The organism is Gordonia sp. SL306, from assembly GCF_026625785.1.
Classification (GTDB): Bacteria; Actinomycetota; Actinomycetes; order Mycobacteriales; family Mycobacteriaceae; genus Gordonia.
The window spans coordinates 4,184,269-4,241,015 of sequence record NZ_CP113063.1; the positions used below are offsets into that span (position 1 = coordinate 4,184,269).

Annotated in this window: 56 protein-coding genes and 1 riboswitch (1 of these 57 running past the window's edge); of the genes, 24 read left to right on the plus strand and 32 right to left on the minus strand. The window is 66.9% G+C overall.

The window, feature by feature from the left end; translation table 11 throughout:
* Nucleotides 1-79: 79 nt before the first annotated feature.
* Nucleotides 80-655 carry a TetR/AcrR family transcriptional regulator gene (locus OVA31_RS19165; protein ID WP_267628179.1) on the minus strand — a complete coding sequence of 192 codons (576 nt, stop codon included), beginning with the start codon at nt 653-655 and terminating at the stop codon, nt 80-82.
* Between the two features lie 134 nt (nt 656-789).
* On the opposite strand from OVA31_RS19165, the gene OVA31_RS19170 reads away from it, so the two are divergent.
* The 5 genes from OVA31_RS19170 to OVA31_RS19190 are packed head-to-tail and all read left to right on the plus strand — an operon-like array spanning nt 790 to nt 5,755.
* Nucleotides 790-1,107 (plus strand): DUF4267 domain-containing protein, encoded by a 318-nt coding sequence (locus OVA31_RS19170; protein WP_267628180.1) that lies wholly within the window; start codon nt 790-792, stop codon nt 1,105-1,107.
* Between the two features lie 35 nt (nt 1,108-1,142).
* A complete protein-coding gene (locus OVA31_RS19175; protein ID WP_420714081.1) occupies nt 1,143-1,649 on the plus strand; it encodes a cupin domain-containing protein in 507 nt (168 codons plus the stop codon).
* Nucleotides 1,642-2,178, plus strand: a complete 537-nt coding sequence (locus tag OVA31_RS19180; RefSeq protein WP_267628181.1) for a GNAT family N-acetyltransferase — start codon at nt 1,642-1,644, stop codon at nt 2,176-2,178. The genes OVA31_RS19175 and OVA31_RS19180 overlap by 8 nt, the downstream gene beginning before the upstream one ends.
* A 59-nt stretch (nt 2,179-2,237) precedes the next feature.
* Complete coding sequence (locus OVA31_RS19185) at nt 2,238-5,510, plus strand: error-prone DNA polymerase (RefSeq protein ID WP_267628182.1); 3,273 nt, start codon at nt 2,238-2,240, stop codon at nt 5,508-5,510.
* Nucleotides 5,511-5,524: 14 nt separating this feature from the next.
* Nucleotides 5,525-5,755: a DUF167 domain-containing protein gene (locus OVA31_RS19190; RefSeq protein WP_267628183.1), complete on the plus strand. Its 231-nt coding sequence runs from the start codon at nt 5,525-5,527 to the stop codon at nt 5,753-5,755.
* Between the two features lie 54 nt (nt 5,756-5,809).
* Here OVA31_RS19190 and OVA31_RS19195 read toward each other — a convergent pair whose 3' ends face one another.
* Nucleotides 5,810-6,274, minus strand: coding sequence for a tRNA (cytidine(34)-2'-O)-methyltransferase (locus tag OVA31_RS19195; protein WP_267628184.1), 465 nt, complete (start codon nt 6,272-6,274; stop codon nt 5,810-5,812).
* Between the two features lie 54 nt (nt 6,275-6,328).
* Complete coding sequence (locus tag OVA31_RS19200; protein WP_267631610.1) at nt 6,329-7,267, minus strand: serine/threonine dehydratase; 939 nt, start codon at nt 7,265-7,267, stop codon at nt 6,329-6,331.
* A 65-nt stretch (nt 7,268-7,332) separates the two neighbouring features.
* Between OVA31_RS19200 and OVA31_RS19205 the strand changes: the two genes are divergently transcribed.
* The 3 genes from OVA31_RS19205 to OVA31_RS19215 all read left to right on the plus strand — a co-directional run bounded on the left by OVA31_RS19205 (nt 7,333) and on the right by OVA31_RS19215 (nt 10,198).
* On the plus strand, nt 7,333-8,211 hold the full coding sequence (locus OVA31_RS19205; protein WP_267628185.1) for a bifunctional methylenetetrahydrofolate dehydrogenase/methenyltetrahydrofolate cyclohydrolase: 879 nt from the start codon (nt 7,333-7,335) through the stop codon (nt 8,209-8,211).
* A complete protein-coding gene (locus OVA31_RS19210; protein WP_267628186.1) occupies nt 8,208-8,534 on the plus strand; it encodes a DUF3017 domain-containing protein in 327 nt (108 codons plus the stop codon). The genes OVA31_RS19205 and OVA31_RS19210 overlap by 4 nt, the downstream gene beginning before the upstream one ends.
* Nucleotides 8,535-8,650: 116 nt before the next feature.
* Nucleotides 8,651-10,198 carry an Hsp70 family protein gene (locus OVA31_RS19215; protein ID WP_267628187.1) on the plus strand — a complete coding sequence of 516 codons (1,548 nt, stop codon included), beginning with the start codon at nt 8,651-8,653 and terminating at the stop codon, nt 10,196-10,198.
* 14 nt (nt 10,199-10,212) lie between these two features.
* Here OVA31_RS19215 and metX read toward each other — a convergent pair whose 3' ends face one another.
* Nucleotides 10,213-11,361 (minus strand): homoserine O-acetyltransferase MetX, encoded by a 1,149-nt coding sequence (gene metX / locus OVA31_RS19220; protein WP_267628188.1) that lies wholly within the window; start codon nt 11,359-11,361, stop codon nt 10,213-10,215.
* Between the two features lie 53 nt (nt 11,362-11,414).
* On the minus strand, nt 11,415-12,755 hold the full coding sequence (locus tag OVA31_RS19225) for a bifunctional o-acetylhomoserine/o-acetylserine sulfhydrylase (protein WP_267628189.1): 1,341 nt from the start codon (nt 12,753-12,755) through the stop codon (nt 11,415-11,417).
* A gap of 62 nt (nt 12,756-12,817) precedes the next feature.
* A riboswitch (SAM riboswitch) is annotated at nt 12,818-12,939 on the minus strand.
* A 243-nt stretch (nt 12,940-13,182) separates the two neighbouring features.
* Here OVA31_RS19225 and OVA31_RS19230 point away from each other — a divergent pair.
* The 3 genes from OVA31_RS19230 (at nt 13,183) to OVA31_RS19240 (ending at nt 17,993) form a co-directional block, all read left to right on the plus strand.
* The gene (locus OVA31_RS19230) at nt 13,183-15,063 is read left to right on the plus strand and encodes a PE-PPE domain-containing protein (RefSeq protein WP_267628190.1); all 1,881 of its coding nucleotides are present in this window, start codon (nt 13,183-13,185) and stop codon (nt 15,061-15,063) included.
* 336 nt (nt 15,064-15,399) lie between these two features.
* Nucleotides 15,400-16,620, plus strand: a complete 1,221-nt coding sequence (locus OVA31_RS19235; protein WP_267628191.1) for an NADP-dependent isocitrate dehydrogenase — start codon at nt 15,400-15,402, stop codon at nt 16,618-16,620.
* Nucleotides 16,621-16,733: 113 nt separating this feature from the next.
* A complete protein-coding gene (locus OVA31_RS19240) occupies nt 16,734-17,993 on the plus strand; it encodes an MFS transporter (protein WP_267628192.1) in 1,260 nt (419 codons plus the stop codon).
* A 97-nt stretch (nt 17,994-18,090) separates the two neighbouring features.
* Here OVA31_RS19240 and bfr read toward each other — a convergent pair whose 3' ends face one another.
* Both bfr and OVA31_RS19250 read right to left on the minus strand, forming a co-directional pair.
* Nucleotides 18,091-18,576, minus strand: a complete 486-nt coding sequence (bfr, locus tag OVA31_RS19245; RefSeq protein ID WP_267628193.1) for a bacterioferritin — start codon at nt 18,574-18,576, stop codon at nt 18,091-18,093.
* Between the two features lie 103 nt (nt 18,577-18,679).
* On the minus strand, nt 18,680-18,862 hold the full coding sequence (locus OVA31_RS19250) for a (2Fe-2S)-binding protein (protein WP_267628194.1): 183 nt from the start codon (nt 18,860-18,862) through the stop codon (nt 18,680-18,682).
* A 115-nt stretch (nt 18,863-18,977) separates the two neighbouring features.
* Between OVA31_RS19250 and OVA31_RS19255 the strand changes: the two genes are divergently transcribed.
* The 3 genes from OVA31_RS19255 to OVA31_RS19265 are packed head-to-tail and all read left to right on the plus strand — an operon-like array spanning nt 18,978 to nt 22,007.
* Complete coding sequence (locus OVA31_RS19255; protein WP_267628195.1) at nt 18,978-19,814, plus strand: exodeoxyribonuclease III; 837 nt, start codon at nt 18,978-18,980, stop codon at nt 19,812-19,814.
* A gap of 57 nt (nt 19,815-19,871) precedes the next feature.
* Nucleotides 19,872-20,906 (plus strand): tryptophan--tRNA ligase, encoded by a 1,035-nt coding sequence (trpS, locus tag OVA31_RS19260; RefSeq protein WP_267628196.1) that lies wholly within the window; start codon nt 19,872-19,874, stop codon nt 20,904-20,906.
* Nucleotides 20,907-20,954: 48 nt separating this feature from the next.
* Complete coding sequence (locus OVA31_RS19265) at nt 20,955-22,007, plus strand: YhjD/YihY/BrkB family envelope integrity protein (protein WP_267628197.1); 1,053 nt, start codon at nt 20,955-20,957, stop codon at nt 22,005-22,007.
* A gap of 18 nt (nt 22,008-22,025) precedes the next feature.
* On the opposite strand, the gene OVA31_RS19270 is transcribed toward OVA31_RS19265, so the two are convergent.
* From OVA31_RS19270 to OVA31_RS19300, 7 genes are all read right to left on the minus strand, one after another.
* On the minus strand, nt 22,026-23,288 hold the full coding sequence (locus OVA31_RS19270; RefSeq protein ID WP_420714083.1) for a D-alanyl-D-alanine carboxypeptidase family protein: 1,263 nt from the start codon (nt 23,286-23,288) through the stop codon (nt 22,026-22,028).
* Between the two features lie 67 nt (nt 23,289-23,355).
* Nucleotides 23,356-24,246 (minus strand): poly(3-hydroxyalkanoate) depolymerase, encoded by an 891-nt coding sequence (gene phaZ / locus OVA31_RS19275; RefSeq protein ID WP_267628198.1) that lies wholly within the window; start codon nt 24,244-24,246, stop codon nt 23,356-23,358.
* 8 nt (nt 24,247-24,254) lie between these two features.
* Nucleotides 24,255-25,955, minus strand: a complete 1,701-nt coding sequence (locus tag OVA31_RS19280) for a PHA/PHB synthase family protein (RefSeq protein ID WP_267628199.1) — start codon at nt 25,953-25,955, stop codon at nt 24,255-24,257.
* A 218-nt stretch (nt 25,956-26,173) separates the two neighbouring features.
* A complete protein-coding gene (locus OVA31_RS19285; RefSeq protein ID WP_267628200.1) occupies nt 26,174-27,394 on the minus strand; it encodes a PucR family transcriptional regulator in 1,221 nt (406 codons plus the stop codon).
* A 72-nt stretch (nt 27,395-27,466) separates the two neighbouring features.
* A complete protein-coding gene (locus OVA31_RS19290) occupies nt 27,467-28,489 on the minus strand; it encodes an adenosine deaminase (RefSeq protein ID WP_267628201.1) in 1,023 nt (340 codons plus the stop codon).
* A gap of 2 nt (nt 28,490-28,491) precedes the next feature.
* Entirely contained in the window at nt 28,492-29,877 is a 1,386-nt protein-coding gene (locus OVA31_RS19295) for an aspartate aminotransferase family protein (protein ID WP_267628202.1), read from the minus strand.
* Nucleotides 29,874-30,338 (minus strand): Lrp/AsnC family transcriptional regulator, encoded by a 465-nt coding sequence (locus tag OVA31_RS19300; protein WP_267628203.1) that lies wholly within the window; start codon nt 30,336-30,338, stop codon nt 29,874-29,876. Before OVA31_RS19300 ends, OVA31_RS19295 begins: the two co-directional genes overlap by 4 nt.
* Before the next feature lie 111 nt (nt 30,339-30,449).
* Here OVA31_RS19300 and OVA31_RS19305 point away from each other — a divergent pair, with 111 nt between their 5' ends.
* On the plus strand, nt 30,450-31,940 hold the full coding sequence (locus OVA31_RS19305) for a gamma-aminobutyraldehyde dehydrogenase (protein WP_267628204.1): 1,491 nt from the start codon (nt 30,450-30,452) through the stop codon (nt 31,938-31,940).
* Nucleotides 31,937-33,352 (plus strand): NAD(P)/FAD-dependent oxidoreductase, encoded by a 1,416-nt coding sequence (locus OVA31_RS19310; protein WP_267628205.1) that lies wholly within the window; start codon nt 31,937-31,939, stop codon nt 33,350-33,352. The genes OVA31_RS19305 and OVA31_RS19310 overlap by 4 nt, the downstream gene beginning before the upstream one ends.
* A 44-nt stretch (nt 33,353-33,396) precedes the next feature.
* Here OVA31_RS19310 and OVA31_RS19315 read toward each other — a convergent pair whose 3' ends face one another.
* From OVA31_RS19315 to sdhC, 8 genes are all read right to left on the minus strand, one after another.
* Nucleotides 33,397-34,131, minus strand: coding sequence for a type 1 glutamine amidotransferase (locus OVA31_RS19315; protein WP_267628206.1), 735 nt, complete (start codon nt 34,129-34,131; stop codon nt 33,397-33,399).
* Nucleotides 34,132-34,136: 5 nt separating this feature from the next.
* Nucleotides 34,137-35,012, minus strand: a complete 876-nt coding sequence (locus tag OVA31_RS19320) for a universal stress protein (RefSeq protein WP_267628208.1) — start codon at nt 35,010-35,012, stop codon at nt 34,137-34,139.
* Nucleotides 35,002-36,507: an APC family permease gene (locus OVA31_RS19325; RefSeq protein WP_267628209.1), complete on the minus strand. Its 1,506-nt coding sequence runs from the start codon at nt 36,505-36,507 to the stop codon at nt 35,002-35,004. The genes OVA31_RS19320 and OVA31_RS19325 overlap by 11 nt, the downstream gene beginning before the upstream one ends.
* Nucleotides 36,508-36,621: 114 nt before the next feature.
* On the minus strand, nt 36,622-37,035 hold the full coding sequence (locus tag OVA31_RS19330) for a hypothetical protein (protein WP_267628210.1): 414 nt from the start codon (nt 37,033-37,035) through the stop codon (nt 36,622-36,624).
* Nucleotides 37,036-37,196: 161 nt separating this feature from the next.
* The gene (locus OVA31_RS19335; RefSeq protein WP_267628211.1) at nt 37,197-37,985 is read right to left on the minus strand and encodes a succinate dehydrogenase iron-sulfur subunit; all 789 of its coding nucleotides are present in this window, start codon (nt 37,983-37,985) and stop codon (nt 37,197-37,199) included.
* Nucleotides 37,985-39,739, minus strand: a complete 1,755-nt coding sequence (gene sdhA / locus OVA31_RS19340) for a succinate dehydrogenase flavoprotein subunit (protein ID WP_267628212.1) — start codon at nt 39,737-39,739, stop codon at nt 37,985-37,987. The genes OVA31_RS19335 and sdhA overlap by 1 nt, the downstream gene beginning before the upstream one ends.
* A 17-nt stretch (nt 39,740-39,756) precedes the next feature.
* Nucleotides 39,757-40,215, minus strand: coding sequence for a succinate dehydrogenase hydrophobic membrane anchor subunit (locus OVA31_RS19345; RefSeq protein WP_267628213.1), 459 nt, complete (start codon nt 40,213-40,215; stop codon nt 39,757-39,759).
* Between the two features lie 10 nt (nt 40,216-40,225).
* Entirely contained in the window at nt 40,226-40,633 is a 408-nt protein-coding gene (gene sdhC / locus OVA31_RS19350; RefSeq protein ID WP_267628214.1) for a succinate dehydrogenase, cytochrome b556 subunit, read from the minus strand.
* A 224-nt stretch (nt 40,634-40,857) separates the two neighbouring features.
* On the opposite strand from sdhC, the gene OVA31_RS19355 reads away from it, so the two are divergent.
* From OVA31_RS19355 to OVA31_RS19365, 3 genes are read left to right on the plus strand one after another with little or no spacing between them, the layout of a single operon-like run.
* Complete coding sequence (locus tag OVA31_RS19355) at nt 40,858-41,259, plus strand: cytidine deaminase (protein ID WP_267628215.1); 402 nt, start codon at nt 40,858-40,860, stop codon at nt 41,257-41,259.
* Nucleotides 41,256-42,656 (plus strand): thymidine phosphorylase, encoded by a 1,401-nt coding sequence (locus tag OVA31_RS19360; protein WP_267628216.1) that lies wholly within the window; start codon nt 41,256-41,258, stop codon nt 42,654-42,656. The genes OVA31_RS19355 and OVA31_RS19360 overlap by 4 nt, the downstream gene beginning before the upstream one ends.
* Complete coding sequence (locus OVA31_RS19365) at nt 42,653-43,792, plus strand: adenosine deaminase (RefSeq protein WP_267628217.1); 1,140 nt, start codon at nt 42,653-42,655, stop codon at nt 43,790-43,792. Before OVA31_RS19360 ends, OVA31_RS19365 begins: the two co-directional genes overlap by 4 nt.
* A gap of 85 nt (nt 43,793-43,877) precedes the next feature.
* On the opposite strand, the gene OVA31_RS19370 is transcribed toward OVA31_RS19365, so the two are convergent.
* From OVA31_RS19370 to OVA31_RS19380, 3 genes are all read right to left on the minus strand, one after another.
* Nucleotides 43,878-45,167 carry a primosomal protein gene (locus OVA31_RS19370; protein WP_267628218.1) on the minus strand — a complete coding sequence of 430 codons (1,290 nt, stop codon included), beginning with the start codon at nt 45,165-45,167 and terminating at the stop codon, nt 43,878-43,880.
* An 86-nt stretch (nt 45,168-45,253) separates the two neighbouring features.
* Nucleotides 45,254-46,189, minus strand: coding sequence for a C40 family peptidase (locus tag OVA31_RS19375; protein ID WP_267628219.1), 936 nt, complete (start codon nt 46,187-46,189; stop codon nt 45,254-45,256).
* Nucleotides 46,189-46,533, minus strand: coding sequence for a type VII secretion target (locus OVA31_RS19380; protein WP_267628220.1), 345 nt, complete (start codon nt 46,531-46,533; stop codon nt 46,189-46,191). The genes OVA31_RS19375 and OVA31_RS19380 overlap by 1 nt, the downstream gene beginning before the upstream one ends.
* Before the next feature lie 51 nt (nt 46,534-46,584).
* On the opposite strand from OVA31_RS19380, the gene upp reads away from it, so the two are divergent.
* Nucleotides 46,585-47,208 (plus strand): uracil phosphoribosyltransferase, encoded by a 624-nt coding sequence (gene upp / locus OVA31_RS19385; protein WP_267628221.1) that lies wholly within the window; start codon nt 46,585-46,587, stop codon nt 47,206-47,208.
* A 31-nt stretch (nt 47,209-47,239) separates the two neighbouring features.
* Here upp and OVA31_RS19390 read toward each other — a convergent pair whose 3' ends face one another.
* Genes OVA31_RS19390 through OVA31_RS19405 form a run of 4 tightly spaced genes read right to left on the minus strand, consistent with a single transcriptional unit; the run spans nt 47,240 to nt 51,036 of the window.
* Nucleotides 47,240-48,031: an ABC transporter ATP-binding protein gene (locus OVA31_RS19390; RefSeq protein ID WP_420714084.1), complete on the minus strand. Its 792-nt coding sequence runs from the start codon at nt 48,029-48,031 to the stop codon at nt 47,240-47,242.
* A 5-nt stretch (nt 48,032-48,036) separates the two neighbouring features.
* Nucleotides 48,037-48,606 carry a hypothetical protein gene (locus tag OVA31_RS19395; RefSeq protein ID WP_267628222.1) on the minus strand — a complete coding sequence of 190 codons (570 nt, stop codon included), beginning with the start codon at nt 48,604-48,606 and terminating at the stop codon, nt 48,037-48,039.
* Nucleotides 48,603-50,225: a phospho-sugar mutase gene (locus OVA31_RS19400; RefSeq protein ID WP_267628223.1), complete on the minus strand. Its 1,623-nt coding sequence runs from the start codon at nt 50,223-50,225 to the stop codon at nt 48,603-48,605. The genes OVA31_RS19395 and OVA31_RS19400 overlap by 4 nt, the downstream gene beginning before the upstream one ends.
* Before the next feature lie 7 nt (nt 50,226-50,232).
* Nucleotides 50,233-51,036, minus strand: coding sequence for a purine-nucleoside phosphorylase (locus OVA31_RS19405; protein WP_267628225.1), 804 nt, complete (start codon nt 51,034-51,036; stop codon nt 50,233-50,235).
* A gap of 36 nt (nt 51,037-51,072) precedes the next feature.
* Between OVA31_RS19405 and OVA31_RS19410 the strand changes: the two genes are divergently transcribed.
* Both OVA31_RS19410 and OVA31_RS19415 read left to right on the plus strand, forming a co-directional pair.
* Nucleotides 51,073-51,771: an enoyl-CoA hydratase/isomerase family protein gene (locus OVA31_RS19410; RefSeq protein WP_267628226.1), complete on the plus strand. Its 699-nt coding sequence runs from the start codon at nt 51,073-51,075 to the stop codon at nt 51,769-51,771.
* A 15-nt stretch (nt 51,772-51,786) separates the two neighbouring features.
* Complete coding sequence (locus OVA31_RS19415) at nt 51,787-52,974, plus strand: amidohydrolase (protein WP_267628227.1); 1,188 nt, start codon at nt 51,787-51,789, stop codon at nt 52,972-52,974.
* A 17-nt stretch (nt 52,975-52,991) separates the two neighbouring features.
* On the opposite strand, the gene OVA31_RS19420 is transcribed toward OVA31_RS19415, so the two are convergent.
* Entirely contained in the window at nt 52,992-53,474 is a 483-nt protein-coding gene (locus OVA31_RS19420; RefSeq protein ID WP_267628228.1) for a gamma-glutamylcyclotransferase, read from the minus strand.
* A 165-nt stretch (nt 53,475-53,639) separates the two neighbouring features.
* Here OVA31_RS19420 and OVA31_RS19425 point away from each other — a divergent pair, with 165 nt between their 5' ends.
* Complete coding sequence (locus OVA31_RS19425; protein WP_267628229.1) at nt 53,640-55,043, plus strand: NAD(P)H-quinone dehydrogenase; 1,404 nt, start codon at nt 53,640-53,642, stop codon at nt 55,041-55,043.
* Nucleotides 55,044-55,051: 8 nt separating this feature from the next.
* Here OVA31_RS19425 and OVA31_RS19430 read toward each other — a convergent pair whose 3' ends face one another.
* Nucleotides 55,052-55,648 (minus strand): TetR/AcrR family transcriptional regulator, encoded by a 597-nt coding sequence (locus OVA31_RS19430; protein ID WP_267628230.1) that lies wholly within the window; start codon nt 55,646-55,648, stop codon nt 55,052-55,054.
* 158 nt (nt 55,649-55,806) lie between these two features.
* On the opposite strand from OVA31_RS19430, the gene OVA31_RS19435 reads away from it, so the two are divergent.
* Nucleotides 55,807-56,682 (plus strand): LLM class flavin-dependent oxidoreductase, encoded by an 876-nt coding sequence (locus tag OVA31_RS19435; RefSeq protein WP_267628231.1) that lies wholly within the window; start codon nt 55,807-55,809, stop codon nt 56,680-56,682.
* A gap of 15 nt (nt 56,683-56,697) precedes the next feature.
* On the opposite strand, the gene glpK is transcribed toward OVA31_RS19435, so the two are convergent.
* Nucleotides 56,698-56,747, minus strand: the 3' end of a protein-coding gene (glpK, locus tag OVA31_RS19440) for a glycerol kinase GlpK (RefSeq protein WP_267628233.1). 1,459 nt of this gene lie beyond the right edge of the window; 50 of the gene's 1,509 nt are visible here — the last part of the coding sequence; the start codon falls outside the window, past its right edge — the gene reads right to left on this strand; it ends in the stop codon at nt 56,698-56,700.

The following is a 56,747-nucleotide window of genomic DNA, read 5'->3' on the forward strand; positions in this document are numbered from 1 at the left end:
CAGGGTGACATTTACATTGACGAATGGCAACATCAGGTCCGCCGTGTGTCGGGACATGGCTCGTGAGGTGTGGCGGAGCTCAGGACGTCGGATCGAACAGTTCCGCGAGTGCGTCGACGCGCCTACGTCGGTTACCGGGGCTCAGTCGCTGACCTCGGGTGAGGGCCGACATCCCGTGTAGCGCGCTCCACAGCAACTCTGCCCGGGTGCCAGCGTCGTCGGCGTGGTCGCCGCCGACGGCATCGACCAGGACGTCGAAGGCCGCCCGCAACTCGGCCGGCGTGGAGTCGTGTGCGAACTGCACGCCGAGCTGCATCGAGAACATCGCTTCATAGGTTGCGGGATTCTCGGCGGCGAAGGTCAGGTAGGCCTCGATGAACGCGCCGAGGCGATCGGTCGCGTCGGCGCCGTCGAGCGCCTGCCGCATCACAGACGTGAAGTCGGCGAATCCGGCGAGCGCGACCGCGCTGACGATCCCGTCCCGCCCGTCCGGGAAGTGGCCGTAGAGCACAGGCGGGCTGTACTCGATCTCGCCCGCGAGGCGGCGAGTCGTCACCGCGGCCCAGCCCTCGCTGTCGGCGATCGAGCGGGCGCAGTCGACGATCTTGCGCTCGCGTTCCTGCTTGTCCCGTGCCTTACGCTCGTGAACTCCCACGCACCGAGGATATCACTGATAGATTTCGGTCCAGCAGTAGTCTATCGTTGGTAGAAATTGTTCAAATGGAAGGTCATGTTCATGCTCACCTCCTCGATCGGACTCGTCCTCAGCTGGATCGGCGCCCTCGGCACATGGCGATCGGCGCGGCCTATCTGGCGAAGAACGAGAAGAATGCCGCCGGCTTCGGTCTTCCCGTCCTCCCGGCGTCGGATGCGCGCGGGTGGTGGCAGGTGAAGGGGATTCGTGACGTCGCGACCGGCCTGCTCGTGATCGTCTTCACGTTCGCGGCCCGCGATCAGCTCGCACTTCTCGTGCTCGTGCTCGCGTTGATTCCGCTGGGTGACATGTGGATCGTCCTGTCCAATGAGGGGGACCGGAAGGCGGCGTTGGGCATCCATGGTGCGACGGCGCTGGCGATGATCGTGGCCGCAGTTCTGCTGTTCGTCTGACCGACCGACCGGAACCGACACGAAGGAGACAAACGATGACCGACATCACCGGGCACGAGCCAGGGGTGCGAAGCCCCGACGACGAGGTGGTGGGTACCGACCGTGCCTCGATGCACCTGCTGTTCGACGCATCTGAAACCGACGATGCGCTCAGCACACTCGAGGTCCGACTGCAGGCAGGCGCCGATGGTGCGGCCCCGCACTTCCACCGACGATCATCGGAGATGTTCTACGTCGTCGACGGCGAACTCAGGGTGATGACGGGCGATCGGATCGTCACGGTCGGTGTCGGGAACTCGCTGGTGGTGCCCCCGCTGATGCCGCACGCCTTCGGTGCGACGCCGGATAGTGCGGCCCGGGTGTTGATCGTGCTCACGCCGGGCGTCGAACGTTTCGAGTACTTCCGGCTGCTCGCGCGGATCCAGGCGGGTGAAGCGACGCTGGAAGAGCTTGCCGCAGTGCAGGACGAGTTCGACAACCACTTCGTCGACGCGCCGCTGTGGTGGCAGGACCGACAGGCGTCGAGGGGCAGTGATGGTTGAGTGCCGGACCGAGGTCGAGCGCGATGTCAGAGGGATTCGCGACGTGGTCTTCGCGGCGTTCGGCCGATGCGACGAAGCGGATCTCGTGGAGGCGCTCCGACGAGATCCGGAGGCTTGGATACCGGGGCTGTCGGTGGTGGCGATCGGTGTCGATGGAGATGTCGTCGGGTACGCCCTGCTGACCCGCTGTCGAGTGGGCGGGCACCGGGCGCTCGCCCTGGCCCCCTGTGCGGTGTCGCCGGAATGGCAGAACCGTGGGGTCGGCACCGACGTCACCGCGTATGCGCTGGACTGTGCACGTATGCGGGCGGCACGTACGCGTGTGGTCGACGAGCGGCCGCCGGAGAATCTGGTGGTGGTTCTCGGTCATCCTGAGTTCTATCCCCGTTTCGGATTCCGCCCCGCGACCGAAGTGGGGATCGCAGCGTCGTTCGAGGTGCCCGACGAGGCATTGATGTACCTCGCCCTCGACACGGACGAACCGATCCCGTCCGGGGTGATCGAGTATCCGGCGGCGTTCGGGGTCTGACGCGTGAGTGGGGAGCTCCACTCCTGGATCATCGAACACACGTTCGATAGACTCGATGGGTGGGATGGGACCAGGGGCCACCGACGTGGTCGGAGATGGAGCGGGTGCTCTCCGGCCGCGCGCCGGGACACGGGCGGCCCGGGGAGGCGTTCGGACCCGGTGACAATTCCGGGGACGGCAACGACAGCCCCGCATGGTCTCGGAAACGGGGTGCTTACCGCCCCGAGGGCGTGGAACGAGGTCGATCGTCCGTCCGATATGCCGAACTCCACGCGCACAGTTCCTACAGTTTTCTCGACGGTGCCTCGATGCCGGAGGAGATGGTCGAGGAGGCGCAGCGTCTGGACCTGGAGGCCCTTGCCGTCACCGATCACGACGGCTTCTACGGGGTGGTCCGATTTGCCGAGGCGGCAAGGGAGTTCGGCATGCCCACGGTGTTCGGTGCCGAGCTGTCCCTGGAGCCCGACGTCACGCGGACGGGTGTACCGGACCCGCCGGGCGAACATCTGCTCGTCCTCGCTCGCGACAGCGAGGGGTATCGGCGACTGTCCAGGACCATCGCGGACGCGCACATGGTCGCGGGGGAGAAGGGGTTGCTGCGCTACGACCGGGAACGACTGCCGGATACGGGAGGTGGCCATTGGCTGGTCCTCACCGGGTGTCGTAAAGGCTCCGTCCGGCGGGCGCTCGAGCGGAGTGGGCCCAGAGCCGCACGGCTCGCGCTGACCGATCTGGTGGACCGCTATGGCCGCGAGGATGTCGCGGTGGAACTCACCGCCCAGGGGTTGCCCGAGGACGACGAACGCAACGCGATCCTCGCCGGGCTGGCCACCGAACTCGGTCTGACGACGGTGGCGACCACCGGGGCGCACTTCGCCGGGCCACGACGCCGCAGACTCGCGACGGCCGTCGCGGCGGTCCGGGCGAGGACGGACATCGAGACCATCGACGGCTGGCTACCGGGTGTCGGTGGTGCACACCTGCGCAGCGGCGACGAGATGTCCCGGTTGCTCGCCGGGCATCCGGACGCGATCGACAACACGGTCGGGTTGGCTGCCGACTGCGCTTTCCGGCTGGGTCTCATCGCGCCGCAGTTGCCCCCGTTCGACGTCCCGGACGGGCACACCGAGATCAGTTGGCTGCGGGAACAGACCATGGATGGTGCGCTGCGTCGCTACGGCACCCCGGGCATGCATCCGCAGGCGTATCGGCAGATCGAGCACGAACTGGCCATCATCGAGACCCTCACCTTCCCCGGCTACTTCCTCGTGGTCGCCGACATCGTCAATTTCTGCAAGCGCAACGACATCCTGTGCCAGGGGCGTGGAAGCGCCGCCAACTCGGCAGTCTGCTACGCATTGGGCATCACCAACGTCGACCCGGTCGCGAACAAGCTCTTGTTCGAGCGCTTCCTGTCGCCCGAACGAGACGGCCCACCCGACATCGACGTGGACATCGAGTCCGATCGACGGGAAGAGGCGATCCAGTACGTCTACCGGCGTTATGGCCGTGACTACAGTGCGCAGGTGGCCAATGTCATCACCTATCGTGGCAAATCAGCGGTCCGTGACATGGCGCGCGCACTCGGTTATGCCACCGGGCAACAGGACGCTTGGAGCAAGGCGCCCGACGAGGCGCCCGACGACGTCACCGATCTCGCAGGCGAGATCCTGGGGATGCCAAGGCATCTGGGCATCCACTCCGGAGGGATGGTGATCTGTGACCGGCCCATCGCCGACGTGTGCCCGACGGAGTGGGCGAGGATGGAGAACCGGAGTGTGCTGCAGTGGGACAAGGATGACTGCGCCGCAATAGGTCTCGTCAAGTTCGATCTTCTCGGGCTCGGCATGTTGTCGGCGCTGCACTACGCCATCGATCTGGTTGCCGAACACAAGGGCATCGAGGTCGATCTGGCGACCTTGGATCTGACCGAGCCGGCCGTCTACGACATGCTGTGCCGTGCCGACTCGGTCGGCGTGTTCCAGGTGGAGTCGCGCGCACAGATGGCCACCTTGCCGCGATTGAAGCCACGAACGTTCTATGACCTGGTGGTCGAGGTCGCTCTCATTCGTCCCGGGCCGATCCAGGGCGGCTCGGTGCATCCTTACATCCGGCGTCGCAACGGGACGGAGGAGCCGACGGTGGAACATCCGTCGATGCGCAAGGCGCTCGATCGCACACTGGGAGTGCCGCTGTTCCAGGAGCAATTGATGCAACTCGCGGTCGATGTCGCCGGGTTCGATGCCGCGGAGGCCGACCAACTGCGCCGAGCGATGGGTTCCAAACGATCGCCCGAGCGGATGGAACGTCTGCGCAGGAGATTCTACGAGGGCATGGAGGAGGAGCACGGGATCACCGGCGAGATGGCCGATCGGATCTTCGAGAAGATGGCCGCATTCGCGAATTTCGGTTTCCCGGAAAGCCATTCGCAGAGTTTCGCGTCCCTGGTCTTCTATTCGTCGTGGTTCAAGCTCCACCATCCGGCGGCATTCTGCGCGGCGTTGCTGCGGGCGCAGCCGATGGGTTTCTACTCGCCGCAGTCGTTGGTCGCGGATGCGCGCAGACACGGTGTCGTCGTGCATCGTCCGGACATCAACCTGTCGCACGCGCATGCGGCCTTGGCGAACGAGGGGCTCGAGGTCAGGTTGGGGCTCGGCGGGATTCGAGGGCTCGGCGACGATGTCGCCGAGCGGATCGTCGAATGCCGTGACCGCGAGGGTGACTATCGGGATGTGACAGATGTGTCCCGCCGTGCGGAGTTGACGGTGCATCAGCTCGAGGGACTGGCGGGAGCGGGGGCGTTCGCCGGCTTCGGGATGAGTCGGCGGCAGGCCCTGTGGGAGGCGGGTGCCGCCGCGACGGTGCGGTCGGATCAGCTGGCACTCGAGTCGTCCACACGGACACCGACCTTGCCGGGGCTGTCGGAGATCGAACTGGCCGCGACGGATGCCTGGGCGACGGGTATCACCCCGACGTCCTATCCCACCCAGTTCCTGCGGCCCCGCCTGGCGGCGATGGGGGTGATCCCGGCCGATGGGTTGCTGTCCGTCGCAGACGGATCACGGGTCACCGTGGCCGGTGCGGTGACCCATCGGCAGCGTCCGGCGACGGCGTCGGGTGTGACGTTCATCAACCTCGAGGACGAAACGGGCATGGTGAACGTGGTCTGTTCGGTGGGGTTGTGGACTCGACATCGAAATCTGGCACACTCTGCATCAGCATTGTTGATCCGTGGCACCGTGCAGAATGCCGAGGGGGCGGTGACGGTGGTGGCGGAGCGTCTGCAGCGCTTGGATCTCCGAGTGGGAACTCGTTCCAGGGATTGGCATTAGAGAGGGGCGCGGCAATGCCGAGGCAGATCGTGGTGACGGTGAAGCCGAGTAGTCGCAAGGGGCCGCTGGTGGAGACCGGACCGGACGGTTCGGTCACTGTCTTCGTCCGCGAACCGGCGGCCGATGGACGCGCCAACAAGGCCGTCGCCGAGATTCTCGCCGATCACCTCGGTGTGCCCCAACGAAAGATCGCCCTCGTCGGCGGAGCGACTGCCCGCACCAAGCGATTCCGCATCGACAACTGACCACGTCGACAACCGGACGCATCCACACCGATCAGGGCGCAGTCGACCCGTCGGTCAGACCGCCCCGGTGAACCCGTTCTGCCGCCACGCCTCGTAGACGACGATGCTCGCGGCATTGGCGAGATTGTGTGACCGTCGCCCGGCCAACATGGGGATCCGGACCCGGTCGGTGACCGTCGGTTCGGCCAGCACGTCGTCGGGCAGCCCGGTCGGTTCCGGCCCGAAGAGCAAGACGTCGCCGGGGCGGTAGTCGACATCCGTGTGGTAGCGCGACGCATGCGCGGTGAAGGCGAAGACCCGCTCGGGCTGGAGCGTCGTCCAGGCCGCCGCCAGATCGGGATGCACTGTCACCGTGGCCATCTCGTGATAGTCCAGGCCTGCGCGTTTGACCTGTGCATCGGACATGCTGAACCCGAGTGGTTCGATGAGGTGCAGTTCACAGCCGGTGTTGGCGGCGAGACGGATCGCGTTCCCGGTGTTGGGCGGGATGCACGGCTGATAGAACATGATGCGGAACATGGTCAGGCCAGGTTAGCGCCCGTGCGACCGGCCGGACGCACGCGCCTCCGACCGTTAGCGCTCCAATGTGGTGTTCGCACCGCACAGCACCACGCATAATGTCGAATCCGGTTCCGGCCGAACGGCTCCGGTGAGCACCGCGGCGACCGCCGTTGCGGTGCCCGGCTCCACCAGGATGCGAAAGGCGTCCCACAGGTGACGACGCGCCGCGATCAGATCCGCGTCCGACACCACCACACTGGTCACCGCGCGACCGGCGATGGTCGACCAGCAGATGTCCCCGAGCCGGGTCGCGCCGAGTGAGTCGGCGGCGACACTGTCGAGCTCCACGGGCACCGGGCGACCCGCCTCGATGGCCTGACGCAGGCACGACGACCCGACCGGCTCGGCGCCGACGATCCGGTCGCCCGGCCGCAGTACCGCTGTCAGCCCGCCGAGCAGACCGCCGCCGCCGACACAGACGACGGTGGTGAGCGGACCGGCGACGTCGTCGGCGAGTTCGAGTCCGATCGTGCCGGCCCCGGCCACGATGTCGGGTTGGTCATAGGCGTGCAGCAGGAGAGCGCCGGATCGCCGGGCCATCTCGGCTGCCGCGTCGGCCGCGTGCTGGTAGCGGTCACCCACCTGATGGACGTCCGCGCCGAGTGCGCGCAGGCTGTCGACCTTGACCTGAGGTGCGGTCTCGGGCACCACCACGGTGCACCTGGTGGCGGCGATCCGGGCCGCCCACGCGGCGCCGATCGCGGCATTGCCACCGGACGCGACCAGGACACCCGCGTCGTCGAGCAGTCCCTCGTCTCGCGCATGGCGCACGGCATTGAGGCTCCCCCGGGGTTTGAAGCAACCACCCGCCTGGAGGTATTCGAGCTTGAACACCACGTCGACCGGGCCGTCGGCGGCGTCGATCGAGGTCCGGAGAACCGGCGTCCGGCGCAGCGAGTCTGCGATGCGCTCCCGGGCGGCGACGACCTCGTCGAGGGTGACCGAACCCACCCGATCGGTAGATGGTTCCACGTCGATCCACAGTACTGATGGGGCAGATGGAACAATGGATCTCCGTGAGCGCTATACGACTCGACGGCAAGGTCACTCGTGACGAGATCTTCGAGGATCTCGGGGTCCGGGTGGAAAAGCTGCGTGCCGAGGGCATCATGCCCGGTCTCGGTACCGTCCTGGTCGGGGATGACCCCGGTTCGCAGTCTTACGTGAAGGGCAAGCACGCCGACTGTGCGCGTATCGGCGTGGCCTCGATCCGCAAGGATCTGCCGGCGGATGCGACGACCGAGGAACTGAACGCCGCGATCGATGAGCTCAACGGCGACCCCAACTGCACCGGCTACATCGTCCAGTTGCCATTGCCCGGTCATCTCGACGACAACGCCGCGTTGGAGCGCGTCGACCCGTCGAAGGACGCCGACGGTCTCCATCCGATCAATCTGGGGCGTCTGGTGCTGGGCAAGGAGTCGACGTTGCCGTGCACGCCGCGGGGCATCGTCCACCTGCTGAGGCGATACGACATCCCCATCAAGGGCGCACGGGTGACCGTCGTCGGGCGCGGGGTCACCATCGGGCGACCGATCGGTCTGCTGCTGACGCGGCGCAGTGAGAACGCGACCGTCACGCTCTGCCACACCGGCACTCGCGATCTTGCGTCAGAGGTGTCGCGGGCCGACGTCGTGATCGCCGCAGCCGGAGTCCCGCACCTCATCACCAAGGACATGGTCAAGCCGGGTGCCGCGGTCATCGACGTCGGGGTCAGCCGCACCGAGGCCGGACTCACCGGCGACGTCGCTCCCGACGTCTGGGACGTCGCGGGCCACGTGTCACCCAATCCCGGGGGAGTCGGGCCGCTGACCCGCGCTTTCCTGCTCGTCAACGTCGTGGAGCGTGCCGAAGCGCAACTCGCCGGTCGTGACGGGGCGGGACCTGTCGGGTGACCGGGACCAGTGCCGGTGGCCGCGTCGAGCGGATTCGGCACGCGCGGCAGGTCAGGCGCTATCTGGTTCAGATCCCATACTTCGTCGTATTGCTGGGCCTTCTGGTCGCCGCGGTGCTGGTGCTGTTCGACCGCTGGCGGCGTGGCGCATTCGTCTTCGGATCGGCGCTGCTCCTCGGCGCGGTCCTGAGGGCCCTGATTCCGTCTTCGCGAGCAGGACTTCTCCAGGTCAGAGGGCGTTTCTTCGACGTCGCGGCGATGGCGGCGACCGGCACACTCATTCTGTGGCTGGCGACGTCAATCGATCCGTTGGGCACAGATTGATTACAATAGATATCAACACGTGACCTGAGGCCCGAGGGGGCGCCAAGAGCTGGGGAGTACGTATCACTTCGACGATCAACACCGCCGACCCGACGATTCCGGATGATTCCACGTCGATGGGTGTCTCGGCAGGCGACGGAATGATCCATTACGTCCTGCTCACCCGCGACGACGTCGGGCGCAGCGTCGTGGACACCCGGGTGATCGACGTCGACCGCAGCGACGGACTCGACGTCGCCGGACGGGTGAACGCCGGGATCGACCTGATGCTCGGGGCCGCGCGCGACGCGGACCTGCGGGTCGGTCCGATCGGCGTCGCCGCACGCACCACCAAACAACGCTGGGAGCTCCAGTCGCGGGGCGCCGGTCCGCGTCGTCAGATCCACTTGGTCAACGACGACGAGGCCGTCGTCGCGTACCTGTCGGCGACCGGGCAGATCAACCGGTTCGAATCCGTGGTGGTCGTCGACTGCGGCGACACCGGGATGTCGCTGTACACCGTCGAACCCGCGACCAATCGGATCTCGGCGACGGAACGATCGCGCGCGCTGACCGGCCGTCGACTCGATCGGTCGATCGTCGGTCAACTGGTCGCCGACGACAGTGCCGCCGAGCCGACCGGAGCCCGGGTCCGTCGGCGTGCCCTCCTCAGTGCGTGCCGTACCGCCAAGGAGGAGTTCTCTGCACCGGGCCCGTCGGCGGCGGCCGGTTCGATCCTGCTCGCCGACGGTGGCGGGCACATGGCGCTCACCCAGGACACCATCGACGCAGCGGTCGCCCCGATGGTCGACGATGCACGAGAAGTGTTGGCGCGCTACCTGTCCGAGGGTGCCGATCGCGGCACACCGCCCCAGGCGGTCGTCCTGGTGGGCGGCATCGCCAACCTGCCTGCGGTGCGCGCGATGGTCGACCGTGAGCATGCGCTCGAGGTGGTCGTCCCCGAGGCCCCCGAACTCGCCGCATCCATCGGCGCGGCGATCCTGGCTCGGACCAAGACGGCTGCCGACAGTCCGTCCCGGCTCGCGTTCATCGGCGGAAAACGGAATCGCGAGTGGCTCTCCGCGACGCCACTGGCCGTCGTCGGCGCCATCATCGCCGCGGCGATGATGACGATCTTCGCCGTGAGTTCCTCGCTGACCGGGCAGAACGAGCCTGCTCCGTCGTCGACCGCCGCACCCACGACCTCGTCGACGACCTCATCTTCGGCGGTCACGACCTCACAGGCCCCGCAACAGCCCGCCACGACGACCACGGCGGTCGCACCGCCACCGGTTGTCCAGGTCCCGACCGAGGAACAAGTGGTGCCGACCACCCGTCAGCCCGAACCGCGGTGGAACGAATCACCCGGATGGGCCACCACCGAGTTGCCGCCCACCACGCAGCAACCGGATCAGCCCTCGACGACCACGCGGACACTCTTGCCGTATCCGCTTCCGTCGCTGCCGTGGCCTACCGGCACCCGGCCCACGCCGACGATCCCGCCGGACCTGTTGCCTCCCGGTTTCCAGCCGCAGACGACCCAGCCGACACCCCCGCCGCCCGAGCAGGCGCCTGCGACGACCACATCGCCCCGGGGAGCACAGCAGCGGGTGACACCCACGGCACCGACGTCGGAGGACTCGACCGAGGCGTCGTCGACCAGCACGCCGGTGCCCTCGCGGTAGGGTCCGGCCGGAAGTCAGCTGCGGGCGAGTTCGACGGTCTGCTTGAGCAGATCGCTGATCGCGTCGAACTCGGTGAGGAACCCGTCATGACCGTTGTCCGAGTGGACTACCTGCAGGCCACCGACGCAGTTGCCGAGCAGTTCGGCGAGCTCGACCTGTAAGCGCAAGGGGTACAGGCGGTCCGAGACGATGCCGCCGACGATGACGGGCACCTGACACCGGCTCAGTGCGGCCTCGATGCCGCCTCGGTCGCGACCGACGTCGTGGTGGTTGAGGACGTTGCTCAGCACCACGTAGCTGCCGGGATCGAAGCGACCGATCAGTTTGTCGGCCTGATGCTGCAGATAGCTGTCCACCGCGTATCGGCCGCCGGTCAGTGGCTCCTCGTCTCCCTGAGGCTGATCGGCGAACCGCTGATCGAGTTCCGCCTCTCCCCGGTACGTCAGGTGGGCGATCCGTCGTGCCACGCCCATGCCGGTCGACGGCACGCGCCCGGTGCCGTGGTAATCGCCGCCCTGCCAGTCGGGATCGGCCTTGATCGCCGCGATCTGTGTTGTCTGCGTACCGATCTGGTCAGCGGTCGCCCTCGCGCCGACGGCGAGGACCAGTGCGCTGCGGACCATCTCGGGATATTCGATCGCCCATTCCAGGGCGCGTGCGCCACCCATCGAGCCGCCGATGACGGCACCGATCCCGGCGATGTCGAGGTGCTCGAGGAGCAGTCGCTCCGCGCGGACCTGATCCAGGACGGTGATCTGCGGGAATCGTGAACCCCACGGTCGCCCATCGGGATCCGGCGACGCGGGTCCGGTGGATCCCCGACAACCGCCGAGTACGTTGGCGGAGATGACGCACCATTCGTCGGTGTCGATCGCGCAGCCGGGGCCAATGAGTCCGTCCCACCAGCCCGGGGAGGGATGCTCCGCGTTCGACGGCCCGGTCACATGCGAGTCGCCGGTGAGGGCATGCAGAGTGAGGATGACGTTGTCGCGGGTCGGCGACAACGTCCCCCAGCGCTGGAAGGCCAGGGTGACGTCGTCGATCTGCCCGCCGTTGTCGAGCGAGACCGAGCCGATCTGCATGCTGGACGTCGTCCCGTCTGGTAACTGCTCCCAGTCGGGCCGGTCAGCTGACTCGGTCTTCGGTTCGATACTCACCGACACGTTTCACTCACTCTGCGCTGCACCTCGGTTCCCCTGTCTCCGTTGATCTCCGGTTATCGTGCCGCCGCCGCGAACCCCTGCTCGAGGTCGGCGATGATGTCGTCGATGCCCTCGATGCCGACGGCCAGGCGTACCAATCCGGGGGTGACGCCCGCGGCGGCTTGTTCCTCGGGCGTCAGCTGGCTGTGCGTTGTCGATGCGGGGTGGATCACCAGCGACCGTACGTCACCGATGTTCGCGACATGACTGTGCAGTCCGAGGGCATCCACAAAGCTCTTGCCGGCGTCGACGCCGCCGGTGATCTCGAACGAGACGATCGCACCTTGTCCCTTGGGGAGCAGCTTCTGTCCGCGTTCGTACCACTCCGACGACGAGAGTCCTGCGTACGCAACGGATTCCACCTGTGCGTGCTGCTCGAGGAACTCGGCGATGCGCTGGGCATTGGATACGTGGCGCTCGACGCGCAGGCTCAGCGTCTCGAGGCCTTGTGCCAGCAGGAAGGCGTTGAACGGGGAGATCGCGGCACCGGTGTCGCGGAGCCATTGCACCCGCGCCTTCAATGCGTAGGCGGGTGCACCGAGGTCCGCGAAGACCGCGCCGTGATAGCTCGCGTCCGGAGTGGTGAAACCCGGGAAGAGATCCTTGCCGTCGCGCTGGGCCCGCCAGTCGAAGGTGCCACCGTCGACGATCACGCCGCCGATCGCGGTGCCGTGGCCGCCGATGTACTTGGTGGCCGAGTGCACGACGATGTCGGCACCGTGCGCCAGCGGATTGAGCAGGTACGGCGTGGCGACGGTGTTGTCGACGATCAGTGGCAGCTGATTACGGTGCGCGACCTCGGCGATGCCCTCGAGGTCGAGGATCTCGTTGTTGGGGTTGGAGATCGTCTCGCCGAACAGGGCTCGCGTGTTGTCCTTGATCGCGGCCTGCCACGAGTCGAGATCCTCCGGATCGTCGACGAAGGAGACCTCGATGCCGAGCTTCGGCAAGGTGTAGTGGAAGAGGTTGTACGTACCGCCGTACAGACGCGGACTGGACACGACGTGTCCGCCGTTCTCGACGATGTTGAGGATCGAGTACGTCTCGGCCGCCTGCCCGGAGGCCACCAACAGTGCCGCGACACCCCCTTCGAGTGCGGCGATGCGCTGCTCGACCGCGTCCTGCGTCGGGTTCATGATCCGGGTGTAGATGTTGCCCGGTTCGGCGAGGCCGAACAGATTGGCCGCGTGCTGCGTGTCGTTGAACGTGTATGACGTGGTCTGGTAGATGGGCAGCGCACGTGCGTTGGTCGTGGCATCGGCGGACTGACCCACGTGAATCTGCTTGGTCTCGAAACTCCAGTTGTCGGCTGGATTGTCGACTGGATCAAGGGTGCCGTCGGGGACGTCAGACATGATTGTGTCATCGCTTTCTACGGTCGGCAGGGTGCAACGACCCTGGTGGGGTCCGACCTTCGGACCCGCGCTTGCCGGGGAACTCGAACCCGAGTTCCTCAACCCGGTCATCACCCGGAGCACCCCACCGCGGATGGAGGGTTGCCGATCAGCAAGCCGGGGCTTTGCGCTGATGCTCATGACCTGGCGTCAAGGATATAACACGGCTCCGGCGGCGCGAGAACCCTCCTGATCGCAGTGATCCGATCTGACCACGCCTGTCGTCTAAAGGAATGAACTTCCTGTCTTGCGTTGGCAAAACTCCAGTTAGAAATCGTTAGCATCACTAACGAGGATTCGGGTTTTGGGATCATGCATTTACCCTGTGACCAGCCCTGGGGACGCGTATCCGGTCCGATTCGCGCCAGGCCGGACGAAGGCCGAACGTATGACAACCCGCTTCCCGATGTCGCGTCGGGCCTCCGTTGTGCTCATCGCCGTGTGCTCGAGCCTGGCCGTCGTCGCGGCGTTCTGCATACCTGGGGCCGTCGGCACCGCCGCCGCCGCCGATTGCGGCGGGGGCGCGGTCGTCATCGTCGGGGGGACGAACGATCCCGATGGCGCGGCGATGATCGGGATCAAGCAGCGATACAGCGGAACGGGACTGGACAACACGCTGGGCACCGGTGACGACACCGACTACGCCGGCGCTCCCTACCAGGTCATCTACGCCGACTATCCGACGACGCTCTGGCCGCTCGGCGCCGCCGGTTACGACGACAGCGTGGCTCAAGGGGAGGACGCGACGCGATCCGCCATCGCCACCTACCAGCAGGCGTGCGGCACGGACAAGCCAGTGGTCGTCGCCGGTTATTCACAGGGCGCCCGAGTCGCCGGCGATGTGCTGTCCGACCTCGGAAACGATCGGGACATGACGGGCGTACTCCTCGACGAGGAGGGCAACCCGGTCCTGGACGAGAACGGGGTTCCCGTCACCGCCACGATCGACACCACGCACATCACCGGCGAGCTTTACGCCGACCCGCGTCGTGACGGAACCGTCAACGGTGAGGGCATCGAGTTGGCGCTGATCGGCGTCATCCCCGGGCTGACGATGACCGGCCCCCGTGACGACGGTTTCGGGACCATTCCGGTGACCACGGTGTGCGCGGCCGGTGACCCGATCTGCGACCTCCCTGATCCGCTCCATGATCCGATCGGGGCGATCGACGGCCTGGTCGGCTACTTCACCAAGCACAATTACTACCCGTACCGCATGTACCTGGATCCGGCCGATTGGCCGACCACCGAATGTGCGGCCGGTTCGACCACCACCTGCATGGTTCCGCAGGATTCCGCGATCGTCGGCGTCATCCGTCAAGGTGCCGAGGCAATCGGGATCGACAGCGCCGAGATACCCGACTTCCTCGCCGGCCACTGGACCGTCGATCTGCCCGACGGCGCCTCGTTGGCGAACCTGCAGCCGCTGGTCCGACTGATCCAGGCGCAGCTGCCCCAACTGCCCGAGCTCGGCTACGGCGCCTACCTGCCGGACCTCTTCGTCTTCGAGGCGATCATCGACGGCATCGTCCACGGGGCGCCGGACGACGTCAAGGCCGGTGTTGCCGCGCTCGCCGCGAGCGCGAAGAGCATCATCCTGGCCCCGCTGAACTATGTGCGATTCCTGGCCGATCAGATCCCCGGTCCCCAGATGCTCGCCCCCGCCGGCACCGCGACCGTGCTGACGGCCGGTGCGATGGATGACCCGTCTGCAGGGGGCAGGGTCGCCGTTCTGCGAGCGGTCGCCACCATCGAGGAACCGCAGGGTGCCGACAGCGGCGCGCCGGCAACTGATCCCGCTCCGTCGGGTACCTCGTCTTCTGCGGCGTCGCAGGGCAACTCGGCTGCGGCGGGCTCCACGGCCGGCAGTGCTGCTCAGGGGCCGGCGGACACCTACACCCCACCCGCGGTCGCCGATACGGACTCGTCGGTCACGGATTCCGGATCGAGCGTCGAGAGCGGCACCGGTGTCACCGGGACCGACTCCACCGGCACGGGCAGCGCCGGCACCGGCAGCCCGGGCACGGGCAACACCGACACGAGCAGCACGGACACGAGCAGCACGGACACCGAAACCGGCAGCAGCGAGTCAGCCGGTGCGGGGTCCTCTCCGGCGTCGGAGAGCGCGGCGTACAGCGGCGACACGACGCCCGGAGACAGCGACACCGGCGACGACCGCGGGACCGGTCCGGCGGTCACGTCGGGGACCGGCGGTGGCACCGCCAAGAGTTCAGCATCCAGCACTGCCGGTGGTGACGACGGGGAGTAGCCCGGACGGTGCTGACTGCAAAGCGCCCCCGAAAAGCGCCCTCCTCACGAGCCTCGTTGCCAATAGGTCGACGAGGGTCGCGAGGAGGGCGCTTTTCGGGGGCGCTTTTGCAGCCCTCTCGAGGCTGCGCCGAGAGCCAGTTCGGGACGGTTCACGGCCCGACCACCCGTGCGCCTTCCAGCACCGAACGGCGGTAAGCTCGAAACTAGCAGTACGCGCGTTCTGCTATAGCGCTGATCGCGCGAGCGGATCACCTGCCGTACTACGTTTGGAATGCATGCAGCCCTGCCACAAGCACAGGGGCTGTCAGTCGTGCCGAGGAGGACGCAAAGCCGTATGGGCAAGATCAAGGTCGAAGGAACGGTCGTAGAACTCGACGGCGACGAGATGACCCGCATCATCTGGCAGTTCATCAAAGAGAAGCTGATCCACCCGTACCTCGACATCGACCTCGACTACTACGACCTCGGCATCGAATACCGCGACCAGACCGACGACCAGGTGACCGTCGACGCCGCGCAGGCCATCCAGAAACACGGAGTGGGCGTCAAATGCGCCACCATCACGCCCGACGAGGCGCGGGTGGAGGAGTTCGGGCTGAAGAAGATGTGGCGGTCGCCCAATGGCACGATCCGTAACATCTTGGGCGGCACGATCTTCCGGTCGCCGATCATCATCTCCAACGTGCCCCGACTGGTTCCCGGCTGGACGAAGCCGGTGGTCATCGGCCGCCACGCCTTCGGTGACCAGTACCGCGCAACGGATTTCAAGGTGCCCACCGGTGGCACCGTCACCATCACGTTCACCCCGGACGACGGCTCCGAGCCGATCGAGCACGAGATCGTGAAGATGCCCGACGAGGGCGGCGTGGTGATGGGTATGTACAACTTCAACAAGTCGATCGAGGACTTCGCCCGCGCATCCTTCAACTACGGATTGCAGCGGAACTATCCGGTCTACCTGTCGACCAAGAACACGATCATGAAGGCCTACGACGGCGCATTCAAGGACATCTTCTCCGACGTGTTCGAGAAGGAGTTCAAAGCGGAGTTCGACGCGGCCGGGCTGCACTACGAGCACCGCCTGATCGACGACATGGTGGCCTCCTGTCTGAAATGGGAGGGCGGCTACGTCTGGGCGTGCAAGAACTACGACGGTGACGTGCAGTCCGACACCGTCGCGCAGGGCTACGGTTCGCTCGGGCTGATGACCTCGGTGCTCCTGACGCCGGACGGCCGCACCTGCGAGGCCGAGGCCGCACACGGCACGGTGACGCGCCACTTCCGCCAGCATCAGCAGGGCAAGCCGACGTCGACCAACCCGATCGCGTCGATCTTCGCCTGGACGCGTGGCCTCGACCACCGCGGCAAGCTGGACAACACGCCGGAGGTCCGAGAGTTCGCGCAGAAGCTCGAGGACGTGGTCATCGACACCGTCGAGGGCGGCAAGATGACCAAGGACCTGGCATTGCTCGTCGGCGGCGATCAGTCGTATCTGACCACCGAGGAGTTCCTCGGCACTCTCGACGAGAACCTGCAGGCCGCCCTCCGAGACTGACTGCCGGTGCATGTCCGGCTCGGCATTCGGTGCCGGCGGCGAGGGACGATCGCCTGTGAACGAACTCACCCCGCGTTTGTGGAATCAGCACGTCGTCGCCTGAGGTTGGAGAAATGGTGTCCTCACCTCCCGGCCTCACGCAGGCGTCGTCCGCCCGCCCGCAGCGGTCCATCCGTCGGTGGGCCATCCTCGCCCTTGCGCTCGGCGGGTTCGGGATCGGAACCACCGAGTTCGTCGCGATGGGCTTGCTGCCGAACATCGCCGGCACCCTCGGCGTCAGCGAGCCGACGGCCGGTCATGTCATCTCGGCGTATGCGTTGGGGGTGGTTGTCGGCGCCCCGCTGATCGCGGCGCTCACCGCTCGCATGTCCCGTCGCACCCTGCTCATCGGCCTGATGGTCGCGTTCACCGTCGGCAATCTCGCGACGGTGCTCGCACCAACGTACGGATTGCTGATCGTCGCGAGATTCGTTGCGGGCCTGCCGCACGGCGCCTACTTCGGGGTCGCGGCCCTGGTCGCCGCGCATCTCGCCGGCCCTCGTGATCGGGCGAAGGCGGTCGGCAAGGTGATGCTCGGCCTGTCGGTGGCCAACGTCCTCGGTGTCCCGATGGCGACCTGGCTCGGCGAGTCTCTCGGGTGGCGGGTGGCCTTCGCGCTCGTCGTGGTGATCGGTCTGGCGACCATCGTCGCCCTGGTACGGAATCTCCCCGATCTGGCGGATATGCCGGTGACCAATCCGATCACCGAGCTCGGTGCGCTCGCACGACCACAGGTGTGGTTCACACTGCTCATCGGGGTGGTCGGCTTCGGCGGCATGTTCGCCTTCTACACCTATCTCAATTCCGCGCTGACGAATGTGACCGGCATATCGGTGTCGCTCGTTCCGGTCGCGCTGATGTTGTTCGGCCTCGGCATGGTCGTCGGCAACGTCGCAGGCGGGATCCTCGCCGACCGCAGCGTGCCGCTCGGGATCCTGATCGGACTGGTGGCCACCGGTGCCTCACTCGCGCTGTTCGCACTGATGCTGCAGAACGCCTGGGCGGCAATGTTCTTGAGTTTCGCGATCGGGTTGTCGGGAGCGTCCACCATCCCGGCCCTCCAGACCAGACTGATGGATGTCGCCGACGATGCGCAGACACTCGCCGCGGCTCTGAACCACTCGGCCCTCAATATCGCCAACGCGCTGGGTGCCTGGTTGGGCGGAGTGGTGATCGCGGCCGGTCACGGTTATCGGGCACCGTCGATGCTCGGAGCTCTTCTCGCGGCGGCCGGACTCCTGGTGTTGGCGCTCGCGTTGGTCACCCAACGGCGGACCGCGCGGGACCGGCAGTGCTCAGAGGTACCGGCGGAGGGCGTCGGCCTGTCCGCGTAACCGGCGAGCCGTCGACGCGCGCCGAAACGCCGACAGCGGTTGCGGCCCGCATGGGCCGCAACCGCTGTCGGAGCTGCAGAAATGTCTTGTGCCGAGGTCAGCCGACAGTGGGCGGCGTCGCGACCGTCTTCGACAGATAGAGCTGCTCGCCGAGCTTGTCCAGCAGCTCGAGCTGGGTCTCGAGGTAGTCGATGTGATCCTCTTCGTCCTTGAGGATGTCCTCGAGGATCTTCGCACTGGTGATGTCGCCCTTGCCCCGGCACATCGAGATGCCGGGCCGTAGCCGCTCGACCACCTCGATCTCCACCGCCAAGTCGGATTCGAACTGCTCGCGCAGGGTCTGCCCGATGCGCAGTGGCAAGATCTTCTGGTAATTGGGCAGAGCCTCGAGGAACAGGATGCGATCGGTCAGGGTCTCCGCGTGGTGCATCTCCTCGATGGACTCCGCGCGTGACTTGCCCGCGATCTCGGTGAGCCCCCAATTCGCTTGCATCTTGGAATGCAGGAAGTACTGGTTGATCGCCGTCAGCTCGCTCGTGAGCTGTTCGTTGAGTAGTGCGATCACCTCGTCGTCGCCGCGCATGACCGTGTCTCCGTTCGCCGTGGTAATGGGAACGTAGCACGCGTGAAGTCCCCGCGTCGGGCTTCCGGCGCGAGGTCGTCGAATCGACGTCAGATGACGTCCGTCATGCAGCAGTCGTGGCGGTGGCGGTCCTTTCGCTGACGATCTCGTGGAGTCGTTCGAGGCAGGTGCCGCAGCCTTCGCCCGCACCGCAACGTTCGCCGATCGCGTCGACCGACATCGCGCCGGACGAGCAGTGCTCATGGACCTCGTCTTCGGTCACCGCGCGGCAGATGCAAACGAACATTGTCTTCACCTCTTCGGGTCAGTTAGGTAAGGGTTGCATAAAGAGGACGCACAAAGCAAGGGTTGGCTTACCTCTGGTACGGGCGCACCACAACGGGGCGGTACCCTCGGACGCTGTGTCCATCACGATCAGCACCGTCAATGTCAACGGCGTCCGGGCTGCGGTGAAGCACCGTTCCGAGGCGAATCGAGGGCTTCTCGCATGGCTGGCCGACGCGGCCGTCGATGTCGTCGCGCTGCAGGAGGTCCGTGCGGACGAGGACCAGGCACGCGAGGCCCTCGCGCCTGCCCTCGACGACGGCTGGCACCTGGCCGTGAGCTCCTCGGTGGTCAAGGGGCATGCCGGCGTCGGCGTGCTCAGTCGACTGCCGATCGGGCAGGTCCGAATCGGGTTCGGCAGCAACGAGTTCGACCGGACCGGCCGGTATCTCGAAGTGGACGTCGAGGGTGCGGCTGAGCCTCTCACGGTGGGGAGCCTGTACCTCCCCAAAGGAGCGGCCGCGACCTCCGAGCCGAAGGACGTCGCGAAGTTCGACGAGAAGGTGCGGTTTCTCGACGAGTTCGGTCAGTACCTCCGGAAACTCGCCCGTCGTCGTCGGCAGGTCGTGGTCGGTGGGGATTGGAACATCGCGCACGCCGAGGCCGACATCAAGAACTGGAAGGGCAATCGGAAGAGTCCGGGATTCCTGCCGCATGAGCGGGCCTGGGTGGGTGACCTGCTCGACGAGGGATGGTCGGACGTGGCGCGCGACCTCGCTCCAGACGAGGAGGGGCCGTACACCTGGTGGTCATGGCGGGGTAAGGCCTTCGACAACGATTCCGGGTGGCGGATCGACTACCAGCTCGCCAACCGATCGTTGGCGCGGCGGGCGGTGAAGGCGACGGTCGACCGTGCTGCGGCCTACGACCTCCGGTGGTCGGATCATGCGCCGATGACCGTCGTGTACGACTGAGCGTTCCTGCCGACCTCTCCCGGAAAACCGGTCGCGGGCATCTGCGAAACTGGAGGCATGAGCAGCGACGTCACCCAATCCGGCGCATCACGGCCGCGCGTGCTGTCGGGTATCCAGCCGACCAGCGATTCCTTCCACCTCGGAAACTACCTGGGGGCGGTGCGCCAGTGGGTGGCGTTGCAGGACGAGTTCGACGCCTTCTACTTCATCCCGGACATGCACGCGATCACGGTGGCCTACGAGCCCGCGGAACTCCGCGACCGCACGCGCCGCAGTGTTGCCCAACTGCTCGCGGTGGGCGTGGACCCGGAGCGATCGACGATCTACGTGCAGTCCCACGTGCCGGAGATCGCCCAACTCACCTGGGTGCTGTCCTGTATCACCGGCTTCGGCGAGGCGAGCCGGATGACCCAGTTCAAGGACAAGTCGGCCAGGCAGGGCACCGACGCGGCAGGCGTCGGGCTGTTCACCTATCCGATCCTGATGGCCGCCGACATCCTCGCCTTCGAGGTGGATCGCGTGCCGGTCGGGGAGGACCAGCGCCAGCATCTCGAACTCGCACGCGATCTCGCGCAGCGTTTCAACTCACGGTTCGGCAAGGTTCTCAAGGTGCCCGAGGCGTACATCGTCACCGAGTTCGCCAAGATCTACGATTTGCAGAACCCGACCGCCAAGATGAGCAAGTCTGCCGAGTCCGACCGCGGCCTCATCAACCTGCTCGACGAGCCCAAGAAGTCCGCCAAGAAGATCCGCTCCGCGGTCACCGACACCGGAACCGACATCCGCTTCGACCCGGCGGAGAAGCCGGGCGTCAGCAATCTGCTCACCATCCAGTCCGCGCTCGCCGGCACCCCGATGGACGTCCTGGTCGACAAGTATCAGGGAAAGGGCTACGGCGACTTGAAGGTTGACACCGCGGACGTGCTCACCGAGTTCGTCACGCCGCTGCGCGGGCGGGTCGCCGAATACATGGACGACCCGTCTCATCTCGACGACATCCTCGCCCGCGGTGCGGCGCGCGCGCGATCGGTTGCTTCGACCACGCTGGCCTCCGTCTATGACAAAGTGGGATTCCTGGCACCGGAAGGGTGATCAGCCGTTACCCGACTGACCCCGTGATCCGATGAGGAGGCGGTACAGGTGAGTTCGATGGTGGATTCCGGAAAGTCGGCGGTCGAGCGCGGGAAGAGCGCCTTCGCCGGGGCGCGCGAGCGCTGGACATGGCTCGAACACCTCATCCAGATGGTTCAGAGGTACAACGATCGTCGCGGCAACCTCTACGCTGCGAGCATCAGTTTCAACGGGATACTCGCGCTCGTTCCCATCGTCATGGTGGTGTTCGCGATCGCCGGCTTCGTCCTGGCGAATCAGCCAGAGCTCTTGAAAGAACTGCAGGATGCGGTCGTCAAGAACATGCCCGAGGGGCTGGGTGATCAGGTCAGCGACCTCATCGACTCGGCGATCGCGTCTCGCGCCGCCGTCGGCATCGTGGGTCTGATCGGTGCCGCGTTCACCGGCATCGGCTGGATCTCCGGCGTCCGACTGGGCATGACCGAGATGTGGGGCGGCCGGGTCAACCGCAACGCCGTCATGTCGAAGGTCTGGGACCTGATCACCTTCGTCGTGCTCGGTCTCGCCTTCGCAGGCACCATGGCGCTCACCGCCCTCGGCAACTCCGGTCTCACGACCGAGGTGCTGTCGTGGGTGGGTCTCGAGGACGCCTCGTGGGCTCCCGCTGTGATTCGGACCGTGTCCATCATCGTCTCGGTCATGGCGACCTGGCTGCTGTTCACCTTCGTGATGTCGCGGCTCCCGTTGGTGCAGTTGCCGTTCCGGAACACTCTGAAGGCCGGACTGCTCACCGCGATCGCTTTCGAGATCGTCAAGACCGTTGGCGGCATCTACCTCCAGTCGGTGCTGAGCGGTCCGGCAGGCGTGGCATTCGGCCCCATCATCGGCCTACTCGTGTTCGCCTACCTCGCATCCCGCATCGTGCTCTACGCCGCGGCCTGGTGTGCGACCGATCCGATCAACGAGGAGTTCCAGGTCACCGAGGAGGACGCGCCGCTGCCGCCGGTGGTCGTCTCGCCGAACTATCAGGTCAATCCCGTCGCCAGGCCGGCCACCCTGGTGGCGGTCGCCGGTATCGCCGCTGCCATCAGCGGATTCGTCGGGTGGTTGCTGCGGCGCTAGCCCCATCCGGCGGGCCGGTCACCGCCGGGCGAACAGCCGCAGAGCGACCAGCAGGAGACCGATCGCGACGAGTGCGGCGCAGAGGCCGACCAGGATTCGGATCGACCACCGGTCCGGATGGTCCGTACCCGTCGCGGACATGGCCTGGGTGGGATCAGGTGCTGCCGCCGCGGTGGTCGCAGGGGCGGGCCGGCCGGTGGATGGTGTCACCAGCAGCCCCACCTCGGTGTCCGTCGGCGCGCGAAAACCGTAGTCGTACATGGACTCGGCCTGATCCCAGTACGAATCCGACTCGAGAGTGAGCCCGTACATCTGCACGATCACGATCCGGCGGCCGTCACGTTCGGTCGCCCCCACGAACGTCTTACGGGCGTCATCGGTGTATCCCGTCTTACCTCCCAACATGCCGGGATAGCCGTCGAGCAGCAGATGATTCGAGGTCTGCATGAGGTAGCCCGGGTGGTCCTTGTCGCCGGGGACGTCGGGACGCTTCGGGTAGCCAGGGAAACGGTAGTCGCGCAATCCGATCAGCTCTCGGAAAAGGCTGTTGCGCATCGCCTCCCGATAGATCAGCGCGAGGTCGTACGGTGAGGTCGACATGCCGGCCGCGTCGAGACCCGACGGTGTGGACGCATGCGTGTCGAGCGCCTGGAGCGAGTGCGCCTTGTCGTTCATCGCCGTAAGGGTGGCGTCCACACCGCCGAGCTGTCGTGTGAGCGCACTGGCGCAGTCGTTGCCGGACACCACGATCAGACCGCTCAGCAGGTCGCGGACGGTGTAGTGACCACCCGGTCCCATGCCACAGGAATCGCCCTCGGCGCCCCAATCCTCCGGTGTGGCGGCGACGACCGCATCGAGATCCATTGTGCCCCGGTCGATCGCGTCGAGGACCACCAGCGAGAGCAGGACCTTGACGGTGGATGCCGGGCGATATCGGCCGTGCGGGTCCTTCGCCGCGATGATCTTCCCGGTGTCCAGGTCGGCGATCAGCCATCCCGCGGAGGTCAGTCGGCCCGGCACCGGTCCGGCGTCCGGCTCGGCGACCACCCCGCATCCGGCCAGACGGGTACCGCCGACGGGCGGATCCGGTACCGGAAGTGGGCTGGGGGCGGGCGAGCCGGGTGTGACGACCTCGGAGGTGTCGACCGCGGGCGGTGTCGTGACCTTGTGCGGACAGTGATCGGTGACCGGGGTGGTCACCGGAACAGGAACGGCATATGCCGCTGCCGACGGGCACACCAGCGTGATCATCACAAGGATGAACAGGACCAGGAGCCTCATCGCACGGACATTATCAGCGATGGTGCCCGGGCTCCGCGTGGACGCGGTCGCCGCCGCGACGACGGGATCATCCCCCCGGGGTGAGTTGACAGGCGACGCCGCGGCGCTTGGTGTCACGAGCGATGCCGGGTGCGCCGAGGAAGTCATCGATGACGGGGGCGAATGTCTCCGCGGCCACCACCAGATCGATGTGACCGCCGTCGTGCCTGTGCAATCGCGACCGCGGGAGCAGCCGATCCATGATCTGCGCGTTGATGATCGGCACGATGGGGTCGTCGTCACCCGCGATGAGCAGTGTGCGCTGCCGGATCATCGGGAGGGCAAACACGGACGTCCACACCGAGCCTGCGAGGAGCTGATGCAGGTAGCCGGTACGGGAGCCGGCATGCAGCTGCCGGACGAACAGATCTACCACGTCCTGTCCCCGCTCGCGGACTGCGCCGCCGTAGAGTTCGGCGGCGATCGTGCCGCCGTAGGAGGGATCACGGAATCGGCGAGGAGTGATCATCTTGTTCAGCACTCGCGGATGACCGGGCACCATGATGGCACCGGTGCCCGTCGCCACCAGGATCAGCCGCCGGCATCTCCGAGGATTCTGGAAGGCGAACTGCTGGGCCAGCGCGCCGCCCCACGAGAGCCCCAGGATGTCGACGACACCGATCTCCAGCCGATCCAGCATCCGGCCGATAACCCAGGCCAGGTACGGAAAGCCGTACGGCAGCGGCGAAGCAGGCGATTCTCCGGTGCCGGGCACGTCGAAGGTGATCACGGGACGGTTCGGGTCGAGGTGCTCGACCAGCGGGTCGAGCACCTCGAGGCTCGCGCCGATGCCGTTGCACAACACCAGCGGGACTCCGAAGCCGCGGCGATATCGCACTCGTATCCGCTGTCCGCCCACCGCGACGAACACGTCTGTATCGCCGGCGGGATCGGCTGCGGATGAGGCCGGTGTTGTCATGTGGCGTCTCACTTCTCGTGCACGTAGGTGCCGGGTGCCGGGGCGAGGGCCTCATGGCCGGGGCCGCCGAGCACGGCAGGTGAATCGATCTGCGGGCCCGAGCGTTCGGCGAGCCACCGGAGGTGGTCGGGCCACCACGAGTCGGCGTGCTTCTCCGAAGAGTCCAGCCACGCATCGGGGGCGACGTCGGCATCGACCTGCGCGCTGCGGAACGACGCCTTCTTGTTGCCGGGTGGGTTGACGAGCGAGGCGATGTGCCCGCTCGTCGACAGCACGAACGTGTTGTCCTTGCTGCCGAGAAGCGCGGCGCTGCGATATGTCGCCTGCCACGGGCAGATGTGGTCGGCGATGCCGCCGACGACATAAGCGTCGCAGGTGATGGCGCCCAGATCGACCGGCGTGCCCAACATGGTCGCCTGTCCCGCGGTGACGAGGTCGTTGTTGAGCCCCATCATGACCATGTCGCGGTGCAGCGCCGCGGTCATCCGGGTGGTGTCGGCGTTCCAGAAGAGAACGTCGAATGCGGCGGGGGAGCGACCCTGAATGTAGTTGTTGACCCAGTAGCGCCACACCAGATCGGTGGGTCGTAGCCAGGCGAACATCTCGGCCATCGCGTTGCCGTCGAGGTAGCCCTTGTCGGCCGACGTCCGGATCGCAGCCTTGGCGGCGCGTTCGCTGGCCAGTGCAGAAGCGAAGCCCGCCTGGCTCTGATCGAGCACGGTGACACCCAACGTGAGACTGGCGACCTTGTCGCCGTGCCCGGTGGCGGTGAGGTGTGCCAGCGTCATCGCGGCCAGGATTCCGCCGGAGCAGGTGGCGAACACGTTCGCGGATTCGGCGCGGGTGATCGACCGAGCGGCGTCGATGGCCTCGATGAGTGCTTTGCCGTAGGCGTCGAATCCCCATTCCCGGTGTCGTGCTTTGGGGTTACGCCACGAGATGGTGAAGACCTGCTGTCCGCCACGCACGTAGTGCTCGATCAGGCTGCGCTGCGGCGCGATGTCCATCACGTAGTACTTGTTGATCACCGGCGGCACCATCAGCATTGGCGTCTGGTGCACGGTGGCGGTCTGTGGTGCGTACTGGATGAGTTCGAACATTTTGGTGCGCAGCACGACTGCACCCTTGGTCGTGGCGACCGTCTCACCGACGTGGAACGCATCCGGATCGACCATGGCGGGCACACGCGGTTTGGATGCCATGTCGCGGATGAACGCCTTGGCGCCGCGGACCGCGGACAGGCCACCGGTGTCGATGAGTGCCTTCCAGCCGACGGGGCTCACCAGCGGATTGTTGGTGGGCGACGAGCCCTCGATGATGTTGTCCAATGCGAACCGAACCTTCTCGGCGTCGCGCCAGTCCAGATCGGCCGCCGCGTAGAGGCGTTCGGCCGCCTCTGAGGTTGCCAGGTAGGCCTGCTCGATGCGGCGCAGGAGCGCGTTACCCGACCAGGCCGGGTTCGCGAACCGCTTGTCGTGCCGGGCCGGGGCCCGATCGGAGCGGCCGAGAGTGATCGCACCGAGTTCGCGGGCGAGACCGAGGCCGGTGTCGGCGACCGTGATCGGCTGCCGGGCGAGTGACCCGCCGAATCGGGCCCAGGCGGCGTTGGGCGTCATCCGGTTCGTGAACGACTTGGTCGAGTTGACCAGAAGAAGATCTAGCGGGGCGGCGATATCGCCTGCGGCGGAATGATTGTGAGCAATGGTCATTGTTTGATCTCCTCGGGGGCGGTGATGTCGCGTTTCTGGATCTTCCCGGTCGCGCCGGTGGGCAGGGCGTCGAGGAATCAGATCTTTCGCGGGTACTGCCTACCGTTCAATCGTGCGCTCGATCACCCCGAGGCGCCATGGTGTGCTCGTCAACGTGGGGTGCTCGTGGGTGTGCACGTGCACACCCACGCGCCGCGACGGTCGCCAACGGTCCCGGATCAGGAGACCGGTGGGCGCCGGGCGACCGGGAAGTGCTCGTCCACCTCGAATGCCAGGCACAGTTCCGCGACGTCCCGGGGCGCCGTTGTCGAACGCCCGGTCAGCTCTTCGATACGCCTGAGCCGATGGCGCACCGTGTTCCGATGAACGAACAGACGTTCCGCGGTGTCGGTGACGTTGCCGCCGACGGCAGACCACATCCGGAAGGTGTCGAAGAGAGGATCGCGATCCTCGGGGGCGAGTTGGTAGAGCCGACCGAGGACCAGGGCGGCGAGGTCGGCGGTCACCTCAGGTGCGGTGACCGCCGCAACCCCCAACACCGAGTCGTCGAACACGTTGACCCCCTCACCCTTTCCGGACATCGCGACCCGGGCGTACCGCAGAGCCCTCGATGTGTCGGCGAGTTCTGCGAAAGGTGCGCTGACACCGACCCGCCCGACGGCGACTCGGGTGAGCAACCCGATCACCTGTTCGCGAGCCGAGAGCGACGGCGCATAGACGATCCCGATCTGCTGGTCGGGCAGGAGTCGCCACGCCGACGAGAGATCGATGCCGCGCAGCTTGTTCTCGATGCCGGCGAGAGGTGCCCTGCCGACAGTCGTCGCGGCCGCCGCGACGGCGAGGAAGGGGCCTCGATGGGGCAACCGGAGGATGTCGGCGATCTCCCAGAGACTCTGCTCCGACGAGACCCTCCCCTCGAGCAGGTGTTGGGTGAGTGCGGCGCGTTCGCTCGCATCGTCGAGGATCTTGGCCGTTGTCCGCTCCCGGTGTGCCGCGGCCATCGCCATGATGAACGCATCCTGTGCCTGCCACATCCGCGCGGTCGCGTCGAGCAGCGTCGACCGACTCAGTTCGGTGCGTTCCTGGGCGATGGACTTGAATTCGGCCCACACCATCTGGAAGCCGATTCGGTAGGCATGCATCAGGGCGGGCAGAGGGACACCGACGGCGGCCCGTGATGTACCGGTCTCCTCGGCCTGCGAGGTGTCGAAGCGCTCATCTCCGGTGAGTCCGTACACCACCAGTTCGAAGTTGGCGCGGACTGTCGTGGTGATGTCGTCGAGCGACAGGGCATCGGTCGACGCGTAGTAGTCCACGTCGTGCCGAATGGCCCGCGCCACCGCTGCGGAGAGTCCCTCGAGCCGGTCGCGCAACATCGTCGCGATCAGGCGGAGCTCGTCGTCCGGGTCCGCTGCCGGATCTTTCCGAACGGTCGTCATCACGCTCATTGTGCGACGTGTGACCAGCAGGCTGCAGCCGTTCCCCCGGATCGATGGGTGATGCGCGGGCGATCAGTCCGCAGGCGGGCCACCGGTCGGCAGCGACAGCCACTCATCGATCCGAGCGTGGATCTCCCGCTGCCGCGACGTGTCGAGAAAGCTGGCATCGACCGAGTTGTGTGCCAGCCTTGCCACGGTCTGGTCGTCGAGGTCGAACGCATCGACGACGGCGGCGTAATTCTGGTCGACGTAGCCACCGAAGTACGCGGGGTCGTCGGAGTTGATGGTCACGCGGAGACCGGCCTCGATGAGCTCCGGCAGCGGATGCGATGCGATGTCGGCGACGGCATTCAGGTGCACGTTCGACAGGGGGCAGATCGTGAGCGGTGTTCGTTCGTCCGCGAGGCGGGCCATGAGCTGCGGATCGTCGACGCTGCGGATGCCGTGGTCGACGCGCTCGACGGCGAGGTCGTCGAGTGCCTGCAGGATCGAATCGGGTCCTCCTTCTTCGCCGGCGTGGGCGACCAGTCGCAGGCCGGCGCGCGACGCGCGGTCGAAGACCTCGGCGAACCGGGAGGCGGGATTGCCGACCTCCGCGGAGTCGAGCCCGACACCGATGATCGGTGCATCCAGGGCGAGCAACTCATCGAGGGTCGAGAGCGCCTCCGCGACAGGACGATCCCGTAGGAAACACGCGATCAGGCCGGTCGTGATGCCGAGCTCGGCATGAGCCCGCTCGAAGCCGTCGATCAGTCCATCGACGACGTCGGCGAGCGTGACGCCACGAACCGTGTGCGCCTGCGGGTCGAAGAACACCTCGGCGTGCACCACCCCGGCCGCGTGGGCGCGTGCGGCGTAGGCGTGGGCCAGCCGTGCGAAATCCCGGCGGCCGCGGAGCACGACGAGGTTCTCGTAGTAGATGTCGAGGAAGGACTGCAGGTCGTCGAACGCGTATCGGGCCCGCAGCTCGTCCGCGTCGAGGTAGGGCAAGTCGATGCCGTTCTCGCGGGCCAGTTCGAAGACGAGCTCTGGCTCGAGGGTTCCCTCGATGTGCAGGTGCAGTTCGACCTTGGGGAGCGCGGCGATTCGGGACATGGTCACAGCAATGTATATGCCTCGCTCAGCACCGAACGAAGGATTTGCTCGATCTCGTCGAACTCGGTCTGGGTCGCGATCAGCGGCGGTGCGAGCTGCACCACCGGGTCGCCGCGGTCGTCGGCCCGGCAGTAGAGACCGGCGTCGAACAGCGCAGACGAGAGGAAGCCTCGCAGGATCCGTTCGGATTCGGCGGGCGTGAACGTCTCCTTGGTCGCCTTGTCCTTCACCAGCTCGATCCCATAGAAGAACCCCTCGCCCCGGACATCGCCGACGATCGGCAGATCGTTGAGGCGCTCCAGGGTGGCACGGAACGCCGGGGCGTTCTGCTTGACGTGCGCGTTGAGTCCCTCGCGTTCGAAGATGTCGAGATTGGCCAATGCCACGGCGGCCGAGACCGGGTGTCCGCCAAAGGTATAGCCGTGCGGGAAGCTCGTCGTGCCGTCGCGGAACGGCTCGAAGATCCGGTCACTGGCGATCATCGCGCCGATGGGGGAGTAACCCGAGGTCATGCCCTTCGCGCAGGTGATGATGTCCGGTACGTAGCCGAAGTCGTCGCACGCGAACATCGATCCGATCCGGCCGAATGCGCAGATGACCTCGTCGGAGACGAGCAGGACGTCGTACTCGTCGCAGATCTCCCGGACGCGTTCGAAGTATCCGGGCGGCGGCGGGAAGCATCCGCCCGCGTTCTGGACCGGTTCGAGGAAGACCGCCGCCACGGTCTCGGGTCCCTCGAACTCGATGGCCTCGGCGATGCGGTCGGCCGCCCAGCGGCCGAACTTCTTGGGATCGGCGGCGAGTTCCTCGTTCGGGGCGCGATAGATGTTGGTGTTGGGAACGCGGAAGCCACCCGGGGTGAGCGGCTCGAACATCTGCTTCAGAGCCGGCACACCGGTGATGGCGAGCGCACCCTGTGGGGTCCCGTGGTAGGCGACCGCACGCGAGATCACCTTGTGCTTCATGGGTTTTCCGGTGAGCTTGAAGAACTGCTTGGCCAGCTTCCAGGCGCTCTCCACCGCCTCGCCGCCGCCGGTGGTGAAGAAGACCCGGTTGAGATCCCCGGGGGCGTGGGCGGCAAGGCGCTCCGCGAGTTCGATGGCGGGGGGCGTCGCATACGACCAGATGGGGAAGAACGCGAGTTCCTTGGCCTGCTTGGCCGCGGCTTCGGCGAGTTCGACGCGACCGTGCCCGGCCTGCACGACGAAGAGGCCTGCGAGGCCGTCGAGGTAGCTGCGTCCTCGGTCGTCGTAGATCCGCATGCCCTCGCCGCGGGTGATGACCGGCGGCGTGATGCCGTCGCCGTGGCGGGCGAAGTGCCCCCAGAGATGAGCGGCGCTGCGTTCGCCGAGTGAGAGATCGGTGGCGGGATCGTGGGCAATGCTCATCGGGTACCCCAATTGTATTGTTGCTTGACCAATTTCAGATAGACGAGGGTCTCCGTACCGGTGACCTCGGGATGCGTTCGAACCTGCTTGTTCAGGATGCGGAGGAGATGGTCGTCGTCCTCGCAGACGACCTCGATGAGGATGTCGAAGGAGCCGGCGGTGAGGACGACGTAGTCGATCTCGGGGCAGCGGCCGAGCTGTTCGGCGAGCGCCTGGGTGTCGCCGGTGCATCGGATGCCGATCAACGCCTGCCGCGAGAAGCCCAGTTTGAGGGGATCGGTGACGGCGACGATCTGGAGCAGACCGCTCTCGTTGAGTTTCTGAACCCGATTGCGGACGGCTGCCTCGGAGAGCCCCACCGTCTTGCCGATCGAGGCATACGAGGCCCGACCATCGGCCTGCAACTCCTCGATGATCTTCTTGGCGATCGCGTCCAGGGGTGAGGAAACGGATTCGGGCACACCACGATCGTGGCGGATTCCGTAGTTTTGTGCAACCCGAAGCGATGTTTTCCATATTGATATGGCGCTCTGGGTCGTGAATTCGAACTTCGGCCGGTAGGCTCGACGAGCATGTCACCCATCAGAGACGTTCCGTCGGGCTGGATTGGCGGAAAGGCCTTCGCCGGGTCGGGTTCGCAGTACGCCGTCATCGATCCGGCGACCGACGAGGTGGCTGCGTCACTGACCCTGTGTACCGCCCACGACGTCGACACGGCGGTCGATTCCGCCCGATCCGCCCAACCGGGTTGGGGTGCGGCGACGCCCGCGGAACGCGCGGGAGTGCTGGCATCGCTCGGGCGAGCACTCGCGGCCGATGCGCGTCTGCTCGCCGACGAGGAGGTTCGTCATACCGGCAAGCCGATTCGTCTGGCCACGGAGTTCGATGTTCCGGGGTGTGTCGACAACGTCGACTTCTTCGCGGGGGCCGCTCGCCATCTCGACGGCAAGGCCGCCGCCGAGTACTCGGGTGATCACACGTCGTCGATCCGGCGGGAACCGGTCGGCGTCGTCGGTTCCATCACGCCGTGGAACTACCCGCTGCAGATGGCGGTCTGGAAGGTGCTGCCCGCACTTGCCGCCGGGTGCGCGGTGGTCCTCAAGCCCGCCGAGATCACTCCGCTGACAACTCTCACACTGGCTCGTCTCGCCGGCGAGGCCGGTCTGCCCGATGGCGTACTCAACATCGTGGTGGGCAGCGGCGCCGAGGTCGGCGCGGCCATCGCCGGTCATCGCGGGGTCGACATGGTGACCTTCACCGGCTCGACGGCCGTGGGTCGGATGGTCATGTCACAGGCCGCCGCGAACGGTACGCGCGTACAACTCGAGCTCGGCGGCAAGGCGCCCTTCGTGGTCTTCGACGATGCGGACATGACCGCGGCGGTGCACGGTGCGGTGGCCGCGGCGCTCATCAACGCGGGGCAGGACTGCACCGCTGCCACCCGCGCCATCGTCGCCGAGGCCCGCTACGACGAGTTCGTCGACGGCGTGGCCGATCTGATGGCCGGCGTCGTCATGGGAGATCCCTATGACCCGGCAACAGACCTGGGTTCGCTCATCTCGCGCAGCCACCGCGACAAGGTCGCCGCGATGGTCGATCGTGCGCGTCGGTCGGACGCGCGAGTGGTCACCGGCGGGGCCGTCCCGGATGGCCCGGGGGCATTCTTCCCGCCGACCCTGGTCGCCGATGTCGCGGAGGACTCCGAGATCTATCGCGATGAGGTTTTCGGCCCGGTGCTGACGGCGAGCCCCTTCACCGACGACGACGATGCGATCCGCCGAGCCAACGACACCGTGTACGGGTTGGCCGCGTCGGCGTGGACACGCGACGTGTACCGGGCGCAGCGTGCCTCCCGCGAGATCCATGCGGGCTGTGTCTGGATCAACGACCACATTCCGATCGTCAGCGAGATGCCCCACGGGGGATTTGGAGCATCCGGCTTCGGCAAGGACATGTCCACCTACTCCCTCGACGAGTACCTCGCGACCAAGCACGTGATGAGCGACATCACCGGGGTGGCCGAGAAGCCTTGGCACCGAACCGTGTTCGCCGGCGCGAGATGAGCTGGGCGAGCGAGCCGACCGCGCGCGGGACGGCGATGGTGGCGCAGGCCAGGCCGGTCCCGTACTGGCTCGACCGGCCCGAACGGCCCGAGCCGCGGCCACGCCTGACCGGGGCGGTGTCCGCTGACCTCCTGATCGTCGGTGGTGGTTTCACCGGATTGTGGGCTGCGGTGCAGGCCGCCGAGCAGAACCCACGCCGACGAGTGGTCCTGGTGGAGCGGGACCGGATAGCCGAGCATGCGTCGGGCCGTAATGGCGGCTTCTGCTCGGCGAGCATCACCCACGGCCTGGCCAACGGTCTCGACAGGTTTCCCGACGAGATGCCCGAACTCCTGCGGATGGGCCGGCAGACCCTCGACGACATCGAGGCCGCCGTCGAGCGACTGGGTATCGATGCCGACCTCGAGCGAACCGGCGAGCTCGACATCGCGAACTTCGACTGGCAGGTGGCAGACCTGCAGGAGTCGTCGTCACAGGCGGCATTGCTCGGCATCGACCTGCCGTTGCTGCCGGGGCCGGAGGCGCAGGAACGGGTCTCGTCGCCGATGGTGGTCGCGGCCACCCTCGATCGTGACGTCGTGATGCTCGACCCGGCGAAGCTCGCGTGGGGGCTCGCGGCAGCGGCGGAACGACTGGGCGTGCAGATCTTCGAGCACACCGAGGTCGCCGGTCTCTTCTCGGTGGGTGAGCGGATCCGTGCTTCGGTCTCCTACGGTGAGGTCGATGCGGCCGCGGTCATCCTCGCGACGTCGGCCAGTCCGTCGCGGATTCGTCGTCTCCGCCCGTACACGGTGCCGGTCTGGGACTACGCGCTCATGACCGAGCCGCTCACCCCGGTGCAGCGGGCGGCGATCGGATGGTCGGGCCGCGAAGGCCTCGCCGACTGCGGTCCGAGGTTCCACTACTTCCGGCTCACCGCCGACGATCGCATCCTCTTCGGGGGCTGGGATGCCCTTTACCACTACGGGTCCGATGCCGGTCCGCGGCACGAGTTCGAGCCGGGGGAGTTCGGACTGCTGGGCGAGCATCTGCTGCAGTTCTTCCCGCAGCTCGACGGGATACGCGCCACCCATACCTGGGGTGGGGTCATCGACACCTGTTCACGTTTCTGCGCGTTCTGGGACCGGGCCCACGAGGGCCGTGTGGTGAGCGTGGTCGGGTTCACCGGGCTCGGTGTCGGTGCGTCGCACTTCGGCGCCCGGACCGCGCTCGATCTCGTGGACGGCCTCGACACCGAGCGCACACGTCTGAAGATGGTGCGCACCAAGCCCGTTCCGTTCCCTCCGGAACCGCTGCGGTGGATCGGGATCACCGCCACCCGACATCAGCTCGCGCGAAGCGAACGCCGCGAAGGAAAGCGCGGCGCGTGGCTCACCCTGATGGACAAGGTGGGGTTGGGCTTCGACAGCTGAGTACCGATAGTTGAGTGGGGCGGCTGCGTGGCGCGGCGGGACTGTCACCCGGCAGGCCGGTGGGGCGCCACCGAGGCCAGCCAGCGTCGCATGACCGTGGCCGACAGCGGCGCGGTCACCGCCTCGGCGATCTCAGCATCGTCACCGAACTGATCCGCGGCGGCACTTCCGATCGCGGCCTCGACCTCGTTGCGGGATTCCCCGTGCAGCCAGCGGCGGATGAGGGTTCCGCCTGCCTCCAGATGGAACTGGACCCCATAGCTGTTGCCGTACCGGAACAACTGATTCGGGTACGCCGCCGAGCCGGCCAGCAACGTGGCCCCGGCAGGGAGTGCGAAGGTGTCGAAATGCCACTGGACAGTCTCGAACGCGGCCGACGGCGTAGCGCCCCACACCGGGTCGGCGATGCCGTCGCTGTTCAGCGTCACCTCTCGCACGCCGATCTCGGGCTCGTCGCCCCCGAAGACATCGGCGCCCAGCGCCGCCGCGAGTAGCTGCGAGCCGAGGCAGACTCCCCACACCGGGAGCCCGTCGGCGACCGCGTCGCGCAGAAAGGCGATCTCCGATGCGATCCACGGGATCGCATCGGCGTCCCCGACACCCATGGGTCCGCCCATCACGATGATGGCGTCGAATCCGGTCGTCTTGTCCGGCAACGGTTCCCGCCAGGCGCGGACCGTCTCGACATCGGCGAGTTCGTCGAGCGCGGTCGAGTAAGCGCCGGGCGTCTCGACTTCGGCGTGCCGCAGTTCCAGCACACGGATTCGCGGGGTTGTCATCACGGTCATCCCGACCTGGGCACCACGATGACCGGCGCGGTGGTCCAGCGCAGTATCCGGGCGGCCGTGCTCCCGAGAAAGACCCGTCGGGCCGCGCCGAGATGACCGGAGCCGATCGCCACGACGTCACCGTCGTCCCACGGGAGGTTGTTCAGGGCTTCGTCGAGTGTCGCACCGTCGGCCACCAGCACGTCGACGTCGAGATCGCCGGTCACCGTGGCGCGGGTCTTGTCGAGCAGTGCGCGGGCGGTCGCGACCTGCACTTCACGCGCGGCGCGGCTGGTCTCGTCATCGAACGGGGAGTCGAGCGAGACCAGCGACAGCAGTCGGAGATCCAGGCCGGCGTGCTCGGCCATGGCGACGGCGAAGGGCAGCGGGTCGCTGCGGCCGGGCTTTGACGGCACCGCGACCGTGATCGAATCCAATTGTGCCGCAGCATTGTCGGCGTAACCCCGGGGCGCGAGGGCGACCGGTAGCGGTGACGAGTGGAGCAACTCGGTGCTCACGGTCCCGAGGCTGTGTCTCCGTAGCAGGCCGTCATCGGCGCCACCGACCACGATCATCGCCGCCTTGGACCGCTGAGCCATCCCGATCAGGCCCTCGGCGAACGAGTCGTCGACGGTCACCACGGTCCGGGTCTCGATACCGGCCGGTATGTGTTCGGCGCCGTCGGCGAGCCATTGCGCGGCTTGGTTCTCCAACCGCTCCTGATACTCGCGGAGGCCCGGTTGGCCGTCGTGTCCGACCGGACGGACGACGCAGATCAGATCGATGGCCGCGCCCGTCGCCCGGGCGATCACCACCGCGAGTGCGATCCCGTCGAGACCGGACGGGGTGGCCAGGTAGCCGACCGCGAGTCGTGGGGTCGGATCAGTAGACATCGGGCACCTTCACTTCGGTGTTCGCATCGAGGGTCTGGCCCTTGAAGAAGCTGCTGTTGTGCGCGTAGCAGGCCAGCATCAGGGGTACGCCGAGGACCAGCATGCCGACGCCGAGGATGAACACACCGCCGACACCACCGATCGACGTGGACCCGTAGTCCGGCGCGATCATGTCGATCGCACTCTTGACGAACGCCCAGGCCATCGCGATGCCGCCCAGCAAGGGGAACAGTCCGCGCATGAAGAAGTGACGTGCCGAGGAGAACAGTGTCCGCCGGAAGTACCAGACGCAGGAGAACGCGGTGATGCCGTAGTAGAACGCCACGGCCAGCCCCAACGATGCGATGGAGTCGCCGAGTGTGTTCTGGCTGAGGAATGACAGCACCAGGTAGAACGTCAATGCCGAGATGCCCATGACGGCCGTGCCGAATGCCGGCGTCATGTAGCGGGGATGTATCTGGGCGAATCGCTCCGGGAGCGCCTTGTAGACGGCCATCGACAAACTGCCGCGAGCAGTGGGCAGGATGGTCGACTGGGTGGAGGACAGGGCCGAGATGCTGACCGTGAGCAGTAGTGCTGCGGACATCACGCCGCCGGCGACGGGTTCGCCCAGGGTGGTGAGCACGTCGTCGGTGTTCTCCGGGTTGTTCAGTCCGATGCCGGTCTCGCCGAAACCCGCGAACGACTCGATCGCATAGGCGACCAGCACGTACGTGGCGACCAGGATGATGCAGGTGATCACTGCGGCCCGACCGGGAGTCTTCGCGGGATCCTTGGTCTCTTCACCGATGGCCAGACACGCGTCCCATCCCCAATAAATGAAGATGCAGAGGATCACGGCGGCGGCGATCTCGGATTGGGTCAGACCGCCGGGCCACAGCCAGCCGAGCTCGGGGGAGATGGCCTGCGGGCCCGCGGTGCCGAAGCCGACTTTCACCAGTGCGATCACACTCGCGAGGATCAGCACGGCGAACTGGACGAACATCAGCACGGCCTGTATACGCTCGCTGATGACGATTCCGCGAATGCTGATCCAGGTCATCGCCGCGATGAAAAGGCAGCCCAGCAGGACCTTGACCCAGAGGGTCTCGGCGAGAGTGTCCAGGCCGAGGAACTTCAGTAGGTAGACGGCGGCGATCTCGGCGACATTCGCCAGGACGATGATGGCCGAGACGGCAAGTCCCCAGCCGCCGATCCAGCCGATCCACGGCCCGAAGGCCTTGGTGCCCCACGTGAAGGTGGTGCCGCAGTCGGGGGTGTCCTGGGAGAGTTCACGGTAGGCGAAGGCGACCAGGAGCATCGGGATGAAGGCGAGGACGAACATCGCCGGGGCCTTGGTGTGGACGGCGGCCACCACGTAGCCCAGGGTGGCGGCGAGGCTGTAGGCCGGCGCGACCGCCGACAGCCCGATGATGACATTCCCGAGCAGACCGATGGAGCCGGCCCGGAGGCCTTTCTCACCCGCGTGGATCTCGGCGTGCACGGTTTCTGCCATGGTCTCTCCCGCTCCTGTGGCATTGGTGGGATAAGACTACGATTTCCGCAGAGAATCCGCGCGGCAAGGAGAGATTCTCTCGTACATCCTTGATCGAACGACGGATTCAGTTACTCAGCGACAGTAGGTTGTTGCATATCGGGGCGAACGGGCGGACTTCTCGCGCACCTTTGTCGTGTTCACCCAGACGGCACACCGGGCGAAACGGCCGTTCGACTGGAAGAGCGTGTCGATCTTCTGGTGGCGGACCTGGCTCGTGAACACGAGCGATCCGGTCCACAGGCCTGTGCGCTTGTCGAATCGACGGAGCGGGAGGTCGCTCTGGCGCCGCATCCGGTTGTGCGAGTCGTACCAGACCACAGTGCTGTTGACCTGTCGGTCCGAGGTGAGGACGACGGTGATCCGGTCGCCGGTGCCCGGATATCTCGGGCTCGCGTCGGCGAGTGGCACTCCGAGGGCCGGGGCCAGGACCGGACCGAGGCCGAGGGTCAGGATGAGGCCGGCGATCACGAGGTGGGTACGAGTCATGATGATTGGACGCGCGCCGCCATCGTGCGGTTCCATCGCGTTCCGGACATCGCGTTCCGGGCAATCGCGTACCGACCGACGAAACCGCCCCTCCCGGGCTGTGGGAGGGGCGGTTTCGGGGCTGCAGAGAAAGAATCTGCTGGATCGGCGAGGACAGGTGCTCAGCGCGAGAACATCAGGGCGCGCTTGACCTCTTGGATCGCCTGGGTCACCTGGATGCCGCGGGGGCATGCGTCGGTGCAGTTGAATGTGGTCCGGCAGCGCCAGACGCCGTCGACGTCGTTGAGGATGTCGAGGCGCTCGATGGCGGCTTCGTCGCGACTGTCGAAGATGAACCGGTGCGCGTTGACGATGGCGGCGGGCCCGAAGTAACTGCCCTCGTTCCAGAACACCGGGCAACTCGTGGTGCAGCAGGCACAGAGGATGCACTTGGTGGTGTCGTCGAAGCGGGCACGGTCGTGCTGGCTCTGGATGCGCTCACGCGTCGGCTCGTTGCCGGAGGTGATCAGGAACGGCTTGATCGCGCGGTACGCGTCGAAGAACGGCTCCATGTCGACCACGAGGTCCTTCTCCACCGGAAGGCCCTTGATGGGCTCGATGGTGATGGTGATCTCTTTGCTGTTGTCCTTCGGGAGCATGTCCTTCATCAGGAGCTTGCAGGCCAGCCGGTTCACGCCGTTGATGCGCATCGCGTCGGAGCCACAGACGCCGTGCGCGCAGCTGCGCCGGAACGTGAGGGTGCCGTCGAGGTAGCCCTTCACGTAGAGCAGGAGGTTGAGCAGGCGGTCGGTGGGCAGAGCCGGGACGCGGAAGCTCTCGAAGCCCTGCGCGTCGGGGTTCTCCGGGTTGAACCGGAAGATCTTCAAGGTCACCATCGTGGCCTCGTCGGGAACCGGCGGCAGTGGTGGCTCGTCGGACGAGGGCGCTGGGTTCTCCATGATTGCTGTCATCAGTACTTACGCTCCATCGGCTCGTAGCGGGTCTGCACCACGGGCTTGTAATCCAACTCGATGTCCGAGAGAAGGTCGGTGCCCTTCTTGTAGGCCATCGTGTGGCGCATGTAGTTGACGTCGTCCCGGTCGGGATAATCCTCGCGGGCGTGACCGCCGCGTGACTCCTTGCGGTTCAGCGCGCCGACCACCGTCACCTCCGCCATCTCCAGCAGGAAGCCGAGCTCGATCGCTTCGAGGAGATCACTGTTGAAGCGCTTGCCCTTGTCGTGGACACGGACGTGTGAGTAGCGCTCCTTGAGTGCGTGGACGTCGGTGAGTGCCTGCTTCAGGGTCTCCTCGGTGCGGAACACCGAGGCATTGTTGTCCATCGTCACCTGCAGTTCGGTGCGGATGTCGGCGACGCGTTCGTGTCCGTGGTCCGACAACATCAGTTCCAGCCAGTTGTCGACCATGTGGGTCGGGTTCTCCGGCAGCTCGACGAAGTCGGCGGACGTGGCGTACTCGGCCGCGGCGATACCGGCACGACGTCCGAAGACGTTGATGTCCAGCAGCGAGTTGGTACCGAGGCGATTGGCGCCGTGCACCGAGACACAGGCGCATTCACCCGCCGCGTACAGACCGTGCACGACCTCGTCGTTGTTGCGCAGGACCTGGCCCTCGATGTTGGTCGGGATACCGCCCATCACGTAGTGACAGGTCGGGTACACCGGGACGTACTCGGTGACCGGGTCGACGCCGAGGTAGGTGCGGGCGAACTCGGTGATGTCGGGCAGCTTCTCGTTGAGCACGTCCTCGCCGAGGTGGGTCACGTCGATGTAGACGTAGTCCTTGTTCGGCCCGGCGCCGCGTCCTTCGAGAACCTCGAGAACCATCGACCGGGCCACGATGTCGCGTGGGGCGAGGTCCTTGATGGTCGGCGCGTAGCGCTCCATGAAGCGCTCGCCGTCGGCGTTGCGCAGGATGCCGCCCTCGCCGCGGACGGCCTCGGAGATGAGGATGCCCAGGCCGGCCAGGCCGGTCGGATGGAATTGATGGAACTCCATGTCCTCCAAGGGAAGTCCCTTGCGGAAGACGATGCCCATGCCGTCACCGGTGAGGGTGTGGGCATTGGATGTGGTCTTGTACATGCGTCCCGAACCGCCGGTCGCGAACACGATCGACTTGGCATGGAACACGTGGATCTCGCCGGTCGACAGCTCGTACGCGACGACGCCTGTCGCCACCGACTCGCCGTTCTCGTTCTCACCGAGGCAGATGTCGAGCGCGTAGAACTCGTTGAAGAACTCGACGTCGTTCTTGACGCAGTTCTGATACAGGGTCTGCAGGATCATGTGGCCGGTGCGGTCGGCGGCGTAGCACGCACGGCGGACGGGGGACTTGCCGTGGTCGCGGGTGTGGCCGCCGAATCGGCGCTGATCGATCTTGCCCTCGGGGGTCCGGTTGAAGGGGAGTCCCATCTTCTCGAGGTCGAGGACCGCGTCGATGGCCTCCTTGGCCATGATCTCGACCGCGTCCTGGTCGGCGAGGTAGTCGCCGCCCTTGACGGTGTCGAAGGTGTGCCACTCCCAGTTGTCTTCTTCCACATTCGCCAGTGCGGCGCACATACCGCCCTGAGCGGCGCCGGTGTGGCTGCGGGTGGGGTAGAGCTTGGTCAGGACTGCGGTCCGGGCGCGGGGCGCGGACTCGATGGCGGCGCGCATCCCGGCGCCGCCTGCCCCCACGATGACCACGTCGTAGCGATGTTCCTGCATAAGTTCGTCAATCTCCTCTAGCCGACGCTGTTCACGTCGAAGGTCAGCAGGGCGTACGTGCCGAGCACGAGCACCAGGATCATCGAGATGCCGAGCAGCACGTTCAGCCAGAATCGGGTGGAGTCCTTGCGCGAGTAGTCCGCGATCACGGTCCGGACGCCGTTGCCACCGTGCAGCTGGGCGAGCCAGAGCATGGTGAGATCCCAGATCTGCCAGAACGGCTCACGCCACCGCGCCGCGACGAACGAGGCGTCGATGCGGTGCACGCCGTCGTCCCAGGCGAGCATGATGAACATGTGACCGATGGTCAGGATGATCAGGGCCAGACCCGAGAAGCGCATGAACAGCCAGGCGTACTTCTCGAAGTTGCCGCCCTTGCGCATGCGCGGCGCCCGCGGGTTGTCCAGACTCGCGGGCCGGTCGTACTCGGTGCCCAGCGTTTTGGCGGCACCCGGAGTGGCTTGCGATGCAGTCATCAGGTGCCTCCTAGAACGAGTGGGTGATCAGGATCTGCAGCAGGCGAATGGCCGCCGCTCCGAACACGATGACGAAGATGGTCACGATCGCCCACAGCATCTGCCGCTGGTACTTGGGGCCCTTCGACCAGAAGTCGATCAGGATGATGCGGACGCCGTTGAACGCGTGATACAGCACGCAGGCGACGAGCGCGATCTCCATCAGGCCGATGATCGGCGTCTTGTAGGTCTCGATGACCTCGGAGTACTTATTCGGATCGATCCGGATGACCGCGGTGTCCAGCACGTGGACGAATAAGAAGAAGAAGATGGTGACACCGGTGATCCGGTGCAACACCCACGACCACATGCCTGGGTCGCCGCGATACAGGGAGCGTTTGCGCACCGGGTCCGGTGCTACCTCGGTCGGGGTGCTCATCGGGAATTTGGCCTCCAACAGCGTCGATGGATGTGCCGAGTCGGCATTATCAGGCTCGGCCGTGGACCCATGCAAGAGACTTTAAACCTATGCTGACCCCGCGCATAAATTGCCCGAACCGATTTGGGCGACAACTGATCTCGACTTAGGTTTGCCTTACCAAGTTTTGCGCTGGTAAGGGATGTCACATCTTGGTCGTCCGTGCCGATTGTGAGGAGTTCGGTTTGGTTCCCGAAATTGACTGGAATCTGTTGCGGGACAAAGCATCATCGATGATCGATCGAGCCTACGCTCCGTATTCCGGATTTCCGGTCGGCGCGTCCGGGCTCACCCTCGATGGGCGCCTGGTTCTGGGCTGCAATGTGGAAAATGTCTCATACGGGCTCGGCATCTGCGCCGAGATCGCACTCTGCGCACATCTGTTCGCGACGGGCGGGGGACGGCTGATCGCGGTGTCGGTCTGCGACTCCCGAGGCGGGATCCTCATGCCCTGTGGTCGGTGCCGGCAGGTGCTGCTCGAGCACGGTGGTCCCGGGCTGGAGGTGGACCATCCGCGCGGGTCGACGACCCTGGGCCATCTGCTGCCCGATGCGTTCGGTCCCGATGATCTGGCGGCGGGCCGATGAGCGATCAGGAGCCGACGGTGGCGGATCGGAGCGGTGACGTGGATGCCGAGATCATCGATGCGATCTCGGTGATCACCACCAAACGCGATGGCGGAGAGCTGACCGACGGTCAGATCGACTGGGTGATCGACCGGTATACGCACGGCGCCGCGAGCGGGCCGGGTCTGCACGGCGCCGGGAGCGGAGCGAGCGGGCGCGTGGTCGACGAGCAGATGTCCGCCCTGTTGATGGCGATCTTCCTCCGTGGGATGAATCGTCGTGAGATCTCGCGGTGGACGCAGGCGATGATCGATTCGGGGCGGCGGATGGACTTTTCCGGCCTGCGGCGTGGTGGCCGTCGGCTGGTGACCGTCGACAAGCATTCGACGGGCGGTGTCGGTGACAAGATCACGCTGCCGTTGGCCCCGCTGGTGGCCTCGTTCGGGGTGGCGGTTCCCCAGCTGTCCGGCCGCGGACTGGGCCACACGGGCGGAACTCTGGACAAGCTCGAGTCGATCCGGGGCTGGCGCGCCGATATCTCTGCCGCCGAGATGGGCGAGCAACTCGAACGGGTCGGTGCGGTGGTGTGCGCCGCCGGAGGTGACCTCGCGCCCGCCGATCGGCGACTCTATGCGCTGCGGGATGTGACCGGGACCGTCGAATCCATACCACTGGTGGCCAGCTCGATCATGAGCAAGAAGATCGCCGAGGGCACAGGGGCGCTGGTCCTCGACGTGAAGTTCGGTAGCGGGGCATTTCTCAAGGCGGAAGAACAGAGCCGGGAACTCGCCGAGACGATGGTGTGGCTCGGGCATGCGGCAGGCGTGTCGACGACCGCCCTGTTGACGGATATGAACACCCCGCTCGGTCGCACCGCAGGCAACGCGCTGGAGGTGGCCGAGTCGGTGGAGGTGCTCGCCGGCGGCGGCCCCGCCGACGTCGTCGAGCTCACGCTTGCGCTGGCACGGGAGATGCTCGACGCGGCAGGCCTCACCGATGCAGATCCGGCACAACACCTGGCAGACGGGACCGCGATGGACACCTGGCGCGCGATGATCGCGGCGCAGGGCGGCGACCCCGATGCGCCGCTGCCTCGTGCCCGGCATACCGAGACGGTGCAGGCCACGCAATCGGGCATCGTCACGCGGCTGGATGCGATGGCAGTCGGGGTCGCGGCGTGGCGCCTCGGCGCGGGACGCGCCGTCCCGGGTGAGGCGGTGCAGGCCGAGGCCGGAATCACGTTGCACGCCAAGCCGGGTGATCAGGTGGCGGCGGGCGATCGGTTGTTCACGCTGCACACCCAGACCCCGGAGCGCCTCGGCGCGGCGCGGGCAGCATTGGCGACCGCGGTCGGAATCGGAGATTCTGCGCCACAACGCAGGCCGTTGGTCGCCGACCGCGTTACCGTCGGTTCATGACGCCCGACGACCCGACGACGCCGCCCGGGCGGCCGCTGGACCTCCCCAACATCTCCCTGGCACCCAAGGTGGTGCTCCACGATCACCTCGACGGCGGTCTGCGCCCGGCAACGGTTCTCGAACTCGCGCGCGAGGTGGACTATCCGGACCTGCCGGCCGACGACGCGGGGTCACTGGCCCGCTGGTTCCGCGATGCGGCGGACAGCGGTTCGCTCGAGCGCTATCTCGAGACGTTCGCGCATACCGTCGCGGTGATGCAGACCCCGTCTGCGCTGCGACGTGTGGCGCTCGAATGCGTGCGGGACCTGGCTGCCGACGGGGTGGTGTACGCCGAGGTGCGATACGCACCCGAGCAACACCTCGCTCGCGGGATGACGCTCGATGAGGTGGTGGAGGCGGTGCTGGCGGGTTTTCGCGACGGGGAGGCCGAAGCCGAGGAGCAGGGGCATCCGATCGTGGTGCGCTGCCTGGTTACCGCCATGCGCCACGCCGCCCGTTCGCAGGAGATCGCCGAGCTGGCGGTGCGATACCGGGACGACGGTGTGGTGGGCTTCGACATCGCGGGTGCCGAGGCGGGAAATCCGCCGACCCGGCATCTCGACGCGTTCGAGTTCATGCGCGCGAACAACGCACACTTCACCATTCACGCCGGTGAGGCGTTCGGGTTGCCGTCGATCCATGAGGCGATCGCCTTCTGCGGCACTGACCGCCTCGGGCACGGGGTCCGGGTCATCGACGACATCACATTGCCGCCGGGCACGGACCTGGCCGCCGAGTCGTTCGACGGAGTGGAGCTGGGGCAGATCGCGAACATGGTGCGGGACAAGCGTATCCCGCTCGAGTTGTGCCCCAGTTCCAACGTTCAGACGGGTGCGGTCGCCTCGATCGCGGAGCACCCGTTCAACGTCTTTGCACGCCTGCGGTTCCGGGTGACGGTCAACACCGACAATCGGCTCATGAGCGACACCACCATGAGCAAGGAGTTCTACCGACTGGCCCAGCAGTTCGGCTACGGCTGGGCCGATTTCGAGCGGTTCACGGTGAACGCGATGAAGTCGGCGTTCATCCATTTCGACGAGCGGCTCGCGCTCATCGACGAGGTCATCAAACCCGGGTACGCGGTGCTGGTGGGCTGACGTCGGTCGGGGTGATCTCGATACGGTGCCTCGCTGCGCTCGGTAGCTACTCGATCGGCGGTGGAGGCGGGGAGTCGGCCTCGCGTCAGGACTTCTTGACCAGGCGGTCTTCGAAGTCGTGTACCAGCGCGCGCCAGGCCTCGGACTCGTTGTCGAAAGGCGGACTCGGCGCCATCCGCTTGGGGTCGGGGTTGACCGCGTAATCGACGAACCAGCCCAGCGGCGTTGTCGAGCCGAGGGCCTCGTTGACCGAGTCGTCGTCGGCGTAGTCCGCTGCATCGGTGAGGAGTTCGACCGCGAGGTCGAGCTGATTGCGGTCGATGCGGCGCGGACCGTCGGCGATGTCGTCCACCAGCCCCGGCAACACGTACACGTTGTCGTCGATGACGTCGAACTCGAGTGAACCGTCGGTGGCCGAGGTTCGCACCTCGTCGAACGTCGACAACTCGGTGAGGTCGTGGTCGCGCGAGTCGGCGAGGTATCGGCTCAGCGATCGCGCGGAGGCGAACACGAAGATCTTGCCGTCGGCTCCGAGGAACACCGGGTCGTCACCGAGATAGCAACGCAGGGAGAGGTATTCGCCATCACCGGTCACGATCCGAATCGGATCGATGCCGACGTTGGCCCAGAAGTCGTCGTCGTCGATCTCGTCGATCTCGTCGTCGTCATCTTCGTCGTCATCGTCCGCTTCATCGGCCTCATCGGCCGAATCGCCGGCGTCGCCTTCGACCAGTTCGAGATCGTCGTCGTCGGGCTCGTCCTCGTCTTCGGCCGACGCGGCGGCCTCGAGTTCGGCCTCGGCGGTGGAGACGGCTGCCGCGTCCACGTCGGGGGTGCTGATCACATCGTCGATCGCGTCGATGACGTCGTCCCAGTGCTTCGCGATCAGGCGGCCGATCCGCACCCACAGGTCGACGCCCTCGCGTCCGACGAAGTTGCGGGTCCCGGTGGTGACGGCCCCCAGGATCGGATTGCCGTTGAAGAACTTGGTGATGACGGTCAGTTCGCAGACCTCGCCGAGAATCCGGACGATCTCGAGTGCATCCTCGAGTTCGGCGATGACCTCCGGACTGGGATCCTCGGCGGCGAGTTCCGGCACCCCGACCAGGTCGTAGGTGTGCTTGTCGTCGGGTACCAGTTCGTCGGCCTGCAATCCGACGACCGTCGACCACGCCGGATGATCGGCGAGATCATTGTCGTCGCCGGCGCGGATGAACGCGGCCAGCTCCGCGACGCCCGGGAAGCCGTACAGATCCTCGTCGAGTCCGAGGAAGGCCTCCCACTCGTCGTCACCCTCTCGCCACCGGGGTGCCCAGAGGGTGAAGGTGTTTCCGTCGGTGAGTCCGAGCTCGATGGGGACGATGTCTCCGGCCATGAGGACACAGCGTAGCGATCCGACCTGTGAACTCGGGTGGCGCCCCCGCGACCGGTCGATGAACGCCGGTCGTTGCGCATGCGTCGTCACCGCGGGCGGAAGAAGCCTTGGAAGCCCTGACCGGCGTTGGTGGTGCGCAACGGCGACACCTGAACCGGGTCGCCCGCCTCCACGAGTTGATCGTTACCCACATACATCGCCACGTGTCCATCCCAGACTGCGAGATCGCCGGGCTGAAGTTGCGACTGACTCACCGGTACCCCGGCGGTGTCCTGATCTTGAGCCAGGCGGGGGAGGTCCAGCCCGGCTTGGCGGTATGACCACTGCGTGAGCCCGCTGCAGTCGAAACCGCCGGGCGTGGTGCCGCCCCAGACGTAGGGCACGCCGCGCTGGCTCAAGGCCGCACGGACGGCCTTGGCGGCGCGTTCGTCCGGTGCGTATGCGGTGGAACCGTCGGGCAGCTCGATGGGGACACCACCTGCGGTGCGTGTGGTGGACAGATCGCCGATCTCCGCCGGTGCGTCGTGGCGCACGAGGGCCATCATCCGGTTGGTGTCCGACTCCAGTTCGGACTGTGTACGCGCCACGATCTGCATGCCACGGCCCACGTGATCGAGGGCGACCGGCAGGATCATCGCCAGGCCCTGGGGGCTGAACAGCGTCGGCCCGAGCGCCGACGCTGCGCGCTGAAAGGAATCGATCAGGGCGTTGAGGTGATCGGCCGCGACCTTCACCTTGAGTCCGGCGTCGTCGATCAGAGCCGCGATCTCGGTGCCGGCGGTGGCGACGTCCGCGATGGTGCGATGGGTTCGGTCGGCGGCGACGACGGCGCTGTCGGCGGCCGCGCCGTGCCACGACCGCGACGCCTGCTCGGTGGAGGCGGTCGACGCCTGCCGGATCTGCTCGAGTTGCGGGGTGGCGGTACGGAGTCGGTCGGCCGGATTGTCGGATGGCAGAACCCCGGTGCCGAGCGCGGTGATCATGATCCGCAGGGGCGCGATGAGGATGTCGATGGTGAGCATCAGAGTCGCAGCTCCCGGTCGGGGAGCGCGGCCGACGGCGTCATCGCCGACGTCACGGTCGCCGCGCTGCGGGCGTCGGTGTCGACGTAGCGGGACCTGGCGGCCCGGCTGCGCTCGCCCTGGCTCTGATGCCGCCCGGCGACGCCGTCGAGGCTGTGCGCGCGGGAATCGAGGGCGTATGCGGTGGCGGCGAGGAACTCGGCGCCGATCACGCCGAAGGTCATGGTGAGCTCTCCGACCTCGCCGCGCCGGCGGGCCGTGTGCGCTCGGATCTCGGCGGCGGCGGATTGTTGCCCGCGCGCATACGCGGTCAGCGAGTCGGGATGGACGGTTACGTCGGTCATGTTTGATCTGACGTCCGCCCGGCTGGTCCGGTTCCACTTAGGGTGTGTGTCATGCAGGTACAGATCGTCGATCACCCGCTGGCGGCCGCACGGTTGACGACCATGCGGGACAAGACCACCGACAATGCCCGGTTCCGTGCTGCGCTCTCGGATCTGACGCAGATGCTGATCTACGAGGCGCTCGCGGGGGCGCCGACCGAGTCGGTGCCGATCGAGACGCCGTTGATCGCGTTCGCAGGTACGCGGTTGGCCACACCGCCACTTCTCGTGCCGGTGCTGCGGGCGGGGCTCGGGATGGTGGAACAGGCCCACGCCATGGTGCCGGAATCCCATGTCGGGTTCGTCGGTGTCGCACGAGACGAGGCCACCGCACAACCGGTGCCGTACCTGGAATCGCTGCCGGACGATCTGGCCGGACTCCCCGTGTTCGTGCTGGATCCGATGCTGGCCACCGGCGGTTCGATGCTGCACACCATCGACCTGCTGGTGTCCCGGCATGCCACCGACATCACCGCTGTCTGCGTCGTCGCGGCCCCGGAGGGGGTTGCTGCGTTGGAGACCTCCGGGCATCCCGTGCGTCTCGTGGTCGCCGCCGTCGACGACGGACTCAACGATGTGTCGTACATCGTGCCGGGTCTCGGCGACGCGGGGGACCGTCAGTTCGGTCCGCGCTGACCGCACTGACCCACTGACCGCTGGCTCCGCGTCAGGCGGCGACGGCCGCCCAGCGGCCGCTCTCGCGGCGGACCACCACATCGTGGTCGAAGCAGACGCTGATCGTCGTCGACGTCAGCGCATCGTCGACCGGCCCGGCCGCGACCACCTCGCCGTCGCGCAGCAACATCGCATGAGATGTGCTCGCGGGCAGGTCCTCGAGGTGGTGCGTCACCAGCACGCTCGCCAGATTCGGCACCTCAGAACGTAATTGGTCGATGCCGGTGAGCAGCTTCTCCCGCGCGGCGAGATCGAGTCCGGTCGCCGGTTCGTCGAGGAGCAGCAATGCGGGCCGCGGGATGAGGGCGCGTGCGATCAATGTCCGGCCGCGCTCGCCCTGACTCATCACCGGCCACAGCGAGTCGCGACGCAGGGTCATGCCGAGCAGTTCGAGCAGCGCGTCGGCGTGGCGGTGCTCGTCCTCGGTGTAGTCGTGCCGGCGATCGAGTTCCGGTGTGTTGGTCAGGCCGGTCAGCACCACCTCGTGGGCGGTGAGTGGGATGTCGATCCGCCAGCGGGGGTCGACATGTCCGATATGCGTGCGCAGTTCGCGCATGTCCACGCGTCCGAGTCGTTTGCCCAGCACGTCCACCGAACCTCTCGTCGGGTGGCCGCGAGCGCCGAGGATCGCCATCAACGTGGACTTGCCTGCACCGTTGGGACCGAGCAGGGCCCAGTGTTCCCCGGGGGCCACCCGCAGGCTCACGTCATGCAGCAGCGGACGGCCGCTGCGGACAACGTCGATGTCAGAGGCGTCGAGGATCGGTTCGGTAGCCGGGTGCACGACCATCACCGTAGCCAGTGGGCGATCATCGGCTCGTCGGCGACCGTCTCCCCGCCCTGCGAGATGACCAGCGACTCGGGCGAGATGACGTATGTCACACCGTTGTTGGTGACCGCGAAGGTGTCGCCGATCCGCCGTGGGTAGTCCACCTCGACGCCCTGCCCGTCGGCTGAACCCTTGTAGTACAACCGCCCGGCCTGCCTGCCGACCTGGCAAACGATGACTCGGGAGCGTGGCGTCTCGCCGATCATCACGGCCGGGTCGTCGGCCCCGTTGCAGCGCGGGCCGTCCGGGTATCCCTGCCAGTCGGCGCCGGGAACGGTGGGGTGCGGGCGTTCGGTGGTGATGGTCGCCGTCGAGGTGGCGATGTCGGTGACGGTGCTGGTGACGATCGTCGACGCAGCTGTCGGTGCAGACGACGCCGACGCAGGCGATTCCGGGGTCCCGTCGTCGAGCAGGAGCAAGGCTGCGAGCGCGCCCGCGACGACGATCAGAACTCCGGCCGCGATGGCGACGATCACGATCGGCGACGACCAGGGGGAGCGGTCGTCGCGCTGCGGGGTCGGACGGCTCACGGCTCTCCTCCGGGTAGCTCAGCCGCCACCCGGGCGGCGAGTTCGTGCAGGTGGTCGGACGTCTGCGCGACGTCTGCCCGACCGGGGGGCGCCACGACCTCGAGGTAGTACTTGAGCTTCGGCTCGGTACCCGACGGCCGGGCGATCACCCGCAGGGAGGTGCCGTCGGCGGTGCGCCCGGTCAGTTGCACTGCGTCCGTGCGCAGTCCGTCGTCGCGGGTGGCGTAGTCCTCGACGTCGACCGGAATCCCCGCCGGCGCGCGGGGTGGCGACCGTCGCAGCGACGACATCAGGTCGGTGATGAGGTCGACGTCGGTGACGCGTATCGATCTCTGGGTGGTGACGTGGACGCCGTGCGCGAGCGAGAGTTCGTCGACGGCGCCAGACAGGTCCGACCGCATCGCGACCCGCTGGTCGGCGACCATGGCGGCCACCACTGCGGCCGCGATCCCGTCCTTGTCGCGGACCGCGTCGGGGTCCACGCAGTGTCCGATGGCCTCCTCGTAGGCGTACAGCAGCGGTTCTCCCGCCCGGACAAGCCATTTGAATCCGGTGAGGGTGCGTACGTGGCGGGCGCCTGCGGCCGACGCGACGGCCTGCAGCATCGAGCCGGACACGATGGTGCTGGCCACGACGGGTGCCGCGAGATCCGTGGTGGCGAGCAGATGCGCGCCGAGCAGAGCGCCCGTCTCGTCGCCGGTCAGCATGCGCCAGCTGCCGTGGACCCGGGCGCCGATCGCACAGCGGTCGGCATCGGGATCGAGTGCGATCGCGAGGTCGGCGTCGATGCGTTCGGCCAAGGCGAGTACCCGATCCGACGAACCGGGCTCCTCGGGGTTGGGGAACCGTACGGTGGGAAAGTCGGGATCCGGGGCGAACTGCTCGGCAACGACGTGTACGTCGGGAAATCCGGCGCGCCGCAATGCCGCGAGCGCGAGGGCGCCGCCGACCCCGTGCATCGCGGTGAGTGCTATCCGCACAGGCGAACCGTGCACGCGTCCGAATCGCGCCACGAGTCGCTCGAGGTAGCGAGCGGTGTTCGCGCCGGCGCGGAGGTCCGGCGAGACCCGTTGTCTGCCTATCGTGTTCGCCGGTGGCGCGGTCGCGATCAGCTGTTCGATCCGCCGATCGACCGGTGGTATGAGTTGCGCGCCGCCGGCGAGGTAGACCTTGTAGCCGTTGTCGGTCGGCGGGTTGTGGGACGCCGTGACCGCCACCGCCGCGGCGGCATCGAGGTCGCGGCACGCGAATGCGATCAGCGGAGTGGGTGTCGGTCCGGACAGCGCGACGACATCGAATCCCTGCGCGGCAAGGACCTCGGCCGTCGCAGTCGCGAAGGCACGCGAGCCGTGACGGGCATCCCGGCCCACCACCACCGTCGCCCCCGCCGCCCCGTCGTCGAGAAGGGCGCATCCAAGGGCGTGAGTGGCACGGGTGACCACCGCGACGTTCATGCCGGCAGGCCCGGCGCGTACCGGGCCACGGAGTCCGGCGGTGCCGAAACGAAGTGTGGCGGCAAAACGTTCGTCGAGTCGATCGGGGCCGAGCGCGGAGAGCTCGGCGCGGGTCAGGGGATCGGGGTCGGAGGCGATCCAGTCGCGCGGATCGATGGTCGACATCGTCGTGTCACACTTCGGCGATGATCGAGGCGAGGAGCTCGCCCATCCGGGCGGCCGAGGCCTGCCCGACCTCGAGAACCTCGTTGTGACTGAGTGGTTCGCCGGTCATCCCGGCAGCGAGATTGGTGACCAACGACATCCCGAGGACGTTCAGGCCCGCGGCACGAGCCGCGATGGTCTCGTGGACCGTCGACATCCCGACCAGATCGGCGCCGAGCGTGCGCAGCATGCGGATCTCGGCGGGCGTCTCGTAGTGCGGGCCCGGTAGCCCGGCATAGACGCCCTCCGTGAGGGACGGGTCGGTGCGGCGGGCGATCTCGCGCAGTTTCGGCGAGTACGCGTCGACGAGATCGACGAACTGCGCCCCGACCAGCGGGGATCGCCCGGTGAGGTTGAGGTGGTCGGCGATCAGGACGGGCTGGCCGACCGTCATGTCGTCGCGGAGCCCGCCGGCGGCGTTGGTCAGCACGATGGTGTGAGCTCCGGCCGCGGCGGCTGTCCGGACCGGGTGAACCACCCGCGCGAGATGATGTCCCTCGTAGGCGTGAATCCGGCCCAACAGGATCAGGACCCGACGATCTGCGACCTGCACCGAGTGCACGATTCCGCCGTGACCTGCTGCTTTCGGCGGGGTGAAACCGGGCAGTGCGGCCATCGGGACGCTGGCGACCGGTGTACCGAATGCCCGTGCCGCCGGAGCCCAGCCCGATCCGAGGACGACGGCGACGTCGTGGGCGGCGCAGTCGGTCTCGGCGGCGATCGTCGCGGCGGCCGCGGCGGCTGCGGCATCGGCGTCGGCAGTGGGGTCCATGGCCCTAACCTTAATGCGCGGCGATAAGGTCGCTACATGCCGTTTCTCAGTACTGCAGGCGAAGTCAGCGAGCTCTACCTCGGCTCCGAGGGCGTCGAACTAGACGCGTCGAATCCCGACAACCGGTTCCGGCTCGACTGGCTCGCCTCGGTCGGCGATCTCCTCGACCAGGTTGCCGCGGAGCCGACGAAACCACTCGTGATCACCGCCACCGGGAAGTTCTTCAGCAACGGACTCGACACCGACTACATCGCGGCCAACGCGAGCGGATTGCCGCGCTATCTCGATCGTGTCCACGAGCTCTACGTCAAGCTCCTCACCCTGCCCGTACCGACGGTCGCCGCCGTGAACGGGCATGCCTTCGGCGCAGGCGCCATGCTGGCCCTGTGCGCCGATGTCCGCGTGATGCGCACCGAGCGGGGATTCTGGTCGCTGCCCGAGGCGGCGCTCGGGATGCCGTTCACCCGCGGCATGAGTTCGCTGATCCGTACCCGGCTCACCGATGCCACTGCGACCGAGGCGATGTTGACCTCCAGGCGATATGGCGCCGACGACGCCGTGGGCGCCGGGATCGTCGAGGAGTCGGTCGAGGTCGACAGGCTGGTCGGGAGGGCCGCGGAGCTGGGTGTGGAACGGGCACCGCTGGCAGGTCCCAATCTCGGATTGATCAAGCGCGGCCTCCGGCAGCCGCTGATCGCCGACCTCGAGACCCCGACACCTGCGACCCTGTTGTGAGGGGTGGGCATGGCCGTGAGTGAGACCGAGGCCCAACCGGTGGCGCCGCGTGATCTGATCGGTGCGTGGTGGGCGGCGCACGGTCAGGATGTGGTGGCGTGGCGACGCCACATCCATGCGCGGCCCGAGCTCTCGCGGCAGGAGATCAACACCACTGACCTCGTGATCGCCGAGCTGACCGCGGCAGGTCTGCAGCCGCGTCGGTTGCCGTTGGGGACAGGCGTGGTGTGCGACCTCGGACGTGCCGACCAGCCACGGGTCGCCTTGCGTGCGGACATGGATGCCCTGCCGATCACCGAACACACCGGACTCGCGTTCAGCTCCACGGTCGAGGGGGTCTCGCACGCGTGCGGCCACGACGCCCACACCGCGATCCTCATGGGGGTGGCCAAGTTGCTCGCCTCCGTGGATGCGCTGCCGCTGGGCGTACGTCTGATCTTCCAGCCGGCCGAAGAGGTCATGCCCGGTGGGGCACTCGATGCCGTCGCCGCGGGCGTGATGAACGGTGTCAGCCGGATATTCGCGTTGCACTGTGATCCGAAACTCCCGGTGGGGTCGGTCGGATTGCGGTCGGGTGCGTTGACGTCGGCGGCCGACCACATCGATCTGCAGCTGCATTCCGCGGGCGGCCACACATCGCGTCCACATCTCACGGGTGACCTGGTGTACGCGATGGGCACGGTGATCACCGGCTTGCCGGGCATCCTGTCCCGCCGTATCGATCCGCGGTCGGGAACCGTGATGGTGTGGGGCGCCGCGCATGCCGGCAACGCGCCGAATGCGATCCCGCAGGAGGGGCGGCTGCGGGGCACCGTCCGCACCGGCGATCACACGACCTGGGCGGAACTCGAACCCCTGGTCCGCAGTGTGATCGGTGAACTTCTCGCGCCGCTCGGTGTGCGCTACGACCTGTCGTACTTCCGCGGGGTGCCGCCGGTGGTCAACGACGAGGTCGCGGTCGAGATGATGCGTACAGCTGTTGCCGCAATCGGGCCGAACGCGGTCGCGGACACCCCGCAGTCGCCGGGCGGCGAAGACTTCTCGTGGTACCTCGAGCACGTGCCGGGTGCGATGGGCCGGCTCGGTGTATGGGACGGGATCGGTCCCCACGGTGACCTTCATCAGCCGGGCTTCGACCTCGACGAGCGCGCCTTGGAGATCGGGGTGCGGACCCTCGCAGGCATCGCGCTGGGCGTCGCCTGACTGGCCGAACGGCGGTGCTAGGGCTCGTCGGGTCCGGGTCCGGGCCCGACGTTTCGCGATTCGCGCAGTCGAAGATCCTGTACGTACTCGGCGGGCGCGCCTGCGATTTCCGCCGCCTCGGCCATCACACCGAGGTAACGCGCCGACGGCAGGCCGCCCTCGTACGCGTCGAGCACATAGAGCCAGGCGAGCACCGGTCCGTCGGCCGTGTGGATCCGTGCGCGGATCTTGACGTGGATACCGAGTTCGGAACCCTCCCAGCGGTCGAGGTTGTCCTCGTCCTCGGAGGTCACGTCGTAGAGGACCACGAAGACCTTGGCATCGGAATCGTCCCGGTCCTCGGTGACGGTCGCGAGCGAACCCTCCCAGCCGATGTCCTCGCCGCCGAAGGTCAGTCGCCAGCCGTGCAGCCACCCGGTTCCCGACATCGGCGAGTGCGGTGCACGCTCGGCCATCTGCTCGGGATGCATGTTCGAACCGTAGGCGGCGTAAATCGGCACGGGCGAAAGCCTAGATGGTCGGCGCGCCCCGCGAAAGCCGACCCTGCCCGACCGCGCGCCGCGAATCGGGCCGGGGACTAGGTTGGAACACGACGGAACAGGCGCCGAAAGCGAGACGGCGGCCCGGATCAGCTCTGTCGGCCGAGGATGAGGAGAGGACTCACAGTGACCAAGATCGTGATCATCGGCGGTGGACCCGCGGGTTACGAGGCCGCGCTCGCCGCGGCCGCCTACGGCGCCGACATCACCGTGATCGACTCCGACGGCATCGGCGGGGCGTGCGTCCTGTGGGACTGTGTGCCGTCGAAGACCTTCATCGCGTCCACCGGCATCCGGACCGAGGTGCGCCGCGCCGTCGATCTGGGCATCAACATCCGCACCGATGATGCCCTGGTGACCGTGACGCAGATCCATCAGCGCGTCCGGGACCTGGCGTTCGCCCAGTCCGCCGACATCCGGTCCCGGCTGATCAGCGAGGGTGTCACCCTGGTGTCCGGTCGCGCGCAGCTCGATGAACGGCAGGTCGGCGTGTCCGCGCACGGCGTGATCGCCACCCTTGCCGACGGATCGACGCAGCGTTACGAGGGTGACGTGGTCCTGATCGCGACCGGCGCCTCGCCACGGGTCCTGGCCGACGCCCGGCCCGACGGCGAACGCATCCTCAACTGGCGTCAGCTCTACGACCTGGAAGAACTGCCCGAGCACCTGGTGGTGATCGGTTCGGGTGTGACCGGCGCCGAGTTCGTGCACGCCTACACCGAATTGGGTGTCAAGGTGACCCTCGTGTCCAGTCGCGATCGGGTCTTGCCCGGCGAGGACGAGGACGCCGCGCTGGTCCTCGAGGATGCGCTGGCCGAGCGCGGCGTCGAACTGATCAAGCACGCTCGTGCGGACAAGGTTGAGCGGCATGGGGATTCGGTGACCGCGCACCTGACGGACGGGCGTACGGTGACCGGCTCCCACGTGTTGATGACGGTGGGATCGGTACCCAACACGAACGATCTCGGGCTCGACCGGGCAGGCGTGGAGATCGACCGGAACGGCTATATCACGGTCGATCGGGTGTCGCGGACATCGGTTCCCGGTGTGTACGCCGCGGGGGACTGCACCGGTCTGCTGCCGCTCGCGTCGGTGGCGGCGATGCAGGGGCGGATCGCCATGTACCACTCACTCGGCGAGGGCGTCAGTCCCATCAAGCTGAAAACTGTTGCGTCCGCGATCTTCACGCGTCCCGAGATCGCCACTGTCGGGGTGTCGCAGACGGCCATCGACGCCGGTGAATATCCGGCACGGACCGTGATGCTCCCGCTCGCGACCAACCCACGCGCCAAGATGAGCGGCCTCCGCCGTGGTTTCGTGAAGATCTTCTGCCGCCCGGCCACCGGAGTGGTGATCGGCGGCGTGGTGGTCGCGCCCAACGCATCCGAGCTGATCCTCCCGATCGCGCTCGCGGTGCAGAACAAATTGATGGTCTCCGATCTCGCGCAGACGTTCTCGGTGTACCCGTCGCTGACCGGCTCGGTGACCGAGGCCGCGCGCCAGCTCGTCCGCCACGACGACCTGGATTAGGACGACGATCAGCGGGGAGTGCGGAGCCCGGCGACCAAAAGCGCGACCATGCGCCGAGCGTCGTAGTCCTCGTCGCCGCCGATGCACAGATTGCCGATGCCGCGCAGGAATTCGAGCGCGGTGACGTCGGAGCGGATCTCGCCGGCGGCCGCGGCTCCGTCGAGCAGCGCGCCGCAGACGGGCACCAGCCGGTCGAGGAAGTACGCGTGCAGTGTCTGGAAGCGTGCGGTGTCGGAGCGCAGGGCGGCAGCGAGGCCGTGCTTGGTGGTCAGGAAGTCGACGAAGAGCTCGACCCACTCGGCGAGTGCGAGGTATGGAGTGGCGGCGGTGGCCATGAGCGCCGGCCCAGCCTCGGCGCACGCCTCGACCTGGTGCTGATACACGGCGATGACGAGGTCGGCGCGGGTGGGGAAGTGGCGATAGATCGTGCCCATCCCGACCCCGGCGCGATCGGCGATCTCACGTACCGGCGCCTCCACACCGGAGACGACGAAGACGGCCGCAGCGGCCTCGAGCAGGGCCTGCTCGTTGCGGCGCGCATCCGCACGTTTCCGCGGTGCTGACCGTGGTCGTGTAGCCGCTGGTCGATCGTCGCCCTTCGGCACTCGTCCACCTCCGTTCCGATCGAGGTCTTGAAAAACGGAACAACGCTCCGTATTGTAATCGGAGCACGGTTCCGATTACTTGCACATCTTGCCAGAGTGTTCGGCCGAGCATCGACCTTTCGATCCGACGACCCGCACCCCTTCGAGGAGGCGCCACGATGACTACCGCCGCACACCCGAGTTTCGGGATCATGACCGCACCCATGCAGGTCAGCTATGAGGAGGTCCTGCGCGTATGGCGAGAGGCCGACGAGGTCCACGCCATCGAGCACGCGTGGCTGTTCGACCACCTGATGCCGATCGGTGGTGATCCCGACGGGCCGATTTTCGAGGGGTGGACGCTGCTCTCCGCGCTGGCCGCGCAGACCGAGCGCCTGCGCCTCGGACTCCTGGTGACCAGCAACAGGTTTCGGCCGCCGGCAGTGCTCGCCAAGATCGCGACGACCGTCGACATCGTCTCCGGTGGCCGCCTCGATTTCGGCATCGGCGCTGGATCGCGGCCGGGGCATCCGCTCGCCCGGCGGGAGTACGACGCGCATGGTCTGCCGTATCGCGATGCGGCGCAGGCCGTCGCGGACCTGGCGGAGGCGTGCACGGTGATCCGCCGACTGTGGAGCGAGACCGCGCCGTTCGGTTTCGACGGTGAGAACGTGCAGGTGACCGGCGCATTCGGCAACCCCAAACCGCTGCAGTCCCCGCACCCGCCGATCGTCATCGGAGGACGATCCACGCCGACGCTGCGGGTGGTCGCCGAACATGCCGACATCTGGAACATCCCGGGCGGTGACATCGAGGATGCCATCCGCCGCAGTGCGGTGGTCGATCGATTCTGCGCCGAGGTCGGGCGCGATCCGGCGACGATCACCCGATCGATCGCTCTGCCGGTCTCCTACGACCGCCCCGACGGAACTCGACGCGAGATCGCCGAGGCACTCGACGCAGGCTTCTCGCACGTCGTCCTGATGTTGCCGTCGCCCTACCCGGATCGGGTGGCGCACTGGGTCGCCGACGAACTCATCGACACGCCGGCGTGAACTCCGCCCAAGCGGTCAGGCGAGATCGAAGCTGTGCCCGACCGCCCGGTTCCAGCCGTCGTAGA

Coding starts and splice junctions, on each gene's coding strand:
- OVA31_RS19375 (WP_267628219.1), bottom strand. CDS start 46,189: ATGCTCACCATCGACATCCTCATCGCGCCCCTGCGGATCATGATCACC.
- OVA31_RS19400 (WP_267628223.1), bottom strand. CDS start 50,225: ATGTCGACCATCGATCCGCGCGACTGGATCGCCTCCGACCCCGATCCC.
- OVA31_RS19285 (WP_267628200.1), bottom strand. CDS start 27,394: ATGACGACCGTTCGGAAAGATCCGGCAGCGGACCCGGACGACGAGCTC.
- OVA31_RS19305 (WP_267628204.1), top strand. CDS start 30,450: ATGTCACCCATCAGAGACGTTCCGTCGGGCTGGATTGGCGGAAAGGCC.
- sdhC (WP_267628214.1), bottom strand. CDS start 40,633: ATGAGCACCCCGACCGAGGTAGCACCGGACCCGGTGCGCAAACGCTCC.
- OVA31_RS19410 (WP_267628226.1), top strand. CDS start 51,073: ATGCCGTTTCTCAGTACTGCAGGCGAAGTCAGCGAGCTCTACCTCGGC.
- OVA31_RS19170 (WP_267628180.1), top strand. CDS start 790: ATGGCGATCGGCGCGGCCTATCTGGCGAAGAACGAGAAGAATGCCGCC.
- OVA31_RS19335 (WP_267628211.1), bottom strand. CDS start 37,985: ATGACAGCAATCATGGAGAACCCAGCGCCCTCGTCCGACGAGCCACCA.
- OVA31_RS19215 (WP_267628187.1), top strand. CDS start 8,651: ATGGGTGTCTCGGCAGGCGACGGAATGATCCATTACGTCCTGCTCACC.
- upp (WP_267628221.1), top strand. CDS start 46,585: ATGCAGGTACAGATCGTCGATCACCCGCTGGCGGCCGCACGGTTGACG.
- OVA31_RS19230 (WP_267628190.1), top strand. CDS start 13,183: ATGACAACCCGCTTCCCGATGTCGCGTCGGGCCTCCGTTGTGCTCATC.
- OVA31_RS19295 (WP_267628202.1), bottom strand. CDS start 29,877: ATGAGCATTGCCCACGATCCCGCCACCGATCTCTCACTCGGCGAACGC.
- phaZ (WP_267628198.1), bottom strand. CDS start 24,246: ATGACAACACCGGCCTCATCCGCAGCCGATCCCGCCGGCGATACAGAC.
- sdhA (WP_267628212.1), bottom strand. CDS start 39,739: ATGCAGGAACATCGCTACGACGTGGTCATCGTGGGGGCAGGCGGCGCC.
- OVA31_RS19250 (WP_267628194.1), bottom strand. CDS start 18,862: ATGTTCGTTTGCATCTGCCGCGCGGTGACCGAAGACGAGGTCCATGAG.
- OVA31_RS19195 (WP_267628184.1), bottom strand. CDS start 6,274: ATGTTCCGCATCATGTTCTATCAGCCGTGCATCCCGCCCAACACCGGG.
- OVA31_RS19380 (WP_267628220.1), bottom strand. CDS start 46,533: ATGACCGACGTAACCGTCCATCCCGACTCGCTGACCGCGTATGCGCGC.
- OVA31_RS19345 (WP_267628213.1), bottom strand. CDS start 40,215: ATGACTGCATCGCAAGCCACTCCGGGTGCCGCCAAAACGCTGGGCACC.
- OVA31_RS19235 (WP_267628191.1), top strand. CDS start 15,400: ATGGGCAAGATCAAGGTCGAAGGAACGGTCGTAGAACTCGACGGCGAC.
- OVA31_RS19280 (WP_267628199.1), bottom strand. CDS start 25,955: ATGACCATTGCTCACAATCATTCCGCCGCAGGCGATATCGCCGCCCCG.
- OVA31_RS19370 (WP_267628218.1), bottom strand. CDS start 45,167: ATGGCCGGAGACATCGTCCCCATCGAGCTCGGACTCACCGACGGAAAC.
- trpS (WP_267628196.1), top strand. CDS start 19,872: ATGAGCAGCGACGTCACCCAATCCGGCGCATCACGGCCGCGCGTGCTG.
- OVA31_RS19225 (WP_267628189.1), bottom strand. CDS start 12,755: ATGTCTGACGTCCCCGACGGCACCCTTGATCCAGTCGACAATCCAGCC.
- OVA31_RS19240 (WP_267628192.1), top strand. CDS start 16,734: ATGGTGTCCTCACCTCCCGGCCTCACGCAGGCGTCGTCCGCCCGCCCG.
- OVA31_RS19180 (WP_267628181.1), top strand. CDS start 1,642: ATGGTTGAGTGCCGGACCGAGGTCGAGCGCGATGTCAGAGGGATTCGC.
- OVA31_RS19405 (WP_267628225.1), bottom strand. CDS start 51,036: ATGGACCCCACTGCCGACGCCGATGCCGCAGCCGCCGCGGCCGCCGCG.
- OVA31_RS19315 (WP_267628206.1), bottom strand. CDS start 34,131: ATGACAACCCCGCGAATCCGTGTGCTGGAACTGCGGCACGCCGAAGTC.
- OVA31_RS19320 (WP_267628208.1), bottom strand. CDS start 35,012: ATGTCTACTGATCCGACCCCACGACTCGCGGTCGGCTACCTGGCCACC.
- OVA31_RS19270 (WP_420714083.1), bottom strand. CDS start 23,288: ATGAGGCTCCTGGTCCTGTTCATCCTTGTGATGATCACGCTGGTGTGC.
- OVA31_RS19360 (WP_267628216.1), top strand. CDS start 41,256: ATGAGCGATCAGGAGCCGACGGTGGCGGATCGGAGCGGTGACGTGGAT.
- OVA31_RS19190 (WP_267628183.1), top strand. CDS start 5,525: ATGCCGAGGCAGATCGTGGTGACGGTGAAGCCGAGTAGTCGCAAGGGG.
- OVA31_RS19330 (WP_267628210.1), bottom strand. CDS start 37,035: ATGACTCGTACCCACCTCGTGATCGCCGGCCTCATCCTGACCCTCGGC.
- OVA31_RS19325 (WP_267628209.1), bottom strand. CDS start 36,507: ATGGCAGAAACCGTGCACGCCGAGATCCACGCGGGTGAGAAAGGCCTC.
- OVA31_RS19310 (WP_267628205.1), top strand. CDS start 31,937: ATGAGCTGGGCGAGCGAGCCGACCGCGCGCGGGACGGCGATGGTGGCG.
- OVA31_RS19175 (WP_420714081.1), top strand. CDS start 1,143: ATGACCGACATCACCGGGCACGAGCCAGGGGTGCGAAGCCCCGACGAC.
- bfr (WP_267628193.1), bottom strand. CDS start 18,576: ATGCGCGGCGACGACGAGGTGATCGCACTACTCAACGAACAGCTCACG.
- OVA31_RS19290 (WP_267628201.1), bottom strand. CDS start 28,489: ATGTCCCGAATCGCCGCGCTCCCCAAGGTCGAACTGCACCTGCACATC.
- OVA31_RS19435 (WP_267628231.1), top strand. CDS start 55,807: ATGACTACCGCCGCACACCCGAGTTTCGGGATCATGACCGCACCCATG.
- OVA31_RS19365 (WP_267628217.1), top strand. CDS start 42,653: ATGACGCCCGACGACCCGACGACGCCGCCCGGGCGGCCGCTGGACCTC.